The organism is Raoultibacter massiliensis (genome assembly GCF_900199545.1).
GTDB classification, from domain to species: Bacteria; Actinomycetota; Coriobacteriia; order Coriobacteriales; family Eggerthellaceae; genus Raoultibacter; species Raoultibacter massiliensis.
The window spans coordinates 508010-565680 of record NZ_LT962671.1 but is presented as its reverse complement, the minus strand read 5'-3'; the positions used below and the strand labels follow the sequence as shown (position 1 = coordinate 565680).

Here is a 57671-nt window from a genome sequence, read left to right as displayed (position 1 = left end):
GCTCATCTTGTTGTCGATGTCACGTGCGCGGGGAATGCCTTTGGCGATATCGGCCGCATGAGCCGCGATCTTGGTGGCGACGAGCCCCTCGCGCACGTCGTTCACGTCGGGCAGGCGCAGGTGCTCGGCAGGCGTGACGTAACAGAGGAAATCGGCACCCGAAGCAGCGGCGACGGCGCCTCCGATAGCGGCCGTGATATGGTCGTAGCCCGGTGCGATGTCGGTGACAAGCGGACCGAGCACGTAAAACGGCGCATCGTGGCACAGGCGCTTCTCGAGCTTCATGTTAGCGGCAATCTCGTCGAGCGCCATATGCCCGGGTCCCTCGACCATCACCTGCACGCCCGCATCCCATGCGCGCCGCGCAAGCTTGCCGATCTCGATGAGCTCGGCTATCTGAGCGGCATCGCTCGCATCGTAGGTGCTCCCCGGCCTCATGGCATCGCCGATGCTGATAGTCACATCGTATTCGCGACAGATGGCGAGCACCTCGTCGAAGTGCTCGTAAAACGGGTTTTCGTTGCCCGTCGCCTCCATCCACGCGAAGATAAGCGATCCGCCGCGGCTCACGATATTGGCAAGCCGCCCTGTTTCCTTGAACGAATCGATGACGCGGCGGTTCATACCCGCATGAATGGTTGCGAAATCGACGCCATCCTGCGCATGCACCCGTATAACTTCAAGAAAGTCCTCGACCGTGATGTCGACGAGCGCCTTTTCAAGGTAGCCGATCGCATCGTACATCGGCACGGTACCCACCATGGCACTCGACATGCCGATGAGCGCGCGGCGGAATTCCCGCGTTTTGCCATGATTCGAAAGATCCATGATGCCCTCGGCGCCCAGCTCGAGGGCAACGGCGACCTTCGCGAACTCATCTTCTTCATCGTGGAGGTCGCCCGAGATTCCGAGATTGACGTTCACCTTGGTGCGCAATCCACCGCCCACGCCTTCGGGCGAAAGCGATGCATGGTTCACGTTTGCCGGTATGGCGATGCGACCCGAAGCCACGCCCTCGCGGATCTCTTCGGGGGTTTTGCCCTCTTTTTCAGCCACGATCTTCATTTCAGGTGTGACGGTTCCGTCACGTGCAGCAGTGATCTGCGTCATCGAACTCCCTTCGCTGGCATTATCCATAGCAGGTTCTAGGGTCGAAGCGGGATCGCGCTTCCTCTCAGCCTGCCGTTGCGCCGTTGCGCACCTGCAAGCTCCCCTGGTATGTAGGCGGCCTTCCGACCGCTGGGCGACGCAGTGCGCCGACCACTGAGCGATTATAGCCTTCCGCGCGCGCCGTTTGCCCCGCGCTGGCGAATGTGCGCGATTTTGACAAATTAACTCGACAGTCCTGCAAAACCAAAGCTCCCCAGACTCCATCTTCCAAAAAGCAAAACAACCTGTTTGCAAAACACCTGTTCAGAGAAGAGCTCTTCGGACGCCTCCTAAGGAAATATATTCCCAATCGCAGGACTGTCGAGATAATTTGGCAAAATCGCGCTTTTCAATTACACGCAGCGGCTACCCGACGCTCATCTTCCCCCACGCATGAAGCGGGAAGAACACGAGCAGCGTGCCGCTTTCCACGGACACGGTCGCCGGGCGCCCGATGAATTCGTTCGACACGCCAAGCGGTTCGTCGTTGGTAAGCGTTGCCTTGTCGAGCGGGTATTCAAGCCCGATCTCATCGACGCCGATAGCCGCATCGGACAGCGCGAACGCCGAAAGCGTGCCCGATTCCACCGCGTCGAAACGAAGCGAGGAGCGCTTGCCGCCCTCAAGTGCGGCCACCGCAAACGAATCGCCAACCGCAAAAACACGCAAGCCGCGCCGCGCGAACTTCGCAAGCAGCTGCAAAACGCCGTAGGTGTGATCAAGCCTGCCCGAAAGGCAGCCGTACACCACCAGCGTGTCGAAGCCGCGCTCGAAAGCACGCTCCATCGCCAACTCGATATCGCTCGCATCCTTATGCGAAGGATGCACCTCTACGTTGGCATGGGCTGGCACGTACCCGAGCGAATCGAAATCTCCCACCACGAGATCGGGCATGACGCCGATTCTTTCGAGATGCCCGTATCCCGCATCGACCGCAATCACGCAGTCGAACTTCTGGGCGGCGAAGTGATCCGCGTTGAATTCGACGGCGCCGACGAGCGCGCAGGTGCGCGATCCGCCGAACCGATCGTCAGCCGATCCGCCCTCTGCCACCCGAGCGCGATCGGCTGGTTGCCAAGACCCGAAAGCGCTATCGGCCACGGCTATCCGACCTCCGCCGCAAGGGAATCAAGCGCTGCCCCCGTAAGGCGATGATGCACCCATTCGTCCATTCGCGCAGCGCCGATGCTCTGGTAAAAACCGAGGCTCGGCTCGTTCCAATCGAGGCACGCCCAATCGAGACGCACCCATCCCCGCTCTTTGCAGATGCCCGCCAGATGCGCCATGAGCGCGCGGCCCGCACCGTTTCCACGGTACGGCTCGTCGATGAAGAGATCCTCGAGATACATGCCGCCCGAACCCGTCCATGTCGAGAAGTTCTGGAAGAACACCGCAATGCCGACGATTCCCGCATCGGGAGCCACCGCAACCACGGCCTCCGCAGCACGTTTCTCGAACATCCACTCGTTCAAAAGCTCCGGCGTCGCGCGCACCTCGTCCTCGGCCTTCTCGTAGGCTGCAAGCCTGCGGATCATCTCCAAAATGCCGGGGATATCGTCTGGGGTTGCTTGACGGAATTGCAGAGTGGTGCCATTCATGTGTTCCTGCCTTAATTCGGGTGATGATTTGGTAGAATACCATACCTGAGTGGGCCAGACGATCGCGCACCTGGTGTGAGGAAAGTCCGGGCTCCAAAGGGCAAGATGCCAGCTAACGGCTGGGCGGGGCGACCCGACGGATCAGTGCCACAGAAAAGAAGACTCTTCCGCGAAAACGCGCTTCGGCGCGCGGCAACGGCAGAAAAGCTGAAACGGTGCGGTAAGAGCGCACCAGCGCGTCGGCAACGGCGCGGCTTGGTAAACCCCATCTGGAGCAAGCGCAAATAGGAACGCGATACGGCTGCCCTTCCGTGCGTTCGGGTTGCGTGCTTAAGGCGCATGGCGACATGCGCCTCAGATAAATGATCGTCCAACGACAGAACCCGGCTTACCGGCCCACTCGCTTTCATTCTTGTCGCCCTCACGGACCGGCAAGCGGCATGCCGCCATCCCGCCTTCGCTGAACGGCAAGTATCACCTGGTCATCCTACCTTCGCTTGGACAACGGTCAACACCTGGTCACCCGACACGCCGGGCAGCAACCAAGCGCTCGAGGGCTTCGAAATGCCCAGACGATAGAGCGCAAAGGCGGGTCTGCCCGCACGGGAAGTCGGCCCGCTTGGACAAAACCTGGTCGCCTACGCGGGAAACAGGCTGTAGGAGCGCCCTTCGCTTGTGGCGATCGCATGGATGTTCACGCCGAACGCGTGCTCGATCGCACCCGATTCGAGCACCTCGTCGATGGTACCCGCATACGAGCAAACGCCGCGCTCCATGACCATGAGGTTATCGGAATACCGAAGCGCCAGGTCGAGATCGTGGATCACCATGATCACGGTCTTGTTCATCTGAGCGTTGAGGCAGCGAACGAGCTGCATGGTCTCGTGGCAGGCACGGATGTCGAGGTAGGTCGTCGGTTCGTCGAGAACGATGATGCCCGTGTCCTGCGCGAGCGTCATGGCGATGAACGCCCGCTGGCGCTCGCCGCCCGAAAGGTGACGAAGGTCGTGGCTCCTGAACCGCTCCACACCTGCCATTTTCATGGCCGACTCCACGTATTCCCGATCCTTTTGCCCGAGGCGTCCTTCGTGGCACTGATACGGATAGCGCCCGCACGCCACCAGCGATTCGACCGTCATCGCGGGCGGGCGCGACGCCTGGGCAAGAACCGCAACTTTACGGGCGCGTTCCTTGCCGTGCATCGAAAGCGTCGGCTCGCCCTCAACGAGCACGCGTCCCGAACTCGGGCGGTACAGCCCATCCACCAGCTTCACGAGCGTTGATTTTCCGCACCCGTTCGGCCCGACGATGCTCGTGACGGCGCCTTCCTCGAACGTCGCGGAAAGACCTTCGATAAACGGCATCTTGCCGTACGCAAACGATACGTCCTGAATGTCAACCGCGGTCATCGAGTCCCCCTTTGCGATTCTTGAGGATAAGGTAGATGAAGAACGGCCCGCCGAGAAACGCCATGAGTATGCCAACGGGCACCTCGTAGGGCGCAAAGAGCACGCGGGAGCACATGTCGCAGAACACGACGAACGCTGCGCCCGCAGCCGCCGAGAGCGGCAAAACGAGCCGATTGTCATGCCCGACGAAGAACCGCACGAGATGCGGAATGATGAGCCCCACGAACCCGAGCAGCCCGGCAAAGCTCACCGCAGCGCCCGAAAGCACTGCGGCGAGTCCGAGCATCAGCAGGCGCGTGCGGCTGACGTTCATACCGAGGGAGTGCGCAGTCTGATCGCCGAGCGCCATGATGTTGAGCTTGCCGGCTGCGCCGAACGCCGCAAGCAGGCCGATCGCGATGTAGCCCGCAGGCCAGAGCACATCCTTCATGAGCACGCCCGCGAGCCCGCCGACGAGAAAGGTCGACGAACCGATGTAGGCATCGGGGTTCACGATGAGGATCGTGTTCATGCCCGCCCCGAACACCGAGGTGATGGCGATGCCCGCAAGCACCACCGTAAGCCTCGAGGTGTTCGCCCCGAGGGAAATGCCGAAGATTACGAGCGCCGTCACAAGCGCACCTGCGAAAGCCGCAAGCGGAGGCAGCCACAGAAGCCCGGGAAACACCGAGGCCGCCAGCAGCACGAACAATCCCGCACCCGAGTTGATGCCGATGATGTTAGGACTTGCAAGCGGGTTGTCGAGCACCGCTTGGATGATGGCGCCGGCCACTGCAAGCGCCGCACCGGAAAGCAATGCCGCGAGCACGCGAGGAAGCCGCACGTTCACGAGAATGCTTTTCGCCGCATCGCTCACATCGCCTCCCGTGATCCAGGCGACAAGGTCGCCAAGGCTCACCGAAGACGAGCCGACGAGAAACGCCGCCACCGTCGCCGTTGCAAGAACGACAGCGACGGCGACGGATGCAAACGCACCTGTATGCCTGCGAGGGAGCATGTTCATAGCGAGAGACTATGCATACAGATGGTCGAAGAGCGTCTGGTAGCTTTCAGCCCAGTGCTCGTTGGGTTTGTAGAGGAACAGCTCCTTTTCAAGCGTGATGAAGCGCCCGTCTTTCACGGCGGAAAGCGTTGCCCACGCAGGGTTGGCCTCAGTCGCCTCGGTCAGGTTCTTCAGGGCCGCCGTATCGTCGTTGCCCATAGGCACGACGAAGATGAAATCGGGATCGAGCTCGATGACCGATTCGAGGCTGAAATCCTTGAGCAGACTCTGATTTTCGTCGGCAAGGTTCTTCACGCCGAGGTCGGCAAGCATGGCGCCGGTCATCGTGGACGAATTCTGCACGCGGGTGCCGCCCGAAAACGTGGTCATCGCAAGCACGGTCGGCTCATCACCCGCAGGCACGCTCGCCTTGATCTCATCGATCGCATCGGCAATCGCCTGGCCGTTCTGCTCGTACAGATCGTCGCGGCCGGTGATGTCGCAGAACGTCCGCAGCATGCGCAAGTAGTCATCGAACGTGGTCACCTCGAAGTACGCCACGGGAATGCCCGATGCCTCAAGGCTCTGTTTGAGATCGGCTTGGCTCGAATCTCCCCCGCGGCCGCCCGATCCGCTTGTCATGATGACGAAATCGGGCTCGAGCGCGATGATCGATTCGAGGTTCGGCGATGAGAAATCGCCCACTTTCACCGCATCGGCCGACGTGATGCTGTAGCTTTCGAACGCATCGTCGGATGCGCCGACGAGCGTTCCGCCGGCAAGCTCCCACGTGTTCGCGAAGCTGCCCATGCAGGCTACCACGCGCTCGGGATTGTCAACCGTCACCTCGGCACCCGTATCATCGGTGAAGGTGCAGGGTCCGTTTTGGCTGCCTGCCTGATCGGAGCCGGCGGATCCGCTTTGAGCATCCGGCGTATCTGCCGGCTCCTGCGACGAGCATCCCGTCAGGGCAACGCAGCCGAAGAAAAGGGCGATCGCCGCAACCAATCCCGCGAAGAGCACCCGAGCGTCTCGTTTCATCGTTTTCATCATCATATCCCTTCCATCCAACGCTGTATTTCTAAACAGTCTCATGCCGTACCCGCTCTGCCGAAAAACATTCGGAGCGCCGTACGCCGCGATTTCCATCGCGCACGGCACGCAAGCGAGCGCGACGATTCTCACTCGGCTACGATGCCGCTTCGAGCTTCTGCCCGTGGGCGCAGTATTCGTCTTGCGCCATGACGTCGCCGTCGTGGTAGTACGCCGCGCGCGCCCGGCATCCGCCGCAGCCCTGTTTGTAATCGCATGTCCCGCAGGCGCCGCTGTACTCTTCGGTACGCAGCTTCTCGAAGACGGGGCTCGATGCCCATATCCGGTCGAAGGGCGTCTCGCGCACGTCGCCCGCCTCTTCGGTCATGTAGGCACAGGGGCGCACGATGCCCTCCGATCCGATCACGCAATACGTAAGCCCCGCGAGACATCCCCGCGAGAAGCGCGTCTCAACGCCGAGCTGCTTGGCAACCCGGGTGAATTGCGGGGCGCAGGTCGGTTTCACATCGATCGAAACCTCTGCGGATTTCAGCATGATGTCTTTCAGCAGCTCCTCGTTCTCAAGCACCTCGAGGCCCGTTTCCTGAATGTAGACGCCGCGCCCCACAGGGATCAGGAAGAAGATGTAGTGAGCGATGGCGCCGATTTCCTGAGCGAAGTCGGTGATGGCGCACACTTCGTCGCGATTCCAGTCGACCACCGTAGTATGCAGCTGAAACGGCAACCCCGCCTTCTTGCAGGCCTCGATGCCGGCCATCGTGAGGCCGTAGGCGTCTTCCAGTCCCCTGAACTTGTCGTGCTTTTCAGGATCGAGGCTATCGACGCTGATGCCCATGGCCATAGCCCCGCACTCTTTGAGCCGCAACGCTATCTCTTCGGTGATGAGCGTGCCATTGGTGCCGAATACCGGACGCAGCCCCCGCGATGCGGCGTGGGATACCAGATCGAAGATATCAGGGCGCAAAAGGGGCTCCCCGCCCGAGAAGATCATGATCTTGAAGCCCGCCTTCGCTATCTCGTCGATCATCTTCATGCCCTCTTCTGTGGAAAGCTCGCGCTCCTGCTGCTCTTCGGCATCTTGATAGCAGTGCACGCATTTGAGGTTGCATTGGTTCGTCGTCATCCACGACACGATCATAGTGTGCCTTTCTCTCGTCTTCTTCTTTTTAATTAATGTATTACCTATTTTGCGGATGCTTCCCCGCGTGCTTGCTGCAGGAGCAATCCGCTACCCCGTTTGCTGGTACGATGCCACGACCGCATCGAGGTGGTCGCACACTGATTGGCGAAGCTCGTCGAACGAGCCGTCTTCGCCATGATGGCCGTGTGCGCGCCCGTGATGCGGCGAGATGTTCTCCATGAGGATGAAGTTCTGGTTAGCCGAAAGCGTTTGCTGGGATTCGTCGAGTTCGAGATAGCGGCGCGCAAGATCGCGGTTGCCGGGACTGTCGAGCGGCTCGCCTTCCGACATCTGCCTGATGGTATCGGCGATAAGCTCGTGCCATTTCGAAACGGACTGCCCGCGCAAGGCGATGTCCTCGTCGGTCGCCTCGGTGAGTCCGCTTTCGTTGATGCAGGTAAGCCGCCAGAAAAACTGGCTGTCGTCCTGGCTGCGCTCGATGGTTGCCGCCATGGTTGCCCAATCGACCTCATCGGGTTCGTTGGATGCCTCGAGCAGCGCGCGCATCGTTGTCAGGCGCTTGAACAAATCCTGGAAATCTTTCTCGATATCGTCCATCTTCCGATCCGCCAGCGCATGGAACGCCGAGGCGTCGCGGAAAAGGCCTGCATCGGATTTGATCTCCGAAAGGGAAAGCCCTAGGTATTTCAGAGTCAGAATGCGGTACAGATCTTGTACGTTCTCCTCGGTGTAGAGACGCTGGTTCTGCGGCCCCTTCGCCGACGGCGATAAAAGGCCCTGTTGATCGTAGTACTGGATCGTGCGCACGGTAACCCCCACGCGGCGCGCAAGATCCCCTACCGTCAGATATGCCGGATCGGTCATCTGTTCTCCTACGTTCGGCGAACGCGATCGCGTTTCGCCTTGGCAATCTCATCTTAGCATGCGGGGTGCGACCCAATCGCAAGGGCAGCACCCGAACAGCACTGAACGATACGTGATGACGCTACGTCATCGTCAATACGTTTTTTCCAGCTTCAGAACTTTCGTACAAAAAGATAGAGGAAACCACCGCCCAACCGAGGGAAAACCCCTATCGGCGAGAGCCCGCCAACCATCGAAACAAAAAAACGCGGGCCGAAGCCCGCGTCACATGTTCGTTTACCGTATCGGCATTCGCCGAGCATGTTCCAACTAGTCGATTTCCTCGAACTCGAAACCGTCGTCGGCATCGCCGAATCCAGAGAGGTCCTTCTCAACCCGCGAGGGCTTGGGGGTGGTGGGAACGACGACCGAAGAGGCGCTTGCGGCAGGCGTGGTGTAGGCGGCTGCGGTAGCGGTTGCCTCCTTGCGGATGGGCGCCTGAGCCTTGGTAGTCGAACGGCTTGCCGATTTGGCATGGGCACTCGCAACGGGCGCGGGAGCGGGTCCGCCGATTTCGACGAGCTTCTTGCTCGCGGATTCGATGAAGTCCTTGAGAAGATCCTGATATTCGCCGCGGACGTCTTCGCGATCCTCTTCGAGATCTTTGATAGCGTCCATGATCTTCTGCTTTTCGTTGTTCGCCTTATCGAGAATGCGCTGAGCCTCTTCCTCGGCTTCGGCGCGGGTTTGCGCAGCCTCGGCATTGGCGGTTGCAATGATCTCGTCACCGGAGCGCTGGGCGATGATGAGAGCCTGGGCGATGGCGTTGCCGTCGGCCTTCTTCTCCTCCAGCTGGCGCTCGAGCTCCGCTATGCGGGCATCCTTCTCGGCAAGCTCGTCATTCGATGCGGCAGCGACGTTGCGAGCCGGACGATCGAACCCACCGAACTTGTTATCGTCGAGTTCGCCCTGCAGCTGGTCGATGAAGGCGTTCATCTCGTCGAGTTCGTTCGCGACATGCTCGAGAAATACGTCAACCTCGTCGACGTCGTAGCCCTTGCGGTCTATGGAGAAGCTCTGATTCTGAATATCAGCCGAAGTCATAGCCATTGCGATTTCCCTTCATTTTGTCCTTGCGAACATATGGTAATACCCTAAAAGATGCTCAAGATCAAACGTACTCCAAATTGTAATACAAGCAGTGCAATTATGGGGCTAACGTCCACCATTCCTCCAAGGGGAGGTATAAATTTCCTGAAAAGGTTCAGATACGGATCGCATATTTTCGCGAGTACGTTATCGATGTCAGCCAAGATGCCCCGCTTGGTCGGTATCCACGACATGAGCACGTACACGAAGATGATCATGCTGTACACATCGGCCAGCGATGCTATCAGGTACTTGAAGCTCAACATGCACCTAACTCCTTAGATCGTTGTACGGCGGCAGCAACGCCAGCCTCGTAAGCGCGGGAAAGCCCCGCTTCGCCCATAGCCGCCAAGGCCGCGAGCGTCGATCCGCCCGGGCTGCAAACGGCAAGGCGCGTCTGTTCGGGCGTTTGGCCCGTCTTTCGGATAAGCTCGGCGGTGCCGTACACGGTCTGCACGGCGAGCCGCTCGGCCAGATCGGCGCTCAGCCCCTCGCGCGCACCCGCTGCGGTAAGCGCCTCGATCATAGCCGCCACGTAAGCCGGCCCCGATCCCGAGATAGCCCCCGTCGCATCCATGTCGGCCTCTTCGATGACGAAGGCGGCTCCAAGACACGAGAACAGCGCCCGCACCAGCTCGACGTCTTCGACGCTGGCGCTTGACGAACCGCAGACGGTCGTCGCGCCCGCACCCACGAGCAACGGCGTGTTCGGCATCGTGCGCACAAGGTGCGCACCCGGCGGAAGCGCACCCAGCAGCCGCTCGGTCGTCATGCCGGCGGCTATGGATACGAACAGGCACTCCCCGAATCGGGCCTCGTTGGCAATCGTTTCGAGCATGCCCATCATCACTTGGGGTTTTACCGCCAAGACAACGATGTCGGCCGCATCGATATCGGTCGCCTGTTCGACGCACGCGACGCCGTAGGTTCGCTCGAGGTACTCGCGGCGCGGCAATCCAGGGTTCGCCACGATGAAGTTCGCCGCAGAAAGCACGCTCGCGGGGGCTTCGTCCGACGCGATCCAACCGCCCATGATCGCTTCGCCCATCTTGCCGCCCCCGATAAGGGCGATGCGCGTATCTTGCGAAAGCTTCGCCATTACAGCACGCCCTGATTGCGCAAGCTCATGAGCTCGTCGTTCGAAAGCGCGCTGCCGCGCAGGATCACGAAAACCTTGTCGGCCACGCATTCGACGCTCGCATCCAGGGCGCTCGACACGCCGAAGGAGAAATCGAGAATGCGCTTGGCCAGGTGGTCGGGTGTGTTGCGCAGCGAAAGCACGACCACATCGCCCGCCTTCACGATCTTGGCAACGCGTTCCACCTCGCCGTAGCTCGCGGGTTTGAGGACGCTGAGCGAACGGGTCGGGTTATGCGAGGAGGCTCCCGATCCCGCATACGCCTCGTACGGATCGTAGGCAGAAGACGAAGAAGCAGACGAGCCAGCCGTCGTCGAAGCGGCGCTCGACGCCGTAGCGGTAGAGGTGAACAGCGAGTTCAAGTCCTCGGAACGCTGGGAGCCCGAAGGCAGATCGCTGGTCTCGGTGCTTCGAAGATAATCGGCCGCACGCTCGACTTGGCGAGACGAGCCGAAGCTCGAACGATAACCCGAACCCGAAGGCGTGCTGTAGGAAGAAGATCCCGCTCCGTATGCCGAAGAAGGCGACGTGGCGTGCCGAGGCGGAAGCGGATCGCGCTTCAGGCTTTCGGGCACCTGCGTGTTCGCACGCACATCGTCGATCGAGACGAGGCGCGGAGAAGAGGCGCTGTGAGCGCCCGAACGAGAAGATCGAGCCGATGCGCGGTCATCGTAGCCGTAATCGTCGGCATAATCGCTGCCGTATTCGCCGTAGTCCTCTTCGTAGCCCTCGCCGTAATCGTCATTGTAATCGTCGTAGTATTCGTCGTCGTAGGCACCGTCGTTCTTATCGCCGAGGCCGAGCTTGCTCTTGATCCCGCTGAGCATTCCCCCGTCGGACTTCCCTATCCTTGGCAGTTCCATCGTATCACCTGCTTCGTTTCGGCCGGATGCTGCGTGTCCGGCGTCTTGCTTCTATTGCGAAATGCCCGTTCATTCGAAGGCATCATCGAAAACTGCTCTCCCGATTCGGACTATGGTAGCGCCCGCGGCTATGCCCTCGCGCCAGTCTTCGCTCATTCCCATAGAAAGATCATGCATGAATGCGGGGTCATCGCACTCGGGATGTGCGGATTTGAGCCTGTCGCGCAGTTCGCGCAGCCCCCCGAAACTCGCCTTCGCGCGCTGAAGGTCGCCCTGCGGCGCCATCGTCATGAGACCGCGGACGCGAAGGCCGGGAAGCGCGAGGCAGTGAGCGAGCATCGGTTCCACGGCATCGGGCGCAAGGCCGCTCTTGCTCGCCTCGCCCGATACGTTCACCTCGAGAAGCACATCCTGCACCTTGCCGGCCGCCCGTGCGGCCGCATCGATCTTATCGGCATGTCGCTGCTGGTACAGCGAATGCACGATATCGGCATGAGCTACGATATCGCCGATGCGCCGCGATTGGATGTTTCCGATGAAATGCCATGCGGCATCGGAAAACAACGGCTGTTTTTCAAGCAGGCCCTCGGGTCTGTTCTCTCCGAAGTTGCACGCGCCCGCCGCTGCGGCCTGCGCCACCTCGTCGGGACCCACCGTCTTCGAAACTGCCACGAACACCACCTCGTCGGGATCGCGCCCCGCCTCGCGGCAAACCGATTCGATTTCGGCGGCCAACCGTTCGTAGCGTGTCTGAATGCTCACTTTCCTCATCCCTTTCGAACCGCGAACGCACCGTGCCGCCCGGCTATGCCGCCCTGGGCGCGATGCGAGAAGAACCGATCGTTTTCACATACCGTGCACGCGTCTGCATCGACGATACGCTCGATTCCGACGCCGTGAAGGCCTGTGCGAAGCGCCGCAGAGAGATCGACGTGGTTTCGATCGGGAGCGCAGGCCGCACCGAAACGGCCGACGAACCGATCGCGCACATCCTCGCCGGTCTCGAAGCATTCGCGGCGAATATGGGGGCCGATGTAGACGTTCATGGAACCCTCGGCAACCCCGCATCCATCATCGCGATCAAGGCTCGCGAGCAGCCGAACCGCATCTTCCGCGATACCGGCTAAAACGCCTCTCCAGCCAGCATGGATCACCGCGAAACGCCCGCTCGGCGATACAACGATGACCGGCACGCAATCGGCGTAGCATAAAAGCGCGGCAACGTCGGACACCTCGATCAGGAGCGCATCGGCCCCCGTTTCGGCCTCGTCCTTCGCCCGGCAAACGGCCTCGGCAGAAGAGCCCGCAACGCGCACGATGGCACCGCCGTGAACCTGATGCGGCACGACAAGGCTATCGGGCCCGACACCGAAAGCCTCGGCCACGATCGCACGGTTGCGCGCAACGCAAGCCGCGTCGTCGTTCACATGATCGCCTAGGTTGAGCGATGCGAACGGCCCTTCGCTCACGCCGCCTATCCGCTCGGTGAATGCGATGCGAATGCCTGTGCGATCGAAAAGCGCCTCGTCGGTCAATGCCCCGATAGACGCAAAACGACCCCTGGACAGATGCGGCAATGGCAGTTCAAGGGTCGTTTCCATGGTTCGCGAAAACCGATTATGCGGCTTAACGCTGGCGCTTCAGAAAATCGGGAATGTAATCCTCGTCGGCGAAGCGGCCATTCGGGCTATTCGAGAAATTGAGCGAAGCGGGTTGAGGGGCAGGATCGGGAGCCGCCTGCGTCGTCGATGCGAACAGGTCTTTGCGGGAGAAGTCCATCGAAGACTGGGACGCACCCTGCTTGAAACCCGTTGCGATGACGGTGATGCGCACCTCGTCGCCGAGCGACTCGTCGATGATCTGGCCGTAGATGATGTTGGCGCTTTCGTCGGCACACGATTCGACCGTACGGGCCGCTTCGTCGACCTCGGTCAGCGTAAGGTCGGGACCGCCTGCAATCGAGAACAGCACGCGCGAAGCACCCGAGATCGAAGATTCGAGCAGCTTGGAATTCGTGGCCTGCTGTGCGGCGTCGAGCGCACGGCTCTCGCCCGATGCGCGGCCGATGCCCATCAAGGCTGTACCCGCGTCCTTCATGACGGTGCGGATGTCCGCGAAGTCGAGGTTGATGAGACCGGGAATGGTGATAAGGTCGGTCACGCCCTGGATGCCCTGGCGCAGCGTATCATCGGCGATGCGGAACGCGTCGAGCATGGTGGTTTTCTTCTCGACGATCTCGAGCAGACGATCGTTCGGAATGACGATGAGCGTATCGACTTTCTGCGACAGAAGATCGATGCCCTGGTCGGCCTGGTTGCGACGCAAACGGCCTTCAAACGAAAAGGGCTTCGTCACGATGCCCACGGTAAGCGCGCCTATTTCCTCGCGCGCGATTTCAGCTACGATCGGAGCGGCTCCCGTACCCGTTCCGCCGCCTTCGCCTGCGGTGACGAACACCATGTCGGCTTCGGCAAGAGCTTCGCGGATCTCCGCGCGGCTCTCTTCGGCCGCTTGGCAGCCGACCTCGGGATTGGCTCCCGCACCCAGGCCACGAGTAAGTTCTTCGCCGATGTGGATCGTCTTGTCGGCATCGGACATGAGCAAGGCCTGACGATCGGTGTTAACGGCGATGAGCTCAACGCCCTTAATGCCAGCCTCGACCATGCGATTGACTGCATTCGTGCCGCCGCCACCAACACCAACTACCTTGATGACCGCCAAATGCTCGGGACCTATTATGTTTGGCATCCTATACTCCCCACATATGCTGCGTTTTCAAATGCTGCGTTTTCCTGCGTATACGTACGTTTTTGAACGTGGCGTTATTGTACACGATGATACTGCAATTGCAAATTACAGCACGGTGAAACAACAGATACGTCAAAAAACGGTAATCCATCACGCGAAAACGCGAATACCGCAGGTGCAGCCGCTGGAGGAGCGAAAGCTTTTCGAAACGGACGCTTTCGCCTACAACTTCGACGAAGCGGTCACCGCCCGCGATGCCTTTGGCTCGCCCGACCGCCCCGAAAGCCATCGACCGACGCGAAGAACCCCGTACAACAGAGCAATGCCAGCGTAGAACGAAATCGCCAACAAGGAACCCGAACCCGTTGCAGCCGAGGGAAAGAGAAGGACGGATGCATGCACCGATACAAGAATGAAAAATGGATACGCAAGTCTTTGAAGTCGCTTCCAGGATCCACCATGCATATAGCGGCGCACCGACTGCAGTGACGTCACGGCAAGGACGGCGAGCAGAATGACGAGAACGCAAGCGATAATTAGCGATGTCGCCGTCGGCGCCGCAGCCGTGGCGAAGCCAGAAAGCGCCACGCCAAGATACACCTGAACATAGCTGCCGACATGAGCGAGGACGAGCAGCGATGCAACGATGGAAAGCGGGCCGCGAACCGGCTTGAGACACGTTCGCAAACGCGACCCAGAAGGAAGCACGCCTATGTACATCACGATGACGAACAATCCGTAAGGAAGCGTACAGCGCCGCAAAAGCGGAAGCATTCCCCGTTCGATGCCAGCGGGCAGAGCGCCGCCGAGAAACGCGACGACGGCAATGATCGCAACCGCGTAGCAAGCTCCCGGCCAGCGGACAAGCGGAACCCGAAACGCAGCAGTTAATACCGCAGCGATAACAAGAGACAGAAGAACATCCACCACTAATCACCTTCTCCGTGCGAGAACGCCCCTGCCGCCAACAGCGCACCGAAAGCAGCCAAAGCAGCACCCAGCAGCGTCGAAACAATCAATTTCACCAGAGCACCACCCGAGAAAACGAAGACGGCCCCACCCAGCACCGCCAAAAACGCAAGCGTGCAGGGATAATACAGGGCTCCGCAGACAAACCCCGTCAGCAATCCCTTTGCTTCTCCAGAGAGCCTTACGGCAGCCACACGCACCAATGCCGTTGCCGCTATCGGCGCAAACGCAGACAGACCCATAACGGGGCTCATCGCAAAGAGAACGAGGGAGAACAGGGCGAAGGAGCCGAGGCAAGCCGCGAAACCCGCGCCCCTCCCTAGAAAAGCAGCCGTCGCAAATGACGTCGGAAAAGCCATCAGGACAGCGTGGAAGCCGTACAATTCGGGCAGTAATTTTGCCAAAGGACGAGTTATCAAACCAAACGCCAAAAGAACAGCGGCGAGTCCTATCACCTGGACCGCTTTGCATGCAAACGACCCTCCCCTCACAACCTTTCGCCCCTCTCCTCGGCCGCATCGCAGAAACCGTATCCTCCCCCGTCAACCGCATGTGCGACGTCCTCTGCCACCAAATCGCGTACGAATCGAGACCACCCGTGATAGTATTCGCCACCCGCCTGCGCAACGCGCTCATGGAAAAGCCCGGACCATACTGATAAGTGCTCGCGAAGGAACAGCCCTTGGGCAAGCTGAGCCGAAACAACATCGCCAACGCAGCTCTCCTCGATTGCGCAGGCTTCGCGAGCGCAAAGGCTCGCCATGAACTCCAGTTCGTAGCCAATATGATCATCGGGTATCTTGTTGCGCCTTTCAACCGCAAAGCCAACGCGCTCGTACGCCTCACGCACTTGAAGCGTCGTTTCAGTCATAAGCCGACGGGGATGCCCAACGTAGATGGATTCGTACAGCGGAGCCCGGGGAGGACGAGGCCCCACGAAGAGCTCTGCATATTCGTTGCGGACCCTGGTTCCAAGCCTTGGATCGTTTGCATCCAAAGCCGCCAAGTGAGCCAGGATATCGCGCTCGCAGGGAAGAATCCACCCGTCACCGTCACGCAGCGCGGAGCACGCAGCTGCAACCTGTTCGCGCAACCGCTCGTCAGTAGGTTCGACGAGAAATGCAAAGGAGGCCAGCCGGTAAAGAGCCGATCTCCACCGTGCGCGATCGGCGCTCTCTGTCGGAATATCTCTTTCAACGGAAGTCATGGCCAGCCTCCTTGCAAATCGTTTAGACAATGGGGATGAAACGCATATTGGGTCCCGTCGGCTCGACGGTAAATCCGACGCCCTCGGGAACTCCCCCTTGCGCCTCAAGATCCTCTACGACGCCTACGGTGAGGACCTTCACAGGGCAGGCGTCGACGCACGCAGGGTTCTCGCCCCTGTCAAGCCGGGCTGCGCACATATCGCACTTCACCATGCGATCGTTCAGATCGTTCTCCAAGGGCGCACCGTACGGACAGGCCTTCTCGCAGGAATAACAGCCTATGCAGATTTCGGGATCATGCACGACGATACCGTCGTCACGTTTTTGCACCGCACCAGTTGGGCATACGTCAGCACAGGCAGGATTGGTGCAATGGTTGCAGGCAAGGGAGATGTACGGACCGGTCAGCTCGATCTGGGAGCTGGTTGCCTTGCGAGGGTAAACTCCAGGGGTCAGACCGTGACGGGCGCGACAAGCGGCTTGGCAGGTCTGGCATCCGATGCAGTATTTCTGATCGAGCAGAAATCCCATTTGACTCATATTATGTTCCTTTCAACGAATGGCGGTTAGGCCTTGACGATGTCAACCAGGCAGCTCTGGTAGGCGACGCCCCGGCCGAAGTCAGCTTGAGAATCAGCGGTTACACAGTTCACGTTTTCCACGCCAGTTACGGTCGACCAGGTGCTCTTGTAGGTACAAGCGGTACCCGGCGCCATAACGCCCTCGACCACGCGGGCGATACGACGAATGCTCCCCCGGTCGTTCGACACGACGACATCGTCGCCATCTGCGATTCCGCGATCCTGGGCGTCACCCTCGTTCAAATACACGTAGCTTTCGCCGAACAGGATGTTGTTATCCTCCATGTTGCCGAACACGCCGTTCAGAAACTCCTTTGCGCTGGGACTCACCAGAGCGATGGGATACCTGGCAAACAGATCAGGGGATCCCGTCTTCCCTTCGGGGTCCGGTGAGTAGACCACCGTGCGCGTGCCGTGATCGGCCAAAAGCTCATCGCTTGCGAATTGGAATTTTTTGGAGGGCGTGGCAAAACCGCTTTCCAGCTGAGCTTCCCATGTTTTGGGTTCAACGTCGAACCAACCTTTTTCAACCAGCTCTTCGTACGTGTACTTCTGGCCATCGAGAAACATCGAGCGCATGTCTTCGTTGGTGCGCTTGAACACATCGTCGTCGTAACCCATGGCCTGACCCAGGAGGTTGCACAGATCGAGATTGTTCATAGATTCGCCGAGCGGCTCGATCACCTGCTCATTGTAACAGTCGTAATTATGGCCGTAGCCACCGTTGAATTCCTCGTACTCGAAGAACGTTGGGGCAGGTAGCACGATATCGGCGTATTCAACCGTAGGGGTAACGAATATATCGTGTACGACAGTGAACAAATCCTCACGCTCGAGGCCTCGCCGTACCAGATTCTGGTTCGGATTGGAAACCATGGGGTTGCTTCCGAAGATCATGATGGAGCGAATGGGATTGGTTGAGAAATCATGCCCCTCACCGTAATTCTCGCCCGTAAGCACTTTGCCGAGCGCAGGTGACGAGTAGTTGCGGATGGTGGAAGCACTCGAGGCTTCGGAGGGCACGGTCTCGGTGAACATATCGAGATTGGCGGCACTATTCACCCCGTAGCCGCCCGAGCTGGTCATATTGAAATAGCATTCGGGATGGCCGATCAGGCCCGTAAGCAGCTTGATTGAGATATGGCTCATTCCGCCGTTATTGCGACGTCCCATCTGCAAGCCTGTCTTCAAGCAGGTACTGGTTCGGTTTTTCCATAGAAGCTCAGCGAACTGAGCAACCTGCTCGGCAGGAATACCGCACTCCTCCGCCACCCTGTCGGCAGTCCATTCGGCAACCGAGGCCGCATAGTCCTCATAGCCGATGGACCACTCTTCGATGAAAGACTCATCGACCATAGCGTTGTCGATAAGGTATTTTCCGACGCCCATGGCAAAAGCCCCATCAGTCCCAGGAAGCAGCTGGACGAACAGATCGGCCCACTCGCACTCGGGAACGCGCATGGGGTTCACCACTATGATCGCACCGCCCGCCTTATGCATCTCCTTGATGAATTTCATGGTATGCAAGCTGCCCGCCGCTGGATTATGCGACCAGGAGACGTAGAGGTCCTTGTTGGCGATATCCTCGGCGCGCATGACGGTTATGGAGCCGGTTGTATAAGGCAGCGAAAACACGTAGCCGTTGTTGCACAAGCTCGCCTCATGATACGTAGCTCCCATTTTGAAGAACAAGGGCTCGAGGCAGCGTCGATGAATGGCGCCTTGGTTCCCCTGGTAGCGAAACCACGTGATCGCCTCCCCACCGCTTTCGGCAATGATCTGCTTCCAGGTATCGGTGATGATCTGAACCGCCTCGTCCCAACTGATGCGCTCGAATGTACAACCAGGACCTTTCTTGCCCGTGCGTTTCATCGGATACAGGATGCGATCCTCGCGGTAAACATAATCGACGTAGTTCTGGGTTTTTACGCACAGGCCGCCGGCCGTATAGGGATTGTCTTTGTCGCCGCACACCTGCACAAGACGTCCATCGACAACCTTGCTCATGATCATGCACGTATCGAAGCAGTTGCGTGAACAGGCGCTATGATGCCACGTGCCCTCGGCGGCTTCAGCCTCGTAGCGATAGCCGGCAACCGTCGCCCCCTCGCTTTCGCCAGCAGGTTTAGAGGCGTTCTGCTTCGGTGCGCAGGCGATCAAGCCTCCCGTAGAGGTGCCCACGGCAAGCCCCGCGAGTACCGACCCTTTCAAAAAACCGCGACGGCTCATAGCATTGTTTTTCTCGAATAAGGGCACCGTCTTGTCATTGCGATGGATTACTCCCACTTCTCCTCCTCTTGTTCAGCACAACATGGATATCGCAGAGCGCTTCACTGCCCGACGACGCAAGAGGAGTATCGTGATTTTACCTACCATGCACATCATGGCGATTGCGGGATTTATGTCAATGACAACAGGAGGCTTCCATCCTAAAAACTAGGGGATACGTTATTATAATCCCTGTTCAGATAGCTATTGAGCTTGGTATTCATCTCGGAGGTCAACAAGCTCCTGGCGAGAATGGACACCGGTTTTCTCGTAAATATGCTTCACGTGCGTTTGCACCGTGCTTTGGCTAATTACAAGCAGCTCAGCGATAGCCGGCACGTTGCGCCCGAGCAAAACAAGATTGGCGATCTCCCTTTCGCGAGCGGAAAGGCCGTACCGATCGGCCCACATCTTCACGATGGCATCGGTATCGCGGTTCGCAGCCTGATTGCCTGACGCCGAGCCTCCATTCTCGACCAGCAAAGACTCGAGCGCATGCTTCGAGAGAGCCGCTTTCAACTCTGCCCTCTGAAAGGTCGCATTCACCCGAACAATTGAGAATATGACAACGATAACGATGGCATTTGCACATACGAGCAAAGCCATCGTAAGCAAGGCAGACTGCACGGGTATCATAGCAACGCCAATCAAAATACCAAGCAGCTCCCCGACGCTCAGAATAGAAAACCCGCATCCGAAAAGCATTTTCGTCGAATAGCCGCGGCGGCGGCAAATGGCTGAAAAATGGGTTATAAGCTGGATTTCCGCAATGTTGTGAGCTGCAAAGATCATTGCGAAGGCAAGCACTTGGATGTTGGAATCAACCACTGCGACCACGGTGATGCCGGCAAACATCAGGGGGACGAATATCCAGAAGATTTTGACCGTGGGAATCTTCAGGAGATAGGTGAACGCCGCCACCGCGAAAGAAACAATAGCTATCAGTGCGGCAACCGACAAGGAGAACGGGAGGAACAACGATCCATCCTCGAACATGCGCACCGCAGCAAGGGGCCACATGACCCCGAAAGACAGCCAGAGCACTGACGTGTAGCTCGATATCTTCCATTTGGTAAAAGAGCCGCTAGCCCGCTCGTCGATCTGGGAAATCGTCGGCTTTTCAGCGGTTTCGAAATGCCTTTCACCGCCCAATTCGCCTAAAAGCACCACGCCGCAAGCTAGGGGAAGCGCAACGAGAATCCCCACCGCAACGACCGAAGCGTTGTTCGCGACAACGGCATAGATGATGGCTGCTACAGCCATTGCCACGGGAACCACGCGCATGCTCAAACGAACGCTCAACGTGCTGTATAGCTTCGCGCAAGCGAGCGTAATGAAAGCGTCTCCGATACCCGCCACCGCAAACCCGGCGATCGAAAGCGCGAAAAACGGTCCATTTGCAAAAGAGGATGCGATGACGAGCGCGGAACCTCCCGCTGCAAGCAGCGAGCCCCATATCGTCAGAGCTCGGTCAGAAAGAGCCCTGGATCGATGGCGGGCAAGGAGAAACACACCCATGAGAGCCGAAGCGAAGGCAATCAAAAATGCCACGCGACCGACGATAAGATACTGCGCTGGATGAGGGGCAAAGGAAACGACTACGGGGGAAAAGAACAACCCCATGCGCCAAGCGAACAGGAAAGCCTGACCGCAAAGGCGCAATGGCGGAAAATAGATTTTAGTGTCCATGCTTGTTAGCATACCACTGCACGCTACCGGCGCATAGGTGCAATCGAAGAGAAGCCCGGGCCCCAGGCAGCAACCGAGGGCGCACCCAGAAGCGCGGTTTCACGCCGCCGCGAGACTCAACCATTCGAAGCGAGGCGCCCGCAACGAAAATCGAGGCGATGGCCTCGATTTACAGCGATCGCCACGTAGGCCGGTCGACCACGCGCACGTTGATGTAGGCGATTGTGCCGGGGTTTTCCTCCATAAGCTGCAGGATAACCCGCTCTTTGTTGCGGATCTCCTCGGTCGTGCCCGCTTCGCCGAACGATATCTCGATGCCGTTCTCAAGCGTGAGCGTCGTCGAGGCCGTTTCGGTCGCCTTCACCGACTTCACCTGATCGGCCAGGTCGGTGGTGAGCCCGCTCACGATATCGAGCGCGTTGTTCACGTTGGCGTCGGTGCAATGGGCGCCCACCTCGGGCGTCACGCCGAGCGGCACATCCGATATGTGCAGCACGTTTTCAGCATCTTCGTAAACTTTCTGGCTGATGGTCTTCGAAGCGTCCGACCCCTTCTCGGGGATGGCCATAAGCCAGGTGCCATCCGATGCGATGGCCCAATCTTCAGTCGTCTGGGCGCTGTCGATGGGCACGCTCACCACGGCTGCAATGGTCTTCTCGGTGATGGCAAGCTCGAGCGTATCGGGAAACACGCGGTTGACCGAAGCCTCTTGCACCCACGCTTCGCCGAGCAGGCGCTGCTGGATGCCTCCCGCATCGACGCGCAGAAGCGTCGTGCCCTCGGGAACCGAGGCGAGCTCGGTCATCTCGGTTGCAGTCAAATGCTCGACGCCGGTCACGCGCACGTTCGTTATGGTGAACAGGTTCGAGTTGTACACGACGACGCCGCCGATGACGAGCGCGCCGACAAGCGCGACAACGAGGCCGATGCGGATGAGATAGCGGCGGTACGTCCGCTGAGCGCGCCTCGCACGGTCGGCCTGATCCATATCTCCGATGCGGACCGAAGTCACCTGNAGAAGCGTGCGGGGCCGCCGATATGGTAGGTGGTATGGCGGGCGAGCGGCTCGCCCGGATAGATGTCGCCGTCGAAGGACTGGTCGACGAGCAGGGCCTCGAGTGCGGACGTATGGCGCGCAGTCATCCCGGCACCCGCCTACGCGTTGCAGCCGGCAACCCGGCTGCGCTCTTCAAGGGCTGCGGCAAGCTGGGGGCCGATGGCCGTCACATCGCCCGCGCCCATCGTGATGACAAGATCGCCCGGCGCCGCCTTCGAAGCCATATAGGGAACCACTTCGATCCTGCGCGGCACGTAGGCTGCGTCGGGGTGGCCCGCATGGTCGAGAACGACATCGAGAAACGTCTTGCCCGATACGCCGGGAACGGGCGTCTCACCTGCAGGGTACACATCCATGAACGTAACGGAATCGGCGGCATCGAACGCCGCACCGAACTCGTCTTTCAGCACTTCGGTGAACAACGGCACGCGCGAATACCGATGGGGCTGGAACAGCACGTGCACGTGTTTGAAGTCAAGTTTTTTTGCCGCCTGGATGGTAGCTGCGATCTCGGTGGGATGATGCGCGTAATCGTCGATCACGGTAACGCCGCCGGCCTCCCCTACCAAATCGAATCGGCGCCGCACGCCCGAGAACTGCGCAAGGGCGGCAGCGGCCGCATCGACCGGCATCCCGAGCGCCCACGCCAAGGCGAGCACGCCTGCGCCGTTGAGCACGTTGTGCTCTCCGGGATTCTGCTTGATATGGCCGGCTGCCGCCGTGCCATCGGGAAACGTCACCGTGAAATCGCTTCCGATGCCGCATGGCTCGTAGTTCGATATGCGGATATCGCATTGCTCGCCGAACCCGTAGGTGTAGACGGTTCTTCCCGTTTCGCGGGCGATGCGCACGAGCTCGGCATCCTCGCCGCACGCAACGCATACGCCGTCTTCGGGAACGGATCCGATGAACTGGCCGAACAAGCCGTAAATCTCTTCGATGCCGCTGTAGTGATCGAGATGGTCGGCCTCGATGTTCGTGACGAGCACCGCGCGGGGGTCGAGGTAGGTGAACGACTTGTCGCTCTCGTCCGCCTCGACGACGTAGTAAGAGCCGTTGCCCGAGTGGGCATTCGTCCCGTAGGCGCGCACGATGCCGCCGATGAGGAAGCTCGGATCCTGCCCCATCGCATCGAGCATGCTTGCGAGCATCGAGGAAGTCGTCGTCTTGCCGTGGGTTCCGGCAACCGCAAGCGTCTGCTTGCCCACGCCGAGCGCAGCGAGCATCTTCGCCCGATGCCAGATGGTCAATCCCCGCTTTTGGGCCGCGATGTATTCGGGGTTGTTGTCGAGGATGGCCGTCGACACCACCACCACGTCGGGATCCTTCGCAGGAATGTTCTCGGCTCCGTGGCCGATGCACACGCCGACGCCGGCTTCCTTCAGTTGCTTGGTGTAGCGGCTTTCCTTAAGATCCGATCCGGTGACGGTCATGCCCTGGTCATGCGCCACGCGCGCGATGCCGCTCATGCCGACGCCGCCGATTCCGATGAAGTGAACTGATTCGATGCGCTTATCTGTCATGGTCGTTTCGGTATACCTTTCATATGGTGATGCCCGCAGGCGCCGCGGCTTGTCCGTCCTCGGCGCAATCCTGCCGTTGGCATTGTATCGCCGCTAGCGCTTCTCAGCCGCAGCGATCACAACATCTGCCAATCTCGTGGCGGCGTCCTTCGTCTTGAATGCCTTCGAGGCCTCGCGCATGCGCTCGCGCACCGCTTCGTCTTCTATCATGGAAAACAAAAGCTCGGCGAACCGGTCGCCCTCGACCTGGTCGTCGGGCAGCATGTAGGCTGCCTTCCCCGCAACGTAGGCCTTCGCGTTGGTGGTCTGATGATCTTCGGTGGCGAAGGGGAACGGCACGAGCATGGCGGGTATGTGAAGCGCCGATATCTCGGCGAGCGAGGTTGCCCCCGCGCGCGATACCACCATATCGCACGCGGCAAGCGTCTCGCCCATGCGATCCTGGTAGCCGAAAAGCATCCAGCGCCTCTTCTCTTCGTCGCTCAGGGCGAGTTTTGCCTCGACCGCCTCGAGCTCCTTCGGCCCCGTAACATGCACGACGTACAGGTTCTCGACCGCAAGCAGCCGTTCTTTGAGCGCGCATACGGCCGTGTTGATGTGACGTGCGCCGAGGCTTCCCCCGAATACGAGCAGCATCAAGGCGTCTTCGGGTATGCCGAGCATCTCGCGGCCGTCCGAGCGCTTGGCGGCGAGCACCGATGCGCGAACGGGATTGCCCGTCACGACGACCCTCGACGCGTCTTCGAGCGCCGAGGCCGCCACCTCGTAGGTGAGGGCAACGGCGCGGGCGCGCTTACCGAGGTATTTGTTCGCCATGCCCATGACCGAGTTCTGCTCGTGCACGACAACGGGAATGTTCAGCATCTCGGCGGCGCGGCCCACGGGAATCGAGACGTAGCCTCCGAATCCCACCACGACATCGGGCTTCACATCGGCAAACCACTTCTTCGCAGCGCGCGTGCTCTTCAGTATCTTGGCGACGGCCCCGATAATGCTCGCCGGATGGCTCCGATCGAACCCCGCAGCTTCGAACGCGGTGAACGGTATGCCCGCCTCACGCACGAGTCGAGCCTCGACGCCCTGCGGCGTTCCCGCGAACAGCACCGTGTGGCCGCGCGATTCGAGCACTTCGGCGACGGCCAATGCAGGGTTGATGTGTCCTGCGGTTCCCCCGCCCGATAATACGATGACCATAGCCTACCTCCTCGCCCTCTTCCTGCTTGAACCCGCCTTGCCGCGCGTCGTCGACGGCCCCGATCGGCCCCGCTTCGGAGCCGATCCGCCGCGAGCGGCAGGCGGGGGACCCGAAAAGGACGAGCGCACGACCCGCAGGTCCTGACGCCTGCGATCGTAGACGCTCGGCACCTCGGAATGCTGGGAAACCGAAAGCACCAAGCCCACCATCAGCAAACTCGCAATGAGCGACGAACCCCCCGAAGAGATGAACGGCAGGGGCTTGCCCGTCGTCGGAAACAGTCCGAGAACGCAGCCGATGTTGAGAAACGCCTGGAACACGATCATGATCGTGATCGACCCCGCGACCATAGCGCCGAAGTTATCGGGGGCCGACCGCGCAATGCGGATGCCGGCGTAGAGGAACAGCAAGAACAGCGCGATCACAACCACAGCGCCGATGAGCCCGAGCTCCTCGCCGATGATGGCATAGATGAAATCGGTTTCGGCTTCGGGAAGATAGAGGAACTTCTCACGCGAATTGCCGAGGCCCACGCCGAACAGCCCGCCTTCGGCGAATGCGTAAAACGAGTGGATGAGCTGGTAGCCGTTGCCGTAGCCGCCCTCGCCGTCGTCCCACGGGTTCATAAACACGAAACGATCCTGACGGTAGCCCACCATGGATGCGAGGGCCGCGAATGCAAGGCCGCCGAGCACGAGCAGGGCGATCGTTCGCAGGGGAACCTCCCCTATCCAGAGCACGGTGAGGATGCCCACGAAGCAGATGATCGTGGTTCCCAGGTCGGATTGGGTTTTGTAAATGAGAAGCAACGGCACGACGATAAGGAGTGCAATCTGCACGAACAGGTTTCTGACATCGAGGTATCCGTTGCGGAAATCGAACAGGATGCGCGCCATCATCAGCACGAACACGATTTTCGCGAACTCGGAGGGCTGGATGCCGATCGGGCCGAGGTAGAGCCACCGCTGCGCGCCGAGGCCTTCCGTTCCCACGAACGCCGTCAGCAGCAAAAGCACCACCGCGCCGATCCAGGCGACCCACAGAAAACCGCCCGACCACACGTGGTACGGAACGAATTTCCACAGCACGAACGCGCCGAAGCAGCCGATGGCCGCGAAGCCGAGCTGCTTGACGAGGTATGCCGTCGGCGTGCCGCCCTCGCTGATCGCCTCGATCGATCCTGCCGAGTACACCATGACAAGCCCCATCAGCAGCAGAGCGAACACCGACATGAGCAGCATGATGCGAGGCCCCAGGATATGCGAAGGCGCCGAGCTTCCCGATCGCTGTGATGATGAGGGCTTACTCGAGTAGGTTGATGGTGTGTTTTGAGCCCTGCGCGCCATGTTTCTAATCAGCGCCCTTCTGCACGGCCCGTCTGCCGACGAGTTCTTTGAACACCCGCCCGCGATGCTCGAACGAGGTGAATTCGTCGAACGAAGCGCATGCCGGCGAAAGCACCACCGCATCGCCGGGTTCGGCTGCGACAAGCGCCGCATCGAGAGCCGACTCGAGCGTTGGCGCATGGTATACGGGAATCTCCCCCCGCGAGAACGCTTCGGCAAAGCGCGGCCCGGCAGCGCCGAAGCACACCACGGCTTTGCAATGCGCATTCGCCGCCGCAACGAGCCCCGACAGGTCGGTGCCCTTGTCGTCGCCGCCCAAAAGCACGATGGGCTTCACGGAGCCGAACGCATCGAGGGCATGAAGCGTCGCATCGACGTTCGTCGCCTTCGAATCGTTGAAAAGGGCGACGCCCCCGATGTTCCCGCAGGGCTCTATGCGATGCTCGAGGGGCGCAAAGCTCCGCAAGCCCTCGCGCACATCGCGCGCATCGACGCCGAGCGCCAAAGCGGCGCTTGCCGCCGCAAGCGCGTTCGATGCGTTATGGATCCCCTTGAGCTGAAGCTCGCTGATGGAAACGAGCGCTTCGACGCTGCCGCCGAAATCGACCGTCAACGTGTCGCCGTCGAGATAAGCTGCGTTTTCGCTGCCGCACGCCTCGCGCATGTTCCCGGCAAGGCCGGCCTTCGTGCCGATGGGCACATACGAGTACCCGCGCTCGGCACCCAAGGCACGCACGCGCTTCACCTCTTCGCGCACGACGGCATCGGTGGCATCGAACACGGCGAAGGAGCCATCGCGACGGCCCAGGTTCGCAAGCACTTTGAACTTGGCGTCGCGGTAGTTTTCAAACGAGCGGTGCCAAGCTAGATGATCGGGTGTGATGTTGAGCACGACGGCCACATCGGGAGCGAACAGGGTCGTCGAAGCCAGCTGGTAGGATGATGTTTCGGCGACGAACACGCCGACGCCGCCTTCAGCGACGGCCTCCAGGCACGTATCGCCGATGTTGCCGACGGCTTTGGCCGCGACGCCCGCGCAGCGAAGCACATGGGCGACAAGCGCCGTTGTGGTGGTTTTCCCGTTCGTGCCCGTAACCGCCACCCAGCGGGAGCCGGCGGGGCTTTCGCGCCATGCAAGCTCGACCTCGCTGATGATCTCGCCGCTCGCAGCGGCTGCGCTTCGATAGAAGTCCGAAAACTGCGAGATGCCGGGCGAGGCGATGCACAAGTCATAGGCTTCTTCGATTTCGCGATGGTCGAACAGCACGCGGACGCCCTCAGCCTGCACGGCCTCTGCAAAGGAGCAGGCGTCATCGGTTTTGTCGCCCGCAGCCACCGTCACGCTCTCGACGCGCGAGCCGACGAGCCCGGCCAAATACGTCGTTGCAGCCTTGCCGCTTTTTCCAAGCCCCAAAACAAGCACGCGCCCGAGATGGCTCGGGGCGTGTTTCTTCGAGGGATCGATGTTCGGCACGCCGCTCACCTAGACCGCCCCCACAAGAGATTGGGCGAAGTAGATGGAGAAGCCGAACGCGGCGAGCACGCCCGATATGATCCAGAAGCGCACGACCACCTTGGTTTCGCTCCATCCCTTCTTCTCGAAGTGATGATGCAGCGGCGCCATGAGGAAGAAGCGCTTCTTCGTTTTCTTGTAGTAGAAGACCTGGATCATGACCGACACGGCTTCGGCCACGAACAGGCCGCCGATGATGAGCGAGACGAACTCGGTTTTGGTCACGACCGCAAGGCAGCCGAGCGCCATGCCGAGAGCGAGCGATCCCGTGTCGCCCATGAAGATGTCGGCCGGATGCGAATTGAACCACAGAAAACCGATGCACGCGCCGGCGAGCGCCGCGGCGAAGATCGCAGGCTCGAGCATATCGGAGCGGTACGCGATGGCGGCCATGACGATCATGACGATCATGACCGTGCCCGATGCGAGCCCGTCGAGGCCATCGGTGAGGTTCACCGCATTGCACATGCCGACGAGCAGGATGTTCACGAAGATGAGGTAGAGCCATGGGATGGCGATGCCGTCGCCGATGGGCACGACGGTGGTGAGCATGCCGAAATCGAACGTGTAGACGAACGGGATCTCGACGGTCGGAGCCACGCCGAGCAGGTTCACAGCCACAAGGCAGAACACCGAGGCGATGGCGAACTGCCCGACGAGCTTCGCCTTCGGCGTGAGGCCGAGAGAGCGCTCTTTCACCACTTTCGACCCGTCGTCGATCAAACCCAAGAATCCGGTGAGCACCGTTGCCCCCAGCAGCACGAACGTCTCGGGCGTGGGTTTGCCCACAAGCACGGCCGCAACGACCACGGCCACGAGCATGATGACGCCGCCCATGGTGGGCGTGCCCTGCTTCACGAGATGGCTTTCGGGACCATCGGCCCTCACCTGCTGTCCGATGTGGCTGGACTTGAGGAAGCGGATCCAAACGGGCATGAGCGCAATCGTGATGACGATCGCGATCACGATGGACAAGAAGACGAGAAACGTCGGATATTGCGAAAAAATCGAAAACATGTCAGTTCACAAGCCCCCCGACAACGCGCTCCAGACCCATGAAGTGCGATGCCTTGACAAGCACCGCGTCCCCTGGCTCGAGCAAGTTGTCCAACTCCCCGAGAACGCCGGGGATGGAATCGGTTTCCAATACGGTATCTGCATCCATGCCCGCCTCGCGCGCAGCGCGCGCGATGTGAGCCGAAAGCTCTCCTGTGCATACAAGGTAATCCAGGTTCGAGGCGGCAGCAGCACGCCCGATGCCCTCATGGCAGGCAACGGCGTAATCACCGAGCTCTCCCATGTCGCCGAGCACGGCGACGCGCTTGCCCTGCACGGCGAGCGACGAGAACATGGCAAGCGATGCGCGCATGGAATCGGGGTTGGCGTTGTACGCATCGTCGACGATGGTGAAGCCCGCTCGGGCCTGTATCACGTGCTGTCTGCCGGCCTCCGGCTGCGCCGATGCAAGGGCGGAGGCGATCGTCGCCGCATCCATCCCCAAACGCGCGCCTACGCTTGCGGCGGCGGTGGCGTTCTGCACGTTGTGCAAACCTCGCAGGTTGAGCTTGCAAACGGCCTCGTCCCCTGCGACGTGCAGCACGAAACCGGGTCTGCCCTCCGAATCGAGTTCGACGTCGGTTGCGTAGGCATCGGCTGCAGTATCGACGTCGCGCGCCGAACCATCGTAGAACCAGATGCCGACAGAGCGCTCGATGGCTTTCGAACACTCAAGCACGAGCGGCGTGTACGCATCGCTCGAATTGACGAATGCGCAGCCGTATCCGTCGGGAAGAGCCTCGATGAGCTCGGCTTTCGCGCGGGCGATGTTCTCGCGGCTGCCGAGAAGCTCGATGTGGCTTTCACCGATGTTGGTGATAAGCCCCATATCGGGCTTCACGAAATCACAGAGATCCGCGATCTGGCCCAAGCCGCGCATGCCCATCTCGACCACCACGACCTCGGTCTCGGGGTCGGCGGATAAGAGCGTTTTGGGAACGCCGAGTTCGTTGTTCTGGTTCGCCTGGGTGGCCACTACCGAAAACGACGCCGACAGCACGTCTCGCACAAGGTTTTTCGTGGTGGTCTTGCCCGTCGAGCCCGTCAAGCCGACGACATGGCCCCGCAGATATCCCCGCCACGCACGTGCGAGGTCGATGATTGCGGAAAACGTGTTGCTGACCTCGATGACGGCGGCACCCATCTCGCGCGCGAGCAGGCAGGTCGCCTCGTCGGGAGCTTCCTGCACGAGTACCACGACCGCCCCCGCACGCAAGGCCTGCGGCACGAAGGCGTGCCCGTCAACGTTTTCGCCGGGAAGCGCCACGTAAAGATCGCCCGGCGATACCGCACGCGAATCCCAGGCGACCCCGCAGGCGAGTTTGCTCGCATCGATCGGATTGACAAGCACGCGCCCGCCAGTGTATTCGCAGATCTGTTTGGAGTTAAGCCGCATCGCCGCCTACTTAGAGGCCCGGTCGAGCTCTTCGGCCGCCACGACGAGATCGTCGAACGAAAGCACCGAATCGCCGACAAGCTGATAATCCTCGTGCCCCTTGCCCGCGACGAGCACCGAATCGCCCTCATCGGCAAGCGCGATCGCACGCGCTATGGCGCGTCTGCGATCGGGCTCGACCTCATAGCGATCGGCGCCGGCCGTCATGCCCGGCACGATATCGTCGATGATGGCCATCGGATCCTCGTGGCGCGGATTGTCCGACGTCACGACTGCGAAATCAGCGCTGAGCGCTGCCCTCCCCATGATGGGGCGCTTACTCGAATCGCGGTCGCCGCCGCATCCGAACACGACGATGGTTTTGCCCTTCGTAAGCGCCTTGATCGAGGCGATGGCCTTCTCGAGCGCATCGGGGGTATGGGCGTAATCGACGTACACGGAGATGCCGAGGTTCTCGCCCGCACCGTTGACGCGCTGCAGGCGCCCGGGAATCTGGGGAGCCTCGGAAAGAGCCTCGACTATCGTGGATGCCGGATACCCGAGCTGCATGCCGATGCCGAATGCGCACATGATGTTCTCGACGTTGAACTTGCCGACGAGCGGGTAATCGAACGAGTACTTGGTTCCCCGAACGTCGAGCACGATGGAGGTATGGGTGGTTTCGTAGGTGACCGAAACGGGCTTTATCTGAGCCGACGGATCGAATCCCGTGGTTATCACGCTGTCTTCGGCGACCGAGCAACGGCGCAGCAGTTCCTTGCCGTACTTATCGTCGATGCAGATGACGCGCTTGGCGGGGTAATCGCGCGAGAAGAGGCGAGCCTTCGCCTCGAAGTACGCCTCGAACGTCTTGTGGTAATCGAGGTGATCCTGCGTCAGGTTCGAGAACGCCGTAACGGCGAACTTCGTGCCCCACGTGCGTTCGAGATCGAGCGCGTGCGAGCTCACCTCCATGGCTACGACGTTGACACGTTCGTCGCGCATGCGGGCGAACAGGCGCTGCAAATCGGGAGATTCGGGCGTGGTGTGCTCGCTTTTCTCGAGCTTCTTGCCAATATGCACGCCAACCGTTCCGATGACGCCCGTGCGCCTTCCGGCGACATGGGCTATATGTTCGACCAGGTAAGTCGTCGTCGTCTTGCCGTTCGTGCCGGTGATGCCTACAAGTTCGATGTCCTTCGACGGATGGTCGTAGAAGTTCGCCGACGCCTGAGCCATGGCCTTGCGCGTGTCCTTCACCACCACCTCGGTGATATCGGTTGCATCGGCAAGGTACACCTTGCGCTCGACGACGAGCACCTTGGCTCCGTGGTCGATCGCATCCTGCGCGAAGGAATGGCCGTCGGTCACAAGCCCGACGATGCAGAAGAAAGCATCGTGGGATTCGACCCGATCGCTCCGATAGGCGATTCCCTCGACCATCTCGTTCTCGTTTCCGATGATGGTGCAGTCGATCCCTGCGAACAGCTCTTTGCAAGTCTTTCCCATGACGTTCCCTCTAGTTCGGCATTATCTTGTAGCGGTCAATCGCAAATGCCATTATATCCTTAAAAACGGAGCTGACGTTTCCGCCCCCTGGAACCTCGTTTGCGCCCACAAAACAAACCAATTGAGAACTCGAGTCAGGCAGAAATCCCGTAAAGCACAGGTTGTAGATATCCTTCTTGTACACGCCTTCTTCGGCTATCTCCGCCGTCGATGTCTTGCCTGCAACGCGGTATCCCTCGATCTGGGCACCCGTGCCCGTACCCGAGGTCACCACGGTTTCAAGCATGCTCGTGATGGTGGGGATCGCCTCTTTATTGTCGACGACGTCTTCGGTAGCGTACGTCGGAGTTTCGTCGGAAAGCGGTTTTTCCACAAGGAAATGGGGGGTGACCTCGACGCCGTCGTTGATGAGCGCGCCGTAGAAACGCACCATCTGCAACGGCGTGACCGACACGCCCTGACCGAAGCTGATGTTGTACCCCGTGATCTTCGCCCACTGCTCCCGAGGCTGCAGCGAGCCCAAGCCTTCACCCGGGTAATCGATGCCCGTCAGCTCGTTGAGGTTGTATTTGACGATCTTGTTGTACAGTTCCGTGAAGCCGAGCTTCTCGACCGAAAGGGATATGCCGACGTTCGATGAATTGTCGAGGATCTGGCGCAACGTCATGGTTTCATCGCCGCGCTCGTGCGCGTCCGACACCTTGTACTCGTCGGCCTCGATGACCGCAGGGCAGAATATCTCGTCGTCAGGGCTCATCACGTTGTTCTCGAGGATGGCCATGGTCGATACCGTCTTGAAGATCGATCCGGGTTCGAATATCTGCGTGATCGATTTCGCCTGCGTCTCGGATCCGTCCACGATAGTGCTCAGATCGTTCGGATCGTACAGGGGAAGCGATGCAGCCGCGTATATCTCGCCTGTGCCCGCATCCATCACGATGGCGTTGCCGCTTTCGCCGTTCACCTCTTTTACACCGTCGGTCAGGCTTTGCTCGACCTTCTCCTGCAAACTGATGTCAAGCGATACGATGATGTCCTGCCCGTCGACGGCGGCAACCTCCTCTTTGACGCCTCCCGGAATGGGCGTGCCGTCGCGGCCGCGCTCGACCACGAGCGTCCCCCCCGTACCCGAAAGCACGTCGTCGTACTGCAGCTCGAGGCCCGTAAGGCCCTCGCCGTCGATGTTGACGCAACCGATGACCTGGCCGCCTATCTGGCCGTAGGGGTATTCTCTCTTTGTATCGGGGATGAAGTAAATACCGTCAATCTTAAGCTCTTTCACCTGGTCAGCAACATCTACGTCGGCTTTGCGCTTGATGTAGACAAACGAGATGTCTTTCATCGTGAGCTTTTCCTTGTAATCGGCGGGCTCTCCCCCGAGAATCGCGGCAAGCTGGTTCGCCGCCCCATCGGCATCCGTCACCTCGTAAGGGTTCGCGTAGATGGTCGTCGCATCGACGCTCGTTGCAAGCACGTAGCCGTTTCTATCGTAAATGGTGCCGCGTCTGGGCGAAGTTTCGATGTTGGCGGTACGCGCCTCCTGAGCCTGCGCCGAATACTCCTCGGATTTCACTACCTGGAGGAAAACGAGCCTGGCGAAGAAGATGAGCGCGATGGCTGCGAACACCGCGATGACCACTGCAGCGCGGCTCGATCCGTCGGCCAGCGCATCGCCTCCGAACGACCTGTTCGCCGCACCGCGCGACGCGATGCGGCCTGAGCCCGTTCGGCGCGAGCCGGATGACGTGTGCCCCCGCTTTTCAGCCATGGGCTAGCCTTGCGCTGTGGCTGCCTGGGCCGATGCAGCTTCCACGCTCGATGCGAGCGACAGGTTGCCGCTTGCATCGGTGGCAACGACATCTGCTTCAAGCGTTATGGTGAGCGCCTGCTCGGGCTCGGACATGCCGAGTTTCGAAGCAGCCTCCTGCTTGACGTTCGTGGGATTGGAAAGATAGCTTTGGCGCACCTCGAGCTCGTTGCCCTCGGATCGCGCAGAATCTATGTTGGTCGACAGTTCGTCAGCCGACAGGGCCGTCGTGACCGTAGCCGAAGCAAGGCCGATGCGGACGAATCCCAGCAAAGCGAACACCACCAATACGACGGCGAACGCTTTGGCGAGGAAAATCGCCGAAGACGATACGGTATCGGGGCGGTTTTGAGGCCTTCCCCCTGGAACAACACGGACTCGTGGAGATCGTTCGGGCATCCGCTCGGGATACCGGTATGCTGGCGCGGCGCCCATGACCACTCACTCCTTCCGTTTTAGCTGCGTTTCAGGTGGTCTGTACTCTTCTTTTCTTTTGTTGAACCGATGCGATTCCCTCAAGCCCGAGTTTGAAGGCTCTTCCGATCCGCTTGATCTAAAGCTTTTCGGCGACCCTCAGCTTGGCGCTGCGTGCGCGCGGGTTGCGCTCGATTTCCTCTTCGGTCGGCAAAACGGGTTTGCGCGTGACAGGTTCGAGTATCGGCTTCTTCCCGCACACGCAGACCGGGAGGTCGGGCGGACAGGTGCAACGGTTCGCATATCCCGCGATTACGTCTTTCACGATACGGTCTTCGAGCGAATGGTAGCTGATGACGACGAGGCGGCCGCCTGGGTTCAACCATCGAACTGCCGCCTCAAGGCCGCTTCTCAGCACCGAGAGTTCAGAATTGACCTCGATGCGAAGAGCCTGAAACGTACGTTTCGCCGGATGGCCTCCAGCGCGCCTGGCCGAAGCCGGGATGGCGGCCTTGATGATCTCCACGAGCTGTGCGCTCGTTTCGATCGGCGCCTCCTGGCGTGCCTTCACGATGAACTCCGCTATGCGGCTCGCCCATTTCTCGTCTGAGTAACTACGGATGATCCGAGTGAGATCTGCTGCGTTGTAGGTGTTGACGATCTCTGCTGCGTTTAGAGTGTCATTGCCCGGATTCATCCGCATATCAAGTGGGCCGTCCTCCTTGAAGGAGAAGCCACGAGAAGGCGTGTCTATCTGCACCGAAGATACGCCGAGGTCGAAAAGAAACGCATCGACCCCCGGCACTTCCGCAGACAAAAGGAGCTCATCCATATCGCCGAAGTTACCCGCCAAAAGCTCGATATTCGGTCGGACGTCATCCGGAAGCGCCATAAGGCGATCCTTTGCCGCGGCTCGCGCCACTGCGTCCTGATCGATGCCGATCAGGGTTGAATCCGGCCCGAGCAGACGGGCTGCTTCGAGGGAATGCCCTGCACCGCCGAGTGTTGCGTCCACGAATATGTGCTGTGTTTTAAGGTGTAGGTATTCGAGGCACTCGGCGAGCAGAACCGGTGTATGCCGATATTCGTTTGTCATTGCGCTCACGTCTTGAAATCAGTCTTCGACGAACAGAGAGGAAAGATCCACGCTGCTGCAGAAGTCGTCCCAACGCTTTGCGTCCCAAATCTCGAAGTGGTCAGTATCCCCCACCAAAACGACGTCCTTGCCAAGGCCTGCTGCATTGCGCAGATCGGCAGAGATGCCGATGCGGCCGGAGGCATCGAGCTCGACGTTCTTGGCGCGCGAGTTGAGCACCTTGCGCATGTTCACATGCTTGGAGTTGCTCGGTTGGAATCCCCCGTCTTTGTCGAAAAGGGAAGCAACCCACGCGCTGAAGCCGTCCGAGTCGAACACGTACAGGCTGTCGTTCTTCGGAGAGAGCGTGATCTTCAAGTTCATCGGTAGCACCTTGCGAAAATCGGAAGGAAGGGACAGACGGCCTTTGGCGTCCAGCTTATGCCGAAACTCGCCAACGAGATCCGTCATGCATGCCTCCCTTTCATTCGCTCGAGTGTTTTCCGATGGGTGGTATTCTATCCCACTTTGACCCACTTCGCAACAAAATACGGGAATATCCCCCTAAACGGAACCCCCTTTGCCACCACGACAACGCGGTCTCTATGCTGCGGATATGGGATGTACACCACATATGGCGCACCACCCCGCTTTCGGACACCAGATGCAGACGGGGACAAAGTGGGAGACTATGGGTAACGGATGGGAAACGTGCGGTTGAAGCACCCCCGAAGATGTGCGCAAACCGTGAATGGCCCGATCGCGATCATATCGAAATCGCGCCCTACCAGCTTGCGAGGCGAGACGGATGCGCGGGGCGCCGGTGGCGCAGGGTGGGAGCAAACTAGGTGGGAGCATGTGGGACGCACAGGCGCAGCACACGGGAACGCGACCGCAACCGTCGACGATGCCCCTCGATGCACCGTGCGGATCCACTACGCATCGAAAAGCGATCCCCTCTAAGCCTTCCCTCCGAAAATCCTTCGAAAAATGGCGGCCAATGCAAGCTTCTGTAGCCTTCCGAGGCAATTACGGGGCAATTCGGGGACCGATCGACCATTGCTGCCGGCATTTCCCCTGTTCGCAATTATTAAATATATTACCAACCATGTCCGATGCCGACAGAAGCTTGCCTTGACCGCCATTTACAAGGCGATTTCAACCAGGGAAGTTCTTGAGGAATTCGAAGTGCACGGGAATCACCGGATTACTGCAGGCCGAGCGGCCGGAAACGCGCATCGATCCGCGGCGCATCGGTCCGCAGCACATCGCAAGCGGCACCGCTCCGTCGAGCACCTCAGGTATCCTTGCGGTTGCCCAGGTTGTCTTTCCGGTTGCGCGATGCGGAGTCGAACCGACCCGATGAATCGCCCCTCTTCTGCTGCGCGAGGAGATCATCGGCGCGCCGATCGCGCGAGGGCTGATCGCTCTGGCCGTCTAGGGGCGTCGTCCATGGCATTGCGTGATCATCGGCGGAATCGCCCTTGCCAAGGCGCTTGCCGTCGAGCGTCGCGCCTTTGACAGACGTCCTATCGCGTTCGTCGGGGTGCTTCCCATCGTTCTTGTCGCCCTTGTCGCTCTTATCGCGCCTGAATGATTTCGTGCGCTGAATAAGCACCGCCCCGATCAAGAACGGCATCCAGAACACAAGGCCGCGATACACGAGCGCAATGGCCATGCCCGCAGCGCCCGCCACGCCGTACGATGTGAACAGCACAAGCACGGCGGCTTCGACAACCCCTACGCCCTGCGGCGTGACGGATATCATCGCAAACAGAGTTGCAACAACGTATCCGCAGATGAGAGCCTGTGGTATGTATACATCGAACGCGATGCCCACCAAACAGAAGCAGGCAAGCTCGCAGGTGCTTGCAAGGATGGAGCAGCCGAACACCTTGGCAGTGGTTTTGGGGTTCTTCACAATGAGGACGGCCGCATCGCCGAACGAAGTCACGGCGCTTTCGATCCAAGGTTTCAACGGCTCTTTCTTGAGCCGCACGCGCACGCGGTTCACAAGACGCTCGACGGGGCGAAGCATGCGCATGAGCAGCGCGGGTTTTTTATGCCCGAGCACCATGATGGACCCCATGACGGCCACAAGCAGCACGACCACAAGCCCGAGCAGGAACCATAGAGGATCGAGCTGCCCGGCAAATTCCAGAATAACGAACCCGATGATCATGATGGTCATGAAGCCCGACTCGATGGACATCTGCATAAGGAGCGCCGCAGAAGTTGCCTTGCCCGCCGATATGCCGCGGCGATGGGCGTCATCCACGACAAGCGTGGCACCCGCCATATTGAGCGAAGGAGCGATCGTATTCATGAAAAACGTGCCGAACACAAGCGGCAGCGTCTCGCGCGGCTCCATCTTCTCCTCGACGGCGGAAAACGAATACGAGTAGGCGAAACTCTGGGCGAAGTACTTGCACAGCTGCGTGAGAACGGCGGCGATCAAGGGGATGACCGCACCCTTTTTCATGGTCTCGACGAGCTCGACAAGCTGATCGCCACGCAGCAGCACGAACGCCAAAACGATGACGATCACAAGGCCCATCATGAGCTTCTGTATGCTGAACTTCACGCTTTTCCACTCCGTCCGTGCAGATATGCTATGGAATAATACACTAGGAACGGCTGCGCACGCGTCCGATTAGGGAAGCTGTGTAGAAAGGGACAGATTACGGTTGCCAAACCGCAGACTGCTCTCGTCCGAGCGCACGCACGTCGGCTGGCGGTTCTACGTCAAGGCGAGCGCATGGGAGGCTGCCGAGCCCCTCGCCCTCGATCCGCGCGCCGTCCCCAAGCCTCACCGCTCCTTGATCTGCGCTACGCCTTGAGCCGTGCGCGCGGATGGGCGCTGATGTATTCGTCATGGATGTGGGCGCGATCGACATGGGTGTATATCTGCGTCGTCGAAATGTCGGAATGACCGAGCATCTCCTGGATGACGCGCAGATCGGCTCCGCCGCTCAGAAGGTGCGTCGCGAACGAATGCCGAAGCGTATGCGGGTGAAGGTTCTCGACGCCGATGGATAACCCGGCTCGCGCGACGATCGCATGCACGCTCTGCCGGGTCAGACGTCCGCCTCGTGCATTGAGGAACACGGCCGAGGTGGGTTTCGCGTAGGGTTTCGCAAGCTCGGGGCGACCCCTCTCGAGATAATTGCGCAGCGCATCGGCCGCCGCGCCCGCGATGGGTGCGACACGCTCTTTCGACCCCTTGCCGACAACGCGCAAGAATCCCTCGTCGAGCAGCAGTCCGCCCGAATCGAGTCCCGTCAGCTCGCTCACGCGCAGTCCGCAACCGTACAAAACCTCGAGAATCGCGCGATTGCGCAGCCCGGCCGCATCGTCGCCGAAAGGCTGCGACAGCATCCGATCGACCTGTTCGACGGACAACACGTCAGGCAAGGTATCGGGAACCTTCGGAAGCCGAAGCGAGTCGGTGGGATTCTTTGCGGATATGCCCTCGCGCACCAAAAACCGGTGGAACCCCTTGATTGCCGATACGCGCCGCTCGATCGTCGCGGGGGCGAGACCCGAGCCGACGAGCTCCGCCTCGTAGGCGAGCACCGCGTCGCGATCGATGCGCGAAAGCGAGGCCACGCCCTGCGATTCGAGAAACTCGGCGTACGATCTCAGATCGCGTTCGTAAGCCGAAACCGTAAGCGGCGAGCTTCCGCGCTCGATGCTCAGATAGGCGATGTACTCGCGAATCTCCATGTCGAGCATGCGCACGCCCTACCCTCGCCCATCGGCATGCGCAACCGCAGAGCCGACGAAATCGCAAAACAACGGATGCGGCCTTGTGGGACGGCTCTTGAACTCGGGGTGTCCCTGGCTCGCGACGAACCAGGGATGATCGGAAAGCTCGATCATCTCAACGAGCCGTCCGTTGGGTGAAATGCCCGATATGACCAATCCCGCCTCGGCCAGCTTATCGCGAAAGGCGTTGTTGACCTCGAAACGGTGGCGATGACGCTCATAGACGACCTCGCTTCCATACGCCGCGAACGCCTTGGTTCCCGGCTCGACGCGGCAGGGGTAGGCGCCAAGGCGCATGGTGCCGCCCTTGTCTTGCACATCCTCCTGTTCGGGCATGAGATCGACCACGGGGTAATCCGCCTCGGGATCGAACTCGGCCGACGTCGCGTTCGCCATACCGGCGACGTTACGGGCGAATTCGCAGACAGCAGCCTGCAACCCCAGGCATATCCCCAGAAACGGAACTTTGCTTTCACGGGCGTACTGCGCTGCAGCGATCTTTCCCTCGAACGCCCGCTTGCCGAAGCCGCCGGGCACGAGAATGCCGTCCATGCCTTCGAGCTTCTCAGCGACCGAAGCCGCATCGAGCGTCTCGCCATCCACAAGATGCACCTCGACGTGCGCTCCATGGTGCACGCCCGCGTGGCCGAGGGCCTCGATGACCGAAAGATAGGCATCGGGAAGGCTCACGTACTTGCCCACAACCGCAACGTCCACCCGTTTCCGGCACTGGTTCGAGGCGGCCAAAAACGCCTGCAAGGGGGCCAGGTCTATCTCGCGATGCGCAAGTCCCAAAAGATCGAGCACCTTCTCGTCGAAGCGTTGGGCGTGCAGGTTCACCGGCACCTCGTAGATGGAGGAGGCGTCGGTGCAGGCGAGCACCTCTTCGGGGGCCACATCGCAAAACAGCGCGATCTTCTCGCGCACCGTATCGGATATCTCGTGATCGGAGCGGCACACGATGAAATCGGGCTGTACGCCTATGGAACGCAGCTCCTTCACGCTGTGCTGCGTCGGCTTGGTTTTGACCTCATGGGCAGCGGCGATGTAGGGCACGAGCGTCACGTGCACGAACAGCACGTCGCCCGGCTTCTTCTCCTTCTTGAACTGCCGTGCCGCCTCGATGAACGGCTGGGATTCTATATCGCCGATCGTGCCGCCTATCTCGGAGATGACGATATCGGCGCCGCTCTGCTCGGCAACGCGGCGCAGGCGCTCCTTGATGGCCTCGGTCACATGGGGTATCACCTGCACGGTGCCGCCGAGAAAATCGCCGCGGCGCTCGCGGGCGATGAGGCTCTGGTAAATCGATCCCTGGGTGAAGTTGCTCTCGCGCGTCAGGCTCTCGTCGATGAAACGCTCGTAGTGCCCGAGATCGAGGTCGCCCTCGTGGCCGTCGTCGGTCACGAATACTTCGCCATGCTGGAAGGGCGACATCGTTCCGGGATCGACGTTGAGATACGGATCCATCTTCTGCATGGTCACCTTGTAACCGCGTGCTTTCAGAAGATGCCCGAGGGACGCGGCGGTGATGCCCTTCCCCAGAGACGAAACGACGCCGCCGGTCACGAATATGTGCTTGGTCATGATCCTCCTCCAAACGACAGCCAACGGACCGACGCGGTATCGATCGGATTCAAACAGAGAGCGAAACGCATCCCCGCAAAAAATGCGCCGGCGAACATACGACAATGCTTCCAAACGCTTTTTCATTCTACAAGACGGCATGAGCACCGCCCGCACCCGCACGACGATTTCACACACTGGAAACACGCTCACGCAAATTCGAAACGCAACCGCCCGGCGGCAGACCGGCCCTCGACTGACGCCGAATCAGCCCCCGAACGGCCTTTATTTGAAAGGATCACCCGATTCGGGCGTAGAAGCCACCCGATACGACGCTTCCGCCCGCGCGCCTTTCCGCCCTATCGTATAGGCAAGGCAAACGCCTTGAGGAGGCGTTCGAAACAAGGAGGATCATTATGAACGGACAGACCAACGCACCCCAGCACGCGCATACGACAATAAGCCGCCGCACGTTTCTGGCAGGATCGCTCGGCCTCGGCCTTGCAGCCATGCTGCCGGGCGTCGGGCTGACAGGATGCGCCCCGCAAAACGGGTCGGCCCAAACGGCCGCCAAGGACGAAGGGGAGTTCGACATCATCGTCGTGGGAGCAGGCGGCGCCGGCATGACGGCAGCCCTCAGCGCGCAAGAGGCCGGCGCGAACGTCGTGCTGCTCGAAAAGATGGCGGTCGTAGGAGGCAACACGAACTTCGCCGAGGGCGGAATGAACGCAAGCCAAACCGCTCTCCAGAAAGAAGAAGGCATTGAGGACAGCAACGAGCTGTTCGCCCAAGACACGTTCGTCGGAGGCAAAGAGCTCGGTGACAAGGAGCTCATTCGCTACATGTGCGAAAATTCGAACGCCGCCATCGAACGGTTGGCGGAACGCGGCATGCACCTCACGAAGATATCGACATCGGGCGGAGCATCGGTTCCCCGCATCCATCGGCCCGAAGACGGCAGCGCCGTCGGCGGCTATCTCGTGACCCACATGCACGACCTTTGCACTGAGAGGGGCATCGGCGCCCGCACGAACATGAATGTAGAGAGCCTCATCATGGAAGACGGTAAAATCGCGGGCCTTGTGGCAAGCGACGGCAAGAAAGAGTATACGTTCAAGGCACCCGTCGTCATCCTCGCCACGGGCGGGTTCGGCGCCAATCACGAAATGCTCGCCCAATACCGCCCCGAATTGATCGACGCCGTCACCACCAACCAGCCGGGAGCCCAGGGCGATGGTATCGCAATCGCCACCGATATCGGGGCGGACACCGTCGATCTCGAGCACATTCAGGTTCATCCGACCGTCGAGCAGAGCACTTCCATCCTTTTGAGCGAAGGCATCCGCGGCGATGGGGCCATCCTCATCAACGCCGAAGGAAACCGCTTCACCAACGAGCTCCTGACGCGCGATAAGGTAACGGCTGCCGAATGGGAGCAGCCCGGCGGCTGGGCGTATGCAGTATTCGATCAGCACGTGTACGACGACAACAAAAGCATCAAGGAAAAGTTCGAGAAGCAGGGCTTGCTTCTGAGCGGGACAACGCTCGAAGAGCTCGCAAGCTCCATGGACGAGATCGATCCGGCCAACTTCATCAGCGCGGTCACCACGTACAACGACTGCATCGAGCAGGGTCTCGACGATCCCTTCGGACGAACGGCCAGCTTGAACCCCATCGTGAACGCCCCCTTTTACGCCGTCAAGGTTGCACCGGGAATCCACCACACGATGGGCGGTCTGAAAATCGACACCGCAACGCGGGTGCTCGACACGAGCGGCAACCCCATCGCCGGGCTGTTCGCAGCCGGAGAGGTGACAGGCGGCGTCCACGGCGGAAACAGGCTCGGGGGCAACGCCGTGTGCGATATCAACGTTTTCGGGCATCGGGCCGCCGAATCCGCACTCGAATACCTGTCGGCATAGCACCGCACACCGTCGGAGCACGCCGATCCGCCTCGGCGTGCTCCGATCGCGATTGCATAACCTCGGGCTATCGCTGCGAGACGAACAACGGGGCTCTGCCGCATGAGGAGCCCCGTTGTTGTGGTACCATCTCCCGAGACGAAAGCGAGGGAGATCATGGGCAGTTCGACAATCGACCGCACCGGAGTTCGAAAGGGATCGTTCCGCTTCGTCGCCTCGTTTCTCCCCTTGTTTTCCTTGAGTTTCTGCGGGCTTGTCGCCATACGCATCTGGATACAGTGCAACCTCTACGATCGCTACACGTCGACGGACTCCGGCATCATCACCATCGTTTCCAACCTTGTGCGCGTCGGCCTGATCGTCATCCTCATCGCCCTTGTCCTCCGCCGCGGCTTCCCGCGCAGATCCCAGCGGATACTCGGATACGCATCGGCCTTCGCCATGACGGCCGCAAGCATCTTGTTCCTGATCAACACCGAATCGCCGAACCAAGGATTGCTGATAGCAGCCTGCGTTTGCGCAGGCTGCGGCATCGTTTGGGGCGGGGGCATCTGGATAACCGTCTACGAACGCCTTTCTCCGGACGAAGCGCTGATCTACGCGTTTCTTTCGCTGGGAGCCAGCTCGATGCTCGGATTTTTCCTCGGGCTCCTACCGGAGACCGTCACGTATCTCGTCGCCATGGTCATGCCGGCCCTGTCGCTCGTCATGCTGCAAAGGTCGAATCAACTGCTCGACGAACGAGACGAAACCCCCGACGCCTCCCCAAGAGGCGAAGCGCCTTCGAGCCGGGACTTCGCATACGATGACGAGCCGAAATCGACCTTCGTGCGGCTGGTGGCCGGCATGGCCCTGTTCAACCTCGCCCTCGGCATTGCCCGCGGCTACCCCTCCGGCGAATCGATCGCGCTGACAATCCCGTTTCAAGCGATACACCAGTTTTCAGTGTTGTTCATCTCGCTTGCCCTCATATGGTGGGCCGTGGCAAAACGGCGCACCATCCGCTTTTCAACCCTTTGGAACGTCTCGGTAACCCTCATCATCGCAGGTGTTCTGCTGCTCGCATTGTCGGGTTCGACGGCAACGCTCGCAGGCGCAACCCTCATTTCCATCTCCAACACCTTCGCAGTAGGCCTTCTCTGGTTCAGCTGCTACGACATCGCGCGGCATAGCAGCATACCCGCATATCTGATACTCGGCGTCGGATGGCTCGCCCACGTGCTGCCACGGGAGATCGGAAGGGCGGGCATATGGCTGCTCGAGCCGCATTCTTCCGAAGCCGTGATCGTGATCGCATTCGTCGTATTCCTCCTAGCCCTCGCCATGGTTCTTCTGCTCAACGATTCCATACCCGTCAAACGGCATCTTTTCTCGGAGTTCAGAAACCAAACGGCAATCGATTCGTCCGAAGAGGCGCTCTCGAGCACTTCCGAGGCCGCCTCCGACGGCTCCGCCATCCCCCGCCAACGCAGAAGCCCCGCCGAAGCGGAAAAACCCAAGCCCCGAGAAGATACGCTGCTCAGCCAGCATCTTTCCCTTTTGGGGAAACGCTATAGCCTAACCGAACGGGAACTCGAAGTGGTCGGCCTTCTCGCACAGGGAAGAAGTCGCATCAGCATCGGGGAAAAGCTTTACATATCGGAAAACACCGTTCGCACATACGTCAAGAACATATACGCCAAACTCGACATTCATAGCAAGCAAGAGCTGCTCGACCGTCTGGAAGAACAAGGCTTGCATGAGGCGGGCGAAAGTAAGCTATAATCGATCCAACTGCACTGCCGCCCGCGCGGCGAAGCCTCGGTATCCGCGGGGCGAACGCGCCCGTGCCGACAACGGCAAGCACCTGCCCACCTCACACTCGATCGAAAGGACGCCTCTTTCCATGCGCATCGGATTCGACAACGACAAGTACATCGCCCTGCAAGCAGAGCACATCCGCAACCGCATCGATCAGTTCGGCGGGAAGCTCTACCTCGAATTCGGCGGGAAGCTCTTCGACGACTACCATGCCGCGCGCGTGCTACCCGGTTTCGAGCCCGATGCGAAGATACGCATGCTCAAAAGCCTGATCGACGAGGCCGAGATCATCATCGTGATCAACGCGAACGACATCGAGAAGAGCAAGCTGCGCGGCGATCTGGGCATCACTTACGACGAGGACCTGCTGCGCCTCATGGATAACTTTCGCTCCATGGGTTTTCTCGTGAGCGGCGTCGTCGTAACCCACTACGCGAACCAACCCGACGCCGACGCGTTCCGCCGTCGCCTCGATGCGCTCGGCATCAAATGCCACCTGCACTACCCCATCGCGGGCTACCCCTACGATATCGACCATATCGTGAGCGACGAGGGGTATGGCCGAAACGAGTACATCGAAACCACCCGTCCGCTCGTGGTGGTTACCGCCCCCGGCCCCGGATCGGGCAAGATGGCTACCTGCCTTTCGCAGCTCTACCACGAGCACAAGCGCGGCGTGAACGCCGGGTACGCCAAATACGAGACGTTTCCCGTATGGAACCTGCCGCTCAAGCATCCGGTCAACATCGCCTACGAAGCGGCAACGGTCGACCTCGACGACGTGAACACCATCGACCCCTTCCATCTTGAAGCCTACGGCGAAACCACCGTCAACTACAACCGCGACGTCGAGATATTCCCCGTGCTCAAAGCCATGCTCGAAAGGATCGGCGGCGAAAGCCCCTACAAATCGCCCACCGACATGGGCGTCAACATGGCCGGGTACGCGATCGTCGACGAGGATGCGGTATGCGATGCCGCCAAGATGGAAATCGTGCGCCGTTACTTCCAAACAGCCGTCGACGTCAAGCGCACCGGCGTGGGCGAAGAGCAGGTGGAGAAGCTCGAACTGCTCATGAACCAGGCCGGCGTGAACGCGAGCCTGTCGCCCGCCCGCACGGCTGCGCTCCTGAAAGAGGAGATGACCGGATCGCCCGCAGGCGCTATGGTCCTGCCCAACGGAACCGTTGTGACGGGCAAAACGTCCATGTTGCTCGGGGCGGCTTCTTCGCTCATGATCAACGCGCTCAAGGAACTCGGCGGAACGGGCGACATCGACGTCATCAGCGATTCGGTCATCGAGCCGATCTGCCACCTCAAGACCGAGCATCTGAACCACAAGAACCCGCGCCTCCATTCAGACGAGACGCTTATCGCGCTCTCGATCAGCTCGGTCACCAACCCGCTTGCAGCCGAGATCATCGAGCACACCGGCGAACTGCGCGGTTGCGATGCGTTTTTCTCGGTTATCATCTCATCGACCGATGAAAAGCTCTACCGCACGCTCGGCATCAACGTCTGCTGCGAGCCCAAGTACGAGCAGCACCGCTACTACCACAAGTAAGCGCGAAGACGAGAACCGGGCGACACGAGAAACAACGGCCGCCTGGTTCTTACGCCCAGGGCCGCCCTACTTGCAAGCGGGCGCCCCCACGGCCTCGGCGAGCTCGGTTTTGCCGGAAACCCCCATCTTGCGATACAGGTTGCGAATATGCGTTTTCACCGTGTTGTCCGAAACGTAGAGTTCGGCCGCCACTTCGGCGCGGGTTTTCCCCTCAAGCAGCAAGACGAGTATCGCCTCCTCGCGCCTCGTGAGATCGTATTCCCGAGCTGCGCGAGAACAGCGTTCCTCAACCGACGCTTCGCTCGGGCGATACGCGTCGAAGAATTCCCTCAGCTCGCGAATCGATGCGAGCTCGGCTGCTTCGGAGCGCTTCCACGTCCGCGAAAGCAACCAGCCTGCGGCAAGGGATACGATGCAGAATGAAACGGAGTAGAGAGCCGACGACGCATTCCCCCACAACTGCGTTGCCGCAAGGCAGCCGACGAGTGCGAGGGCGAATGCGATCCCCCAGTAGAACGCCACTTGAACGTGCGCCCTCGATAGCGTTTCCGAAAATGCCGCTCGGGCGATGGAAGCGCAGCACAACGCGAACACGACGGTAACACCCGCAAGGATAACGGCAATCGATTCGGTTTCAGACATACGACCATACCCGCTTTCGTTTGATCGGTAGAGCAAATAATACTACGATGGGAAGCACCATTCGGCAAGGTGAGGGCATGGGTGAAAAAATTCACCGTTGTTCCGAATTCGTGCGTACTGCTAGATTCAACCCCATGGAAGCCATCGCACCCAAAGATCATCTGAGAGGAGCGGCGATGCAGGATAACCGTAAACGACGCACCGCGCTCGGCACCGTCTGCCTCGTCGTCGTCGCCCTCGTCATGGGCTGGTTCGTCGGGCAGTACGTTCCCGGAACGCCGCAATCACCCGAAACGCTCGTGTACGCAACCATGTACAGCGGCAACGGAACCCCCGTGCAGAACACCGTCGACACCTCGTTCGGCGAACAAGCAACGTTGGAAGGCGTCGTCCAGGGAGAATCGTTTACCTTAGACGAAACGCGCAGCGATCTGCAAACGGAGCAGGGCAGACAAGCGTATAGAGACCATCTCGAAGACATCGGCGCATGGGAGCACGAATATCCCCCCTTTGCAATGCGGATCGAAGAGGTTCGAACCGTATCGGCTGACTCGTTCGCCGACCTCTATCCGAACTTTTCGAGCAAGCAACAGCACACGAGGGGGTTCTTCATTCATCCGGGGGGCAACCTCAATCTCCAAGACACGACCATGATCCTCGTATCCGTCTCCATAACGAACAAATCAGAAGAACTCATTTCGGGATACCCCCACCCCTTTGGCAAAGGCGCACTGCCTTCGTGCAACCTCTTCAGAACCGATTGGTGCGAAATGCAAGGTGAAAGCGTTGCTTTCGGAGATCAGGTGATCATTGAGGCGGGACCGCTCTCCGACGGCACGCTCGGATCGGGAGAAATCCTCGAAGATTCGGCCTTCGTCGCTATCAACGACGACCCCGTCTATCTCGACAACCCCGACCCCAACGGCATTCAGTACGCCTACATCCACATCGAACCCGGCGAAACGAAAACCTACGTCTTCCCCTACCTCGTGCCCGACAAGGTCCTCGGCGGCGACGGGCGGCATCCGGATCTTTCGAACCTCTGCATCCAAACGCCCGACTACGCAACCGAAACCGTCTACCGGCTCTGGCTCGAGTAGCATGGCAAAACCGCCGCCGGCTTGACGCCGCGCCGAAAGCAATCGAAACAAAGCGAACCTGCTTCGACCGCACCGCAACCGCGGTGTCGGGCGATGCCGTGCTCGAACCCGTGAAAGGACCCCCATGAAACCGAATCTGCTCCCCTTGGCCCTTATCGCCGCGCTTTGCCTGCCCGCCTGCAGTCCCGCAGAGCAGGCCCCGAGCGTCGAGGCAACTGCAACCGAGCGCTACGAACAGACCGTCGCCCTGCCCGATAACGTCATGCTCGTGCACGATATGCGATTCGACGAAGCCGGCCGGCTCACCATGGCGGCAAGCGCCGCCGATTCCGGAGCAGTCACGGTATACGCGCTCTCCGCCGACGATGTCTGGGAAACGGCGTTCGACACTCGGGCCCTGATCGACTCGCTTGGCAAGGATGCCCGCGTCGAAGCTGCATGCTTGACGCCGCAGGGCTCGCTCGTGTGCGCCGTTTCATGCGATGATTCCAGCGAAGCGAATCTCTACACCGCGGTGCCCGGCTCCTTTGAGGCGGTCCCCTTCTCGGCAAGCGGAATCTCCACCCTGCGCAGCTATGATGAGGACACCGTTCTCGTCGCAGATACCCGTCAATCGCTCTGCCGAATCGATCTTGCGACGGGCGCGAAGCGATGCGAATACCGCCTGCAAGGGCGCGGCAGAGTGCTTTCTGATTTCACCGTGTACGACGGGCTTGCCTACGCAACCGTCTCGCGTTCGGGGGGAGCGGGAATCGAAACCGAGTTCGAGGCGTTCGACTACGATACGGGCGAAAAGGCGGATCCCGATGCCTCGATCGTCGCCGCCCTCGAAAAGGTGTTTTCCCATGCAAACTCGACCGATCCTGTTTCGCCCATCTGGTCGAACGGACAGGACGACCTGCTCGTTTGCGCGAAAGGCGCTATCTACCGTATCTCCGACAATGCAGCAACCGTCGTTGCCGAAAGCGGAGACGCAAGCCTTTCGAGCGCGGTGAAGTATCCGCACCGCCTGCTCATCGGATCCGGACAGGATGACATCCTGGTACTGTGCCACAACAAGACCGGGGGGCTTGCCCCCTACACCCTCTACCGCTATCCCGAGGGCAGCAAGCTCGAAGCCACGGGATCCCTCGTCGTGTACTCGCTCGAAAACAACAGCGCCATCGAACAGGCCGTTGCGACCTTCCGTGACGAGCGACCTGAAATCGCCGTCGAGATGCGCATCGGGATTCCCGCCGGCTCGGGCACTGCCGCCGACGATGCCCTGCGTGCGCTCAATGCCGACATCATAGCGGGAACGGGCCCCGACGTCATCGTGCTCGACGGCCTGCCGACCGAGGCGTTCATCGGACAGGGCGCGCTGCTCGACCTGTCCGATGCGCTCGAAGACCTGCATGCATCGAAAGACGAATACTTCGAAAGCGTGCTGAGCGCCTTCTCATCCGATGAGGGCACCTATTGCGTACCCGGCAGATTCTTCCTTCCCGTCGCCCTCAGCGATGTCGAATACCTCGAGCACACGACCTCGCTTGGAGAGATGACCGATTTCATCGCTTCGAGCAAAGACGCACGGGCGGGCCTCAACACAGCGACATCCGTAGCAGCCCCCTTCGCCGCAAGTTCCCAAAACCTGTTCGAAGATGACGGGTCGGTTGACCGCGATGCGCTCGAATCGTTTTTCACCTGCACGAAAACGCTCATCGACATCGGGGATGAGAACCTCACTCGAAACATCAGCGAAGAAGCCCGCGCAAACCTCCAGGGTTACGACTACCGCGCAACCGAACTTTCAAGCGTCAGCCTTGCAGACGGTCACGGCGTGAGCGGCGCGGGGATACTGGGCATTTCGGGAGGCGAAGCGAGCCGTCTGGAAATCGGCTCGATGGACTCGTGCACCTCGCTCGGCATGCTGAGCCTTGCCGCCGAAAACGCGGAGTTCGACTGTTCCTACAAGCTTCTTGCGTTCGGCGGAGAGCAGGTCTTCGTACCCGGCAGCATCCTCGGTGTGAACGCAAGCAGCAAAGAAGCCGAAACGGCCAAGGAGTTCATCGCCTACCTGCTCTCCTCCGAACAGCAGGGGCAATCGCTCTACGACGGCGGCTTGCCCGTCAACAAGAGCGCCCTGTACGACTACCTGATCGCGCTCGGCGGCTACGGCATGAGCGCCATGTCCGAAGGCGGACCCGTCAAGAGCTTCGACCGAGGGCCGTTCACCGAAGAGGAGGCCGCAGCGGGCTGCGCGCTGATCGAAAGCGCCACGCATCCGTTCGTGGAAGACAAGACCGTAAACGACATCGTTGCGACCGAGCTTCTCGCGTACTGCAACGACACCGCGACGCTCGACGATGCCGTAAGCGCATGCGTGCAAAAGATCGACCTCTACCGGGCCCAATAGGAAAGAGGAGCCCATGACGCGTCCGCAGCGATCCGCCGCCCCCAAAGCCTTTCTGGCCCCGAGCCTCATCGGCCTCGCCATCTTCTTTCTCGCTCCCTCTGCCGACGTCGTGCGCCGCTCGCTTGCAGATGCATCGGGCGAGCGCTTCGTCGGCTTGGAGAACTACGCTGCAGTGATCGGCAACGAAGCGTTTCGAACCGCAGCGGGCAACACGGCGAAGTTCATGGTTATCTGCATTCCCCTTCTGCTTGCGCTTTCGCTCGCCATAGCGCTTGCCGTGCGCAGAAGCACGCCGTTTCGGGCGCTCATGAAAACGGCACTGTTGCTGCCCCTCGCGATTCCCGTATTCTCGGCGGCGCTTCTCATGAACATCACCTTCGACGCCCAAGGCATTGCCAACGGCATCCTCGATTTTCTCGGCATAGATACCGTCGCGTGGCTTTCAAGCGATGCAGCGCTGTACGTGCTCGTCGGCAACTACGTCTGGCGCAACCTCGGGTACTGCACCGTGCTCTGGCTTGCCGCCCTCGCCTGCATCCCCGAAAGCCTCTACGAAGCAGCTCGCGTCGACGGCGCTTCTTTTTCGCAGATCACCGCAAAGATAACCCTTCCGATGCTCGCTCCCTCCTGCGCCGTCGTTGCAATACTGGCCATCGTCAACGCGTTCAAGGTCTACCGCGAAGCGTACCTCGTTGCGGGAAGCTACCCGCACGAGAGCATGTACATGCTGCCCCACCTGTTCAACAATTGGTTCGCAAGCCTGTCGATCACAAAGCTCGCGGCAGGCGGAACGATACTCGGCATCGTGCTTTTGGCAATCGCATGCGCGCTGTTTTGCCTTTGGAGCAAACAGGAGACGATGCGCTGATGTCATCGGCGCGAAACAAGGCGCGAAAAGAAGCGACACCGAAGCCGACGGGCGAACCTTGGAAAAACCCCGGGCGAGCGCGCGTGCGCGGCATGCTCTTCTTGCTTGCCATGGCCGCGCTCGGCTTCTGCGCGTTCCTCCCCCTTGCGATGCTCGCACTAGGGTCCCTCATGAGCGCTTCCGAACTCGCCTCGACCCTCGGCGGCGTCATCGAAGGCGGAAACGGATTTGCCGAAGCGCCGCTGCTTCCGCTGGCCCCTACCCCCGAATCGTACGTGGCCGTGCTCGTGGATACGCCGGGATACCACGTGCTGTTCTGGAATTCGGCGGTCATTACCGCTTGCGTGCTCGCGGGCCAACTCGCAGTCGCAACGCCCGCCGCCTGGGCGCTCGCGCGATTCGGGTTCCGCGGAAGGGATGCGCTGTTCTTCCTCTACGTTCTTTTGATGATGCTGCCGTTTCAGACGACGATGCTGCCGAACTATCTTGTGCTCAACGCGCTCGGGATCAACGACACGCTCGCAGCCGTCATCCTGCCAGGAGCATTCTCGGCGTTTCCCGTCTTCATCATGCGGCACTTCTTCGCCACCATCCCGAACTCCCTTATCGAATCGGCCCGGCTCGATGGGGCAAGCGAATTCGCGATATTCCTGAAAATCGGCGTCCCCCTCGGAGCGCCCGGCATATTCGCCTCTCTCGTGCTCGGGTTCTTCGAATACTGGAACCTCGTCGAGCAGCCGCTCGCTTTCTTGAGAGACCAAACGCTTTGGCCGCTTTCGCTTTTCCAGCCGGCGATCGCTTCGGAGAGCATCGGCCTCGTGTTCGCTTCGACGGTTATCGCATCCATACCCGCAGTGCTCGTGTTCGCAACGGGTCGCGAATACCTCGAGCAGGGCATCGCCGCGACAACGAGAAAGGATCGCTAGATGAGACGACGGGCTGCAAGCATCCTGTTTTTGTTCATGGTCTCGATGGTATGCCTCGGCATCCTCTCGCGAGCCGTCGACGGCACGGGAATCGCGCTTGTCGCCACCGAACGCATGCAGGAGAAAACGCTTTCGGAAACCGTATACCCATCCTGCGTGCCCTCGACGGCCGTGCACTCCGACGGAGCACGAACCTACGTGTACGTGCTCGACGAGCGATCGGGCCTTCTGGGGCCCGAACAGATCGTGCGCAAAGTGGACGTGGCCCCGGTCGCTTCCGATGGAGCGTGGACGGCTCTCAGCGACGGGGCTCTTTCGGCTCGACAGGACGTTGTCGTACGGTCGGATCGCACGCTGTCCGAAAACGATAGGGTTCGGAGAAGCCATGCCGAGCCTTAACGCGATTCGCAAGCTGCCGCTTGCGGCGTGCATCCTGTTCGCACTGTCGCTCGCCTGCTTCTTCGCTGCGTATGCGGCCCATGACAGCATCCGCGATTCATGGGCCGTCTCAAGCACGTTCATTTTGCACGGCGGCGAATTATCCCCCGCCGAGGCCGCCGCAATCGAAGCGGCGGCAACCGCGCACGACGAATCCATCGCCTTGCTGTTCGACGACGCCGAAGGCGAAAACCCGAACGGGCGACACGTTTCGCGCTTCACGACCGCACGCCTCGATGCAGACGGTTTTCCCGTGACGGCAAACACGCTCGCCCCCGTTCTAGGTGAGTCGTGCCGCCAGATCGACTACCGGCTGCTTTCCCTGGTTTCGTATTCCGTCTTGCTGCTCTACCCCTTGGCTCTGGGGATCTGCATGTCTCTTTGCTGCCGACGTGCAAGGATGCGCTCCGATTCGCTTGCCGTTGCAGCGGCGAGCCGCATTCCGGATGCGCTTTTCGCCATCGCATGGACGACGGTGGCCGCTTCGGCTCTTTCGGTTTTCGGCGACTGCTTTCCGAACCGCTGGTCGGATTTCGCCGCATGGGGCGAATCGGCTGAAGCATTGGAAAGCGGTCTTTTCCGCATCGTGCTTTCAGCGGATGCGGCACGCGGCGAGCCCGCCCTGGGCGCGTGCGCGCTCGCGATCGCACTCTGCGTCGGCGCGGTCGCGCTCTTCTTCGGCGCAGTACAGCAGCACCGAACATGGCAGGTGCGCACGACGGCGCACCATGGAAAAACGCGCGGCGCCAAGAGCGCCCCGATGAAAGCAAGGTGAATCAGGTGGCGTTTCTCGCGATAGAGCATGCATGCAAGGCTTTCGGCAAAAACACGATACGGGCAGTCGACGACCTTTCGCTTTCGGTTGAGCGCGGCGAATTCATCGTATTCGTCGGATCGTCGGGCTGCGGGAAGTCAACGACCCTGCGGCTTATCGCCGGACTCGAGACGCCGGACTCGGGAACGATCGCCCTCGAGGGACGCGATATAACGCGCACGCCCCCCGCCGAGCGCAATATCGCCATGGTGTTTCAGGATTACGCCCTCTACCCCCACATGACGGTCTTCGACAACATCGCCTTTCCCCTGACGGTAAGAAGGGTCCCTCGCGCAGAGCGAAAACGGCGAGTCTGCGCGGTAAGCGAAACGCTCGGCATCGCAGATATCCTGCACCGCAAACCCGCAAAGCTGTCGGGCGGGCAGAAACAGCGTGTGGCCATCGGTCGAGCCTTGGTGCGCGATCCCGCGGTGTTTCTCATGGACGAGCCGCTTTCGAACCTCGATGCGAAATTGCGCGCCCAGATGCGCGGCGAGCTGGCGCGGCTTCACCGCACAACGAGGGCGACCATAATCTATGTGACCCACGACCAAACGGAGGCCATGACGCTCGCCTCCCGGATCGTCGTGATGGATCAAGGTCGCGTGCAGCAAATCGGAACGCCCGACGAGCTGTACCTCAGACCGAAGAACCTTTTCGTGGCCGAGTTCATCGGAACGCCGAGCATGAACCTCCTCGCCTGCGAAGTAAGAGGACGAACCCCCTATCTTGCGCGCAGCGCGATCGGCGGCGGGCTGTGCACAGCGAGCGGTCGACAGCGACTCTTCGATGCGGCGCGCCTCCCGTTCGAGCCTTCGAACCTCGAAGGCCGCCGCTTGATCGCAGGCATACGCCCCGAACATACGCACGTCGAGCGTCGCCCAAGCGAAACGGAGCCGCGCCCCTCAAGGGGTTTGCAGGGCGTATGCGTGCGACGGGAGAGAATCGGCGCCGAGATGTACGCGCTTGTCGACCTCGGGGGCGCAAGCGTGCTGGGAAAAGAATCCTCCGACCCGCAAAAGAAGCCTCGCGTCGGAGGCGAGGCGACGATCAGCCTGCAACCCGAAGAGCTGCTTTTGTTCGACCAGGAAACAACGCAGGCCCTCGGCACGCCGCGCCCGTAGGACACTCCCGTCGGCCGCCGACCGAAAACGCACGAACCGCCTCGAGCCTCGAAGACACGCCCCGGATCCTAGAAAAACACCTTCGATGCGTGATCGTAGAAATTCTCGCACTTGTAACGGAGCAGCACGGTGGGCGCAGCGCCCGCACGGACGAACACCCGGGCGACGGGACGCTCGAAGACGAGCATTTCGCCATCGACGAACAGCGTCGCCTCGCGCGAAGCCTGGTTGTTGGTAAGATCGACTTCCACCACATCGCTTTTCGCCGTGACGATCGCCCGCGAATGCAGCGTATGCGGTGCAAGGGGCACGGCCACCAGACCCTCGAATCCAGGCGATACGAGCGGCCCCCCTGCCGAAAGCGCGTAGGCGGTCGACCCCGTTGCCGTCGCCACCACAAGACCGTCGCCGCGCATATCGGCGATATGCGAATCGGATATGGACAGAGAGAAATCGATGATGCGGCCCATGGCTCCGCGCGTCACCGCAAGCTCGTTGAGCGCAAAAAAGCTCCGGCGCTCGCCGTTTTCCGCCGTAACGGGCTCGTCGCCGACGCACGGCGCATCGTCGAGGTCGTCTCCTTCGCAGAGCACGTCGATGCGCAGGTTAGCGCGCCGCTCGCGCACCGCGTCCTCCGCAAGGGCGGCCGCCACGATGGCCACGACGCCCTCGTCGCTCGCATTCGCCAGAAAGCCGAGACGGCCGAAGTTGATGCCGAGGATCGGCACGCCCGTCGTTCCGACAAGGCGGGCGGTACGTAGAATAGTGCCATCGCCGCCGAGCACGACCGCAAGGTCGCAAACGGCAGGATCGAGCACGCCGACGTCATCGACATCGCCCAGGTAGCTCAAATCGGACGAATCGAGAATCCGGAACTCGATTGATTGAGTACCCAGATAGGCAGCGAGAAGCAGCGAGGCGTCAACCGCTTTCGCATTGGAGTTATTGCGAACTATCAGGATATGCATGAAGCGCCTCTTTCTCGGTTTGCTATGATGTGAACCATTATATCCAAAAAGCAAGAAGGCCCATTCGATGTCGGACAAGCTCTCACGAGCCAAACATACCCGCGAAGCGGTTGAAAGAGAGCTCCTTCAGCTTCCCGATACCACTGGCTCGTTCCATCGAATCGGCGAGCTAGGCTTCGATATCGACGAAACCGATTACGATCCGTATGCGGGCCGCCATGTCAAACGGACGGCCGACGGCGCAAACCAATCTGGCAAGATCGGGCGCCACGCGAAATCGACGGCCGGAGGATACGACCGGCCCGCATCCCGCAACACGGTGCCTAGCCGCCATGGCGCAGCTCTTGCTCCCGAGCCCGAAATCTACAACGCATCCGACGACATGCTCTCCCGCACGCCCGATGGCGAGGGGGCGGTCCACGATCTCGTTGCAGCGTCCGACGGCGAGGGAGAAAAAACGGTCAGCTCATCGGCGGCTCTCATCAGCGTATGCGTGATGATCTCGCGCATCACCGGATTCGTGCGCACCTGGGCAATGGCGTTCGCGCTCGGCTCCACGCTGCTCGCCAGCTCCTACACCGTTGCGAACAACCTGCCCAACATGCTCTACGAACTCGTCGCAGGCGGCATGATCGTCACCGCGTTTCTTCCCGTATACGTTTCGGTCAAGAAGAAGCTCGGAACCAAAGCGGGCAACCGCTACGCCTCGAACCTGCTCACGCTCGTGGTGATTCTTCTCGGCATCGTATCGCTTGTCTGCATGGCCTTCCCCGCGCAGGCCATCTTCACGCAGAGCTTCTACTCCGATCAATCCGAAATGGCAACCTCGGTGTTCTTCTTCCAGTTCTTCGCCATCCAGATCGTGTTCTACGGGGCGAGCGCCGTCGTATCGGGCTTGCTGAACGCAAATCGAGATTACCTCTGGTCGTCGATCGCGCCCGTCGCCAACAACGTGATCGTCATCGCAACGTTTTTCGCCTACGCGGCCATCGCGCCGAACGACCCGCAGCTTGCGCTCTACATCATCGCCATCGGCAACCCGCTCGGCGTATTCGTGCAGATGGCCATCCAGCTGCCCGCCCTCAAGCGCAACGGCATCCGCATCCGCCCGCGCATCGACCTGCGCGATCCTGCACTGCGCGAAACGCTCGCCATCGGCATCCCCGCCGTCATCGTGATGCTGAGCTCATCGGTTGTCGTATCGGTGCAGAGCGCGGCATCTTACGCCTTCGCAGCAAACGGTCCGTCGATCCTTTACTACGCCCGCCTGTGGTTCATGCTCCCCTATTCGTTTCTGGCCGTGCCCATCACCACTGCCATGTTCACCGAGCTGGCCGATATGCAGGCAGAAGGAAACATCGAAGGGGTCAAGCGCGGCATCGTGTCGGGCACGAACCAGATCCTGTTCTTCATGATCCCCTTCGCGCTTTACCTTATCGTGTTCGCCACGCCGCTCATTACGATGTACTGCGCAGGCGCCTTCACCGAAAGCAACATCGCGATCATCGCGAGTTATCTAGCCGTGTTCGCAGTATCGCTGCCTTTCTACGGCCTCAACACCTACTTGCAGAAGATCTTCAGCAGCCTGCGCAAGATGACCGTATTCGCGGGCTTCAACATCATCGCGGCCGTCGTACAGGTCGCGCTTACCGGAGCCGCCGTATTCATCGCAACCGAGGGCATCGCCGATGTTCCCATCGAGAGCATCGCTGCAGCGGAGCTTGTATTCTACCTGGTGGGCGATATCTGCCTGTTCGCATATCTGCGCAGGCGGTTCGGGGCGTTCGGCCTGCGATCGACCGCGAAGGCGTTTCTCTGCGCCCTCGTCTTAGGCGCCTTGGGAGCAATCGCGGGCGCAGCCGCCCTGTTCGCCGTCGAGACGCTCATCGCTCCCCTTTCGGGAAGCATTCTGCAAGCGTTCGCCTACATCGTGGTCTGCGGCCTCGTAAGCCTCGTCGTCACATTCGGCATAGCGCTCAAGCTCAAAATCCCCGAAGCCGCATTCTTGAGCTCCATCATGGCACGCGTCACCGGCAAGCTCAAGCGCTCCTAACCGATCGACCGCGCACAGAACCGCTTACCCGTAAACCACCTTGACCAGCGCATTCAATCCTCGATCGCCGGCCGTCCGTCGCACGATCCCGAGCTCCCGCATTAGGCGCATTCGATGCCTCGGCGCAAGATCGAAACGAGCAGCGCACCGGCAACCAGCGAGGCGGCAACCGTGAGCAGGGGCGCTCCCGCAAGCGAAATCGGCCCCAGCGCCGCAACGAGCAGCAACGCCCCCATCTCGTAGCTCGCCCGTTTTCCTTTTGGCGAGAAGCGTATCGCATCGAGGGCGCAAACGAGTGCGCCGAGCGCGTTCACGAGCAGGCAAAGCGGTATCATCCACACAAGCGGCACGAACGCCGAAAGGGCAACGGATGCGCCCAGGGAAAGCACTGCAACAAAAACGAATGCGGGCAGCGTATCGAATGCGAACAGCTCGAGCGTATCGAACGGAAGCCGATCGCGCACAAGCCTGTTCCTCACATCGTCTCTAAAGGCTCGCGTTTGCTCGCGCGCCCCCTGCGAGAACAGGAGCAACGCCTGCAGCCAGAACAAGAGCGCTATCGGACCGCCCAAACCCAGCAGGGCACACGCTCCGAACGGCACGATCAGCGCTCCCTGCACAAACAAACTCGGAAGCCCTTCGTACTGCCGTGCCGCAGAGAGGCAGGCACGTGCGACAAGCGCGCGTCGCCCGGTCCCCTGCGAAAGGGAGAACAGCCGTCGACGGGCAGCGAGCTTCTTGCGGCGGCGGTACTGCTGGATGACGGTTTGATCGAGGGGCGAGAACGCTCCGAAGGGCTGCAGATCGGCGAACAGGGCGCTCTCTTCGATGACGAGAACCCGATCGAACCGCTCGGCCAACGCGGCGAACACGGCGATCCCCGCAAGCGCAACCACCCCGAAAGCTGCTGCGATCAGGGAAAGTGCATCGGATAGCACGGAAGAGGGGTTCACGATCATTCCGAAAAAGACGCAGGCGGCCGCTATCGCGAAGACGATCGCCGCGGCACCGACCGAATGGCGCAGGCGCCACCGCGGCACCGCAAGGCGGATTGCGCCCGCAAGG

At 60.4% G+C, this 57671-nt stretch carries 49 protein-coding genes, 1 other RNA gene and 1 pseudogene (1 of these 51 cut by a window edge); 12 read left to right on the top strand and 39 right to left on the bottom strand.

Annotated elements, in window-relative coordinates; translation table 11 throughout:
- From thiC to C1719_RS06530, 3 genes are all read right to left on the bottom strand, one after another.
- Window positions 1-1110: the 5' portion of a phosphomethylpyrimidine synthase ThiC gene (gene thiC / locus C1719_RS06540; protein ID WP_102375960.1), read on the bottom strand. Its footprint begins 189 nt before the window's first position; 1110 of the gene's 1299 nt are visible here — the first part of the coding sequence; its start codon is at window positions 1108-1110; its stop codon lies beyond the left edge, outside the window.
- Window positions 1111-1515: 405 nt separating this feature from the next.
- On the bottom strand, window positions 1516-2250 hold the full coding sequence (locus C1719_RS06535; protein ID WP_245874398.1) for a thiamine diphosphokinase: 735 nt from the start codon (window positions 2248-2250) through the stop codon (window positions 1516-1518).
- 2 nt (window positions 2251-2252) lie between these two features.
- Window positions 2253-2747: a GNAT family N-acetyltransferase gene (locus C1719_RS06530; RefSeq protein WP_102374372.1), complete on the bottom strand. Its 495-nt coding sequence runs from the start codon at window positions 2745-2747 to the stop codon at window positions 2253-2255.
- 46 nt (window positions 2748-2793) lie between these two features.
- On the opposite strand from C1719_RS06530, the gene rnpB reads away from it, so the two are divergent.
- An RNA gene (gene rnpB, locus C1719_RS06525) (RNase P RNA component class A) lies at window positions 2794-3154 on the top strand.
- Window positions 3155-3385: 231 nt separating this feature from the next.
- Here rnpB and C1719_RS06520 read toward each other — a convergent pair.
- The 33 genes from C1719_RS06520 to C1719_RS06355 all read right to left on the bottom strand — a co-directional run bounded on the left by C1719_RS06520 (window position 3386) and on the right by C1719_RS06355 (window position 40013).
- Window positions 3386-4156: an ABC transporter ATP-binding protein gene (locus tag C1719_RS06520; protein ID WP_102374371.1), complete on the bottom strand. Its 771-nt coding sequence runs from the start codon at window positions 4154-4156 to the stop codon at window positions 3386-3388.
- Window positions 4143-5159, bottom strand: a complete 1017-nt coding sequence (locus tag C1719_RS06515; RefSeq protein ID WP_102374370.1) for a FecCD family ABC transporter permease — start codon at window positions 5157-5159, stop codon at window positions 4143-4145. The genes C1719_RS06520 and C1719_RS06515 overlap by 14 nt, the downstream gene beginning before the upstream one ends.
- Before the next feature lie 9 nt (window positions 5160-5168).
- On the bottom strand, window positions 5169-6194 hold the full coding sequence (locus C1719_RS06510) for an ABC transporter substrate-binding protein (protein WP_245874397.1): 1026 nt from the start codon (window positions 6192-6194) through the stop codon (window positions 5169-5171).
- 133 nt (window positions 6195-6327) lie between these two features.
- Window positions 6328-7329: a putative heme d1 biosynthesis radical SAM protein NirJ2 gene (gene nirJ2 / locus C1719_RS06505; protein WP_102374369.1), complete on the bottom strand. Its 1002-nt coding sequence runs from the start codon at window positions 7327-7329 to the stop codon at window positions 6328-6330.
- 90 nt (window positions 7330-7419) lie between these two features.
- Window positions 7420-8196 (bottom strand): MerR family transcriptional regulator, encoded by a 777-nt coding sequence (locus C1719_RS06500; protein ID WP_102374368.1) that lies wholly within the window; start codon window positions 8194-8196, stop codon window positions 7420-7422.
- Between the two features lie 309 nt (window positions 8197-8505).
- Window positions 8506-9285, bottom strand: a complete 780-nt coding sequence (locus C1719_RS06495; RefSeq protein WP_102374367.1) for a DivIVA domain-containing protein — start codon at window positions 9283-9285, stop codon at window positions 8506-8508.
- 44 nt (window positions 9286-9329) lie between these two features.
- On the bottom strand, window positions 9330-9590 hold the full coding sequence (locus tag C1719_RS06490; protein ID WP_102374366.1) for a YggT family protein: 261 nt from the start codon (window positions 9588-9590) through the stop codon (window positions 9330-9332).
- Complete coding sequence (gene proC, locus C1719_RS06485) at window positions 9584-10423, bottom strand: pyrroline-5-carboxylate reductase (protein ID WP_180963503.1); 840 nt, start codon at window positions 10421-10423, stop codon at window positions 9584-9586. Before proC ends, C1719_RS06490 begins: the two co-directional genes overlap by 7 nt.
- The gene (locus tag C1719_RS06480) at window positions 10423-11325 is read right to left on the bottom strand and encodes a cell division protein SepF (protein WP_102374365.1); all 903 of its coding nucleotides are present in this window, start codon (window positions 11323-11325) and stop codon (window positions 10423-10425) included. Before C1719_RS06480 ends, proC begins: the two co-directional genes overlap by 1 nt.
- 69 nt (window positions 11326-11394) lie before the next feature.
- Window positions 11395-12096 (bottom strand): YggS family pyridoxal phosphate-dependent enzyme, encoded by a 702-nt coding sequence (locus tag C1719_RS06475; RefSeq protein ID WP_245874395.1) that lies wholly within the window; start codon window positions 12094-12096, stop codon window positions 11395-11397.
- Entirely contained in the window at window positions 12093-12926 is an 834-nt protein-coding gene (locus C1719_RS06470) for a purine nucleoside phosphorylase YfiH/LACC1 family protein (RefSeq protein ID WP_102374364.1), read from the bottom strand. The genes C1719_RS06475 and C1719_RS06470 overlap by 4 nt, the downstream gene beginning before the upstream one ends.
- 25 nt (window positions 12927-12951) lie before the next feature.
- Entirely contained in the window at window positions 12952-14073 is a 1122-nt protein-coding gene (gene ftsZ / locus C1719_RS06465; protein WP_102374363.1) for a cell division protein FtsZ, read from the bottom strand.
- Between the two features lie 222 nt (window positions 14074-14295).
- On the bottom strand, window positions 14296-15000 hold the full coding sequence (locus C1719_RS06460; RefSeq protein ID WP_146007857.1) for a hypothetical protein: 705 nt from the start codon (window positions 14998-15000) through the stop codon (window positions 14296-14298).
- A 2-nt stretch (window positions 15001-15002) separates the two neighbouring features.
- Window positions 15003-15401, bottom strand: a complete 399-nt coding sequence (locus C1719_RS06455; protein WP_146007856.1) for a hypothetical protein — start codon at window positions 15399-15401, stop codon at window positions 15003-15005.
- A gap of 128 nt (window positions 15402-15529) precedes the next feature.
- Window positions 15530-16249 (bottom strand): TorD/DmsD family molecular chaperone, encoded by a 720-nt coding sequence (locus C1719_RS06450; protein WP_102374360.1) that lies wholly within the window; start codon window positions 16247-16249, stop codon window positions 15530-15532.
- 22 nt (window positions 16250-16271) lie between these two features.
- Window positions 16272-16790 carry a 4Fe-4S dicluster domain-containing protein gene (locus C1719_RS06445; protein ID WP_102374359.1) on the bottom strand — a complete coding sequence of 173 codons (519 nt, stop codon included), beginning with the start codon at window positions 16788-16790 and terminating at the stop codon, window positions 16272-16274.
- A 26-nt stretch (window positions 16791-16816) separates the two neighbouring features.
- Window positions 16817-19117 (bottom strand): molybdopterin-dependent oxidoreductase, encoded by a 2301-nt coding sequence (locus tag C1719_RS06440; RefSeq protein ID WP_146007855.1) that lies wholly within the window; start codon window positions 19115-19117, stop codon window positions 16817-16819.
- 186 nt (window positions 19118-19303) lie between these two features.
- Entirely contained in the window at window positions 19304-20788 is a 1485-nt protein-coding gene (locus C1719_RS06435) for a response regulator transcription factor (RefSeq protein WP_180963502.1), read from the bottom strand.
- 169 nt (window positions 20789-20957) lie between these two features.
- A complete protein-coding gene (locus tag C1719_RS06430; protein ID WP_102375955.1) occupies window positions 20958-21776 on the bottom strand; it encodes a cell division protein FtsQ/DivIB in 819 nt (272 codons plus the stop codon).
- Between the two features lie 167 nt (window positions 21777-21943).
- Complete coding sequence (murC, locus tag C1719_RS06420; protein WP_102374356.1) at window positions 21944-23368, bottom strand: UDP-N-acetylmuramate--L-alanine ligase; 1425 nt, start codon at window positions 23366-23368, stop codon at window positions 21944-21946.
- Window positions 23369-23461: 93 nt separating this feature from the next.
- Window positions 23462-24562: an undecaprenyldiphospho-muramoylpentapeptide beta-N-acetylglucosaminyltransferase gene (gene murG / locus C1719_RS06415; RefSeq protein ID WP_102374355.1), complete on the bottom strand. Its 1101-nt coding sequence runs from the start codon at window positions 24560-24562 to the stop codon at window positions 23462-23464.
- A gap of 3 nt (window positions 24563-24565) precedes the next feature.
- Complete coding sequence (locus C1719_RS06410) at window positions 24566-25804, bottom strand: FtsW/RodA/SpoVE family cell cycle protein (protein ID WP_245874394.1); 1239 nt, start codon at window positions 25802-25804, stop codon at window positions 24566-24568.
- Window positions 25805-25913: 109 nt separating this feature from the next.
- Window positions 25914-27383, bottom strand: a complete 1470-nt coding sequence (gene murD, locus C1719_RS06405; protein WP_102375954.1) for a UDP-N-acetylmuramoyl-L-alanine--D-glutamate ligase — start codon at window positions 27381-27383, stop codon at window positions 25914-25916.
- Window positions 27384-27392: 9 nt separating this feature from the next.
- Window positions 27393-28439: a phospho-N-acetylmuramoyl-pentapeptide-transferase gene (gene mraY / locus C1719_RS06400; protein WP_102374353.1), complete on the bottom strand. Its 1047-nt coding sequence runs from the start codon at window positions 28437-28439 to the stop codon at window positions 27393-27395.
- A 1-nt stretch (window position 28440) separates the two neighbouring features.
- On the bottom strand, window positions 28441-29874 hold the full coding sequence (locus tag C1719_RS06395) for a UDP-N-acetylmuramoyl-tripeptide--D-alanyl-D-alanine ligase (protein WP_102374352.1): 1434 nt from the start codon (window positions 29872-29874) through the stop codon (window positions 28441-28443).
- Between the two features lie 6 nt (window positions 29875-29880).
- The gene (locus tag C1719_RS06390; RefSeq protein WP_102374351.1) at window positions 29881-31362 is read right to left on the bottom strand and encodes a UDP-N-acetylmuramoyl-L-alanyl-D-glutamate--2,6-diaminopimelate ligase; all 1482 of its coding nucleotides are present in this window, start codon (window positions 31360-31362) and stop codon (window positions 29881-29883) included.
- Window positions 31363-31372: 10 nt separating this feature from the next.
- Window positions 31373-33130, bottom strand: coding sequence for a peptidoglycan D,D-transpeptidase FtsI family protein (locus tag C1719_RS06385; protein WP_102374350.1), 1758 nt, complete (start codon window positions 33128-33130; stop codon window positions 31373-31375).
- A gap of 3 nt (window positions 33131-33133) precedes the next feature.
- Complete coding sequence (locus tag C1719_RS06380; protein ID WP_102374349.1) at window positions 33134-33604, bottom strand: cell division protein FtsL; 471 nt, start codon at window positions 33602-33604, stop codon at window positions 33134-33136.
- Window positions 33605-33722: 118 nt separating this feature from the next.
- Window positions 33723-34679, bottom strand: coding sequence for a 16S rRNA (cytosine(1402)-N(4))-methyltransferase RsmH (gene rsmH / locus C1719_RS06375; protein WP_102374348.1), 957 nt, complete (start codon window positions 34677-34679; stop codon window positions 33723-33725).
- Window positions 34680-34697: 18 nt separating this feature from the next.
- The gene (locus C1719_RS06370) at window positions 34698-35129 is read right to left on the bottom strand and encodes a division/cell wall cluster transcriptional repressor MraZ (RefSeq protein WP_102374347.1); all 432 of its coding nucleotides are present in this window, start codon (window positions 35127-35129) and stop codon (window positions 34698-34700) included.
- A gap of 826 nt (window positions 35130-35955) precedes the next feature.
- On the bottom strand, window positions 35956-37242 hold the full coding sequence (locus tag C1719_RS06365; RefSeq protein WP_245874393.1) for a lysylphosphatidylglycerol synthase transmembrane domain-containing protein: 1287 nt from the start codon (window positions 37240-37242) through the stop codon (window positions 35956-35958).
- Window positions 37243-37487: 245 nt separating this feature from the next.
- A complete protein-coding gene (gene xerD, locus C1719_RS06360; RefSeq protein ID WP_102374346.1) occupies window positions 37488-38393 on the bottom strand; it encodes a site-specific tyrosine recombinase XerD in 906 nt (301 codons plus the stop codon).
- Between the two features lie 9 nt (window positions 38394-38402).
- Window positions 38403-40013 carry a CTP synthase gene (locus tag C1719_RS06355; protein ID WP_102375952.1) on the bottom strand — a complete coding sequence of 537 codons (1611 nt, stop codon included), beginning with the start codon at window positions 40011-40013 and terminating at the stop codon, window positions 38403-38405.
- 395 nt (window positions 40014-40408) lie between these two features.
- Here C1719_RS06355 and C1719_RS06350 point away from each other — a divergent pair, with 395 nt between their 5' ends.
- From C1719_RS06350 to C1719_RS06340, 3 genes are all read left to right on the top strand, one after another.
- Window positions 40409-41914, top strand: a complete 1506-nt coding sequence (locus C1719_RS06350; RefSeq protein ID WP_102374345.1) for a flavocytochrome c — start codon at window positions 40409-40411, stop codon at window positions 41912-41914.
- A gap of 156 nt (window positions 41915-42070) precedes the next feature.
- Window positions 42071-43678, top strand: coding sequence for a response regulator transcription factor (locus C1719_RS06345; protein ID WP_180963501.1), 1608 nt, complete (start codon window positions 42071-42073; stop codon window positions 43676-43678).
- Between the two features lie 121 nt (window positions 43679-43799).
- Window positions 43800-45278, top strand: coding sequence for a DUF1846 domain-containing protein (locus C1719_RS06340; RefSeq protein WP_102374343.1), 1479 nt, complete (start codon window positions 43800-43802; stop codon window positions 45276-45278).
- Between the two features lie 66 nt (window positions 45279-45344).
- Here the strand turns inward: C1719_RS06340 and C1719_RS06335 are convergent, their stop codons facing one another.
- Window positions 45345-45920, bottom strand: coding sequence for a helix-turn-helix transcriptional regulator (locus C1719_RS06335; RefSeq protein ID WP_102374342.1), 576 nt, complete (start codon window positions 45918-45920; stop codon window positions 45345-45347).
- Between the two features lie 77 nt (window positions 45921-45997).
- Between C1719_RS06335 and C1719_RS06330 the strand changes: the two genes are divergently transcribed.
- The 7 genes from C1719_RS06330 (at window position 45998) to C1719_RS16195 (ending at window position 53585) form a co-directional block, all read left to right on the top strand.
- A complete protein-coding gene (locus tag C1719_RS06330) occupies window positions 45998-47020 on the top strand; it encodes a hypothetical protein (RefSeq protein WP_146007854.1) in 1023 nt (340 codons plus the stop codon).
- Between the two features lie 124 nt (window positions 47021-47144).
- Window positions 47145-49415, top strand: a complete 2271-nt coding sequence (locus C1719_RS06325) for an ABC transporter substrate-binding protein (protein ID WP_102374340.1) — start codon at window positions 47145-47147, stop codon at window positions 49413-49415.
- Window positions 49416-49428: 13 nt separating this feature from the next.
- Entirely contained in the window at window positions 49429-50283 is an 855-nt protein-coding gene (locus C1719_RS06320; protein ID WP_102374339.1) for a carbohydrate ABC transporter permease, read from the top strand.
- The gene (locus C1719_RS06315; RefSeq protein ID WP_219717833.1) at window positions 50283-51209 is read left to right on the top strand and encodes a carbohydrate ABC transporter permease; all 927 of its coding nucleotides are present in this window, start codon (window positions 50283-50285) and stop codon (window positions 51207-51209) included. Before C1719_RS06320 ends, C1719_RS06315 begins: the two co-directional genes overlap by 1 nt.
- Window positions 51210-51608, top strand: a complete 399-nt coding sequence (locus tag C1719_RS06310) for an efflux RND transporter periplasmic adaptor subunit (RefSeq protein ID WP_102374338.1) — start codon at window positions 51210-51212, stop codon at window positions 51606-51608. It abuts the gene before it with no gap.
- Entirely contained in the window at window positions 51595-52422 is an 828-nt protein-coding gene (locus tag C1719_RS06305; protein WP_102374337.1) for a hypothetical protein, read from the top strand. The genes C1719_RS06310 and C1719_RS06305 overlap by 14 nt, the downstream gene beginning before the upstream one ends.
- A complete protein-coding gene (locus tag C1719_RS16195; protein ID WP_180963500.1) occupies window positions 52350-53585 on the top strand; it encodes an ABC transporter ATP-binding protein in 1236 nt (411 codons plus the stop codon). Before C1719_RS06305 ends, C1719_RS16195 begins: the two co-directional genes overlap by 73 nt.
- Window positions 53586-53653: 68 nt before the next feature.
- Here C1719_RS16195 and C1719_RS06295 read toward each other — a convergent pair whose 3' ends face one another.
- Window positions 53654-54553: an NAD(+)/NADH kinase gene (locus tag C1719_RS06295; protein WP_102374336.1), complete on the bottom strand. Its 900-nt coding sequence runs from the start codon at window positions 54551-54553 to the stop codon at window positions 53654-53656.
- Between the two features lie 67 nt (window positions 54554-54620).
- Here C1719_RS06295 and murJ point away from each other — a divergent pair, with 67 nt between their 5' ends.
- Window positions 54621-56606: a murein biosynthesis integral membrane protein MurJ gene (murJ, locus tag C1719_RS06290; RefSeq protein ID WP_102374335.1), complete on the top strand. Its 1986-nt coding sequence runs from the start codon at window positions 54621-54623 to the stop codon at window positions 56604-56606.
- A gap of 101 nt (window positions 56607-56707) precedes the next feature.
- On the opposite strand, the pseudogene C1719_RS06285 reads toward murJ, so the two are convergent.
- Window positions 56708-57671 (bottom strand): annotated as a pseudogene (locus C1719_RS06285) (hypothetical protein); the annotation flags it as partial.

Coding starts and splice junctions, on each gene's coding strand:
- C1719_RS06530 (WP_102374372.1), bottom strand. CDS start 2,747: ATGAATGGCACCACTCTGCAATTCCGTCAAGCAACCCCAGACGATATC.
- C1719_RS06520 (WP_102374371.1), bottom strand. CDS start 4,156: ATGACCGCGGTTGACATTCAGGACGTATCGTTTGCGTACGGCAAGATG.
- C1719_RS06515 (WP_102374370.1), bottom strand. CDS start 5,159: ATGAACATGCTCCCTCGCAGGCATACAGGTGCGTTTGCATCCGTCGCC.
- C1719_RS06510 (WP_245874397.1), bottom strand. CDS start 6,194: ATGATGATGAAAACGATGAAACGAGACGCTCGGGTGCTCTTCGCGGGA.
- nirJ2 (WP_102374369.1), bottom strand. CDS start 7,329: ATGATCGTGTCGTGGATGACGACGAACCAATGCAACCTCAAATGCGTG.
- C1719_RS06500 (WP_102374368.1), bottom strand. CDS start 8,196: ATGACCGATCCGGCATATCTGACGGTAGGGGATCTTGCGCGCCGCGTG.
- C1719_RS06495 (WP_102374367.1), bottom strand. CDS start 9,285: ATGGCTATGACTTCGGCTGATATTCAGAATCAGAGCTTCTCCATAGAC.
- C1719_RS06490 (WP_102374366.1), bottom strand. CDS start 9,590: ATGTTGAGCTTCAAGTACCTGATAGCATCGCTGGCCGATGTGTACAGC.
- proC (WP_180963503.1), bottom strand. CDS start 10,423: ATGGCGAAGCTTTCGCAAGATACGCGCATCGCCCTTATCGGGGGCGGC.
- C1719_RS06480 (WP_102374365.1), bottom strand. CDS start 11,325: ATGGAACTGCCAAGGATAGGGAAGTCCGACGGGGGAATGCTCAGCGGG.
- C1719_RS06475 (WP_245874395.1), bottom strand. CDS start 12,096: ATGAGGAAAGTGAGCATTCAGACACGCTACGAACGGTTGGCCGCCGAA.
- C1719_RS06470 (WP_102374364.1), bottom strand. CDS start 12,926: ATGGAAACGACCCTTGAACTGCCATTGCCGCATCTGTCCAGGGGTCGT.
- ftsZ (WP_102374363.1), bottom strand. CDS start 14,073: ATGCCAAACATAATAGGTCCCGAGCATTTGGCGGTCATCAAGGTAGTT.
- C1719_RS06455 (WP_146007856.1), bottom strand. CDS start 15,401: ATGGCTTTTCCGACGTCATTTGCGACGGCTGCTTTTCTAGGGAGGGGC.
- C1719_RS06450 (WP_102374360.1), bottom strand. CDS start 16,249: ATGACTTCCGTTGAAAGAGATATTCCGACAGAGAGCGCCGATCGCGCA.
- C1719_RS06445 (WP_102374359.1), bottom strand. CDS start 16,790: ATGAGTCAAATGGGATTTCTGCTCGATCAGAAATACTGCATCGGATGC.
- C1719_RS06435 (WP_180963502.1), bottom strand. CDS start 20,788: ATGGACACTAAAATCTATTTTCCGCCATTGCGCCTTTGCGGTCAGGCT.
- C1719_RS06430 (WP_102375955.1), bottom strand. CDS start 21,776: ATGGATCAGGCCGACCGTGCGAGGCGCGCTCAGCGGACGTACCGCCGC.
- murC (WP_102374356.1), bottom strand. CDS start 23,368: ATGACAGATAAGCGCATCGAATCAGTTCACTTCATCGGAATCGGCGGC.
- murG (WP_102374355.1), bottom strand. CDS start 24,562: ATGGTCATCGTATTATCGGGCGGGGGAACCGCAGGACACATCAACCCT.
- C1719_RS06410 (WP_245874394.1), bottom strand. CDS start 25,804: ATGCTGCTCATGTCGGTGTTCGCTCTGCTGCTGATGGGGCTTGTCATG.
- mraY (WP_102374353.1), bottom strand. CDS start 28,439: ATGTTTTCGATTTTTTCGCAATATCCGACGTTTCTCGTCTTCTTGTCC.
- C1719_RS06395 (WP_102374352.1), bottom strand. CDS start 29,874: ATGCGGCTTAACTCCAAACAGATCTGCGAATACACTGGCGGGCGCGTG.
- C1719_RS06390 (WP_102374351.1), bottom strand. CDS start 31,362: ATGGGAAAGACTTGCAAAGAGCTGTTCGCAGGGATCGACTGCACCATC.
- C1719_RS06385 (WP_102374350.1), bottom strand. CDS start 33,130: ATGGCTGAAAAGCGGGGGCACACGTCATCCGGCTCGCGCCGAACGGGC.
- C1719_RS06380 (WP_102374349.1), bottom strand. CDS start 33,604: ATGGGCGCCGCGCCAGCATACCGGTATCCCGAGCGGATGCCCGAACGA.
- rsmH (WP_102374348.1), bottom strand. CDS start 34,679: ATGACAAACGAATATCGGCATACACCGGTTCTGCTCGCCGAGTGCCTC.
- C1719_RS06370 (WP_102374347.1), bottom strand. CDS start 35,129: ATGACGGATCTCGTTGGCGAGTTTCGGCATAAGCTGGACGCCAAAGGC.
- xerD (WP_102374346.1), bottom strand. CDS start 38,393: ATGCTCGACATGGAGATTCGCGAGTACATCGCCTATCTGAGCATCGAG.
- C1719_RS06355 (WP_102375952.1), bottom strand. CDS start 40,013: ATGACCAAGCACATATTCGTGACCGGCGGCGTCGTTTCGTCTCTGGGG.
- C1719_RS06350 (WP_102374345.1), top strand. CDS start 40,409: ATGAACGGACAGACCAACGCACCCCAGCACGCGCATACGACAATAAGC.
- C1719_RS06345 (WP_180963501.1), top strand. CDS start 42,071: ATGGGCAGTTCGACAATCGACCGCACCGGAGTTCGAAAGGGATCGTTC.
- C1719_RS06340 (WP_102374343.1), top strand. CDS start 43,800: ATGCGCATCGGATTCGACAACGACAAGTACATCGCCCTGCAAGCAGAG.
- C1719_RS06335 (WP_102374342.1), bottom strand. CDS start 45,920: ATGTCTGAAACCGAATCGATTGCCGTTATCCTTGCGGGTGTTACCGTC.
- C1719_RS06330 (WP_146007854.1), top strand. CDS start 45,998: ATGGGTGAAAAAATTCACCGTTGTTCCGAATTCGTGCGTACTGCTAGA.
- C1719_RS06325 (WP_102374340.1), top strand. CDS start 47,145: ATGAAACCGAATCTGCTCCCCTTGGCCCTTATCGCCGCGCTTTGCCTG.
- C1719_RS06320 (WP_102374339.1), top strand. CDS start 49,429: ATGACGCGTCCGCAGCGATCCGCCGCCCCCAAAGCCTTTCTGGCCCCG.
- C1719_RS06315 (WP_219717833.1), top strand. CDS start 50,283: ATGTCATCGGCGCGAAACAAGGCGCGAAAAGAAGCGACACCGAAGCCG.
- C1719_RS06310 (WP_102374338.1), top strand. CDS start 51,210: ATGAGACGACGGGCTGCAAGCATCCTGTTTTTGTTCATGGTCTCGATG.
- C1719_RS06305 (WP_102374337.1), top strand. CDS start 51,595: ATGCCGAGCCTTAACGCGATTCGCAAGCTGCCGCTTGCGGCGTGCATC.
- C1719_RS16195 (WP_180963500.1), top strand. CDS start 52,350: ATGGCAGGTGCGCACGACGGCGCACCATGGAAAAACGCGCGGCGCCAA.
- C1719_RS06295 (WP_102374336.1), bottom strand. CDS start 54,553: ATGCATATCCTGATAGTTCGCAATAACTCCAATGCGAAAGCGGTTGAC.
- murJ (WP_102374335.1), top strand. CDS start 54,621: ATGTCGGACAAGCTCTCACGAGCCAAACATACCCGCGAAGCGGTTGAA.